Origin of the sequence: Paraburkholderia bannensis (assembly GCF_014200455.1) — a bacterium.
GTDB classification, from domain to species: domain Bacteria; phylum Pseudomonadota; class Gammaproteobacteria; order Burkholderiales; family Burkholderiaceae; genus Paraburkholderia; species Paraburkholderia bannensis_A.
This window is the reverse complement of sequence record NZ_JACHBW010000017.1, coordinates 1-56863: the sequence shown is the minus strand read 5'-3', so window position 1 is coordinate 56863 and position 56863 is coordinate 1. Positions and strand designations below refer to the sequence as shown.

Genomic DNA, 56863 nt, shown 5'->3' with positions numbered 1-56863 from the left:
CGTGTCGGGCGGTAACTTATTCCGAGTTGGGGCGCGATTTCAGCGTTACGCTCGACATGGTATCCACAGCGGACGACATCGAACTCAAGACACTGATTGCCCAGTCGATGACGTTGTGGATTCAGCAGGCGGACGAATCCTATCTCCCGGTCAACGGCTACATTCATGCGGCCCGAAAGCTCGGCAGTGACGGCAGCATTTCCAGTTACCAGTTGACCTATGCCTCGTGGATGCATTTCCTCCGATTCCGCAGCGACATGCGGTACTGGCAGGACAAGAGCGCCGACGCCATCATCACGGACGTATTCAACATGCATCCGCAGGCGAGAGGCCAGTTCCAGTTTGCACTGCGCAAGTCACTGCCCCAACGCTCGTATTGCCGCCAGAGTGAAACCGACTGGAACTTCGTCCATCGTCTGATGGAGGAAGAGGGTCTGTTTGGCTTCTGGCGGCAGGATAAGGGGGGGCAAGTCGCATACGCTGATCGTGACCGATGACCTCTACGTACTCGACGAGGTGTCGCCCAAGACGGTGCAGTTCACGCGGTCGGGCACCGGCGGCGAAACGGATGGCTTTACACAGTGGTCGGGTGCGCGGACTCTGCAGAGTAGCGTGCATACGACACGCACGTTCGACTACAAGGCACCGTCATCCGCGACCAATCCTAAAGGCACCTCCCTGCCGACGATGCACGGTCAAGGAAATTTACCGGAGCAGGCCGAGGTCTACGAGTACACGGGTGCCTACACCTATCCAGACCAGGCCCGCGGTGAGCTGTTGTCGAGAATCCATCTCGAAGAGTGGGAGTCGCAAGCCAAACGGTTCTTCGCGGAGGGCAGTGTTCGTGGTATCGAGGCGGGCTTGCGCTTTGAATTGGCCGGACATCCGGAGCACGATCGAGATTCGACCAGCCAGCGAGAGTTCGTGGCGATCAGGGTGCGCCGCCACATCGAGAACAACCTGCCGCTGTCAGCGCAGGAAGCGAACTTCCCGCACAGCCTTCTGAGCGAACTTGCTCAGGCCAGGGCCGGGCACACGGGACAAATCGTTACCCAGGCGGACGGTTCTGCAGGTTTTTACCTGACCGAAATAGAGGCGCAGCGCGTGACGGTTCCGTATCGGAGCCCCTTCGAGCACAGCAAACCGCAGATGCAGTTGGAGACGGCCATCGTCGTGGGACCGCAGGGCGAAGAGGTGTATACGGACGAACTGAACCGGGTGAAGGTGATGTTCATCTGGGACCGGCAGAACCCGGGGGATGCGGGCGCGTCGTGCTGGGTGAGAGTCGCGCAGTCGGATACGGGAGGCGGCTACGGAAGCGTTCATGTTCCTCGGGTCGGGGAAGAAGTCCTCATCGGCTATATTGGGGGGGATTGTGACAGACCAGTCGTCCTTTTCCGCATGTATAACGGCGCAACGAAGCCGATGTGGCACTCGAACGGCTTGCTGTCGGGTTACCGCTCGAAGGAGTTCGGCGGAAACGGCTTCAACCAGCTGGTCATGGATGACTCCACAGGCCAAAACCGTGTTCAGCTTTATTCGAGCAGCTACGCTTCGCACTTACATCTCGGCTATCTGATCCAGCATGCGGACAACACGCGCGGCGGGTTCATCGGCAACGGTTTTGATCTGAAATCGGAAGCCCATGGTGCGATTCGGGCGGGGCAGGGGCTTTACGTTACGACGCATCCAGCCACCGCAGCGCAGCCGCTGAGCATGCAACCGGCGAGCGAGCAGTTGGGCAACGCGGAGAGCGTCATCGAGGCGGTTTCAGAAGCGAGCGTGGCGGGACAAGCCGAGAGCCTGCGAGAAGGACAGGATGCGCTACGCAAGTTCTCCGACGCGAGCCAGCGTAACGTGACTGGGGGCGAGGCAGGTGGAGGGCGGACCGCAGGTGGTGGCACGGGCAACGCAAACGGGTTCTCGAATCCCATTTTGCTGATGGCAAGCCCCGCTGGCATCGCCATATCGACGCAGCAATCGACCCACATCGGCGCCGATCAGCATATCAACGTGATTAGCGGAAGCGACACCTATGTCGCCACGGGACGCTCGCTGGTGCTCAGCGTCGTGGAGAAGATCAGCCTCTTTGTGCAGAAGGCTGGTGTAAAGCTGTTTGCTGCGAGCGGCAAGGTCGATATTCGCGCGCAGAGTGATGAAATGTCGCTCAGTTCACTCAAGAACCTCACATTGCGCAGCACGGATGCGCAGCTCGCGATATCCGGCGCTCAGGATGTCAAGATGAGTAGCACTGGCAGTCAGGTGACGATCGCCGGGAAGCAAGGCATTACGCTGACGAGCGGCGGCGCCTACGTGAAGATTGCCAATGGGAATATCGAACTTGGTTGCCCGGGAGGTATCACGCTCAAATCTGCCAACTTCCATTGGGAAGGCCCAGCGCAGATATCGGATTCGGAAGCCCTGTGGCCAGGGCAGATACCTGCAAATTTCAGCACCAAGGTCTTCGTGGACAAGCAGATCCAGGAGCGCATCGGTGCAGCAGGCGCGATTCCGTACCAGTTCATCGATGATAGCGGTGCGGTGATCGCGAAGGGTATGACGGACGAGATGGGGGCGACGCAGCGCGTGTTCCATACGAACACGGAAGCGCTGCATGTGGTGCTCGGCGAAAAGGGCGATTGGCTCAAGACCGAACATTTCGACGGGCTAGCATGCGATTGTGCTCTCGATCATTCGCCCCAGCCGCATGTGGATTTCAAGGGCCTTGCGAATTCGCAGCGCAATGATAACGATGAGGAAAATGCGAACGAAGAGGGCAAGTCGTTGCAGTCCGCACTGGCGCTGGACTCGCCGTCCACTATTGATGCAGAGAACGAGCAATTTCAACGGCTGCTGGTCCAACAACTGGTGTTCAACGACCCGGCTATCAAGCAAGCCATCCTGGATGGCGAGGACTGACCCATGAAGTACATTGCGATTGTGTGCCTGGCATTTTGCCTCTGCGCGGCGCGTGTTGCCGACGCTCAAGATGTGAATGTGAGCGCCGAAGTGAAGCTGGTCGATGGCCCCAATGACATTGCGCTCGACGGAGTGACTGTGAGAGTCATCAAGGGCTACGTTGGTACGCTGACTGCTCACAGCTACGAGACGTACACGAGCTATGTGATGCCGGAGAAACAGGGAGGCACATGGCTGCAGATTCCGCTGGAAGACAGCAACGGTACCACGACAGAGCTGCGCACGGTGGAGTCCGCGGATTCCACCGTGCAGGCGGTTTCCATGTACCGGTCCAACGGCAAGCTTTACGCGGTTGTCGCAGCCAAGACGGGCGACAAGTTTCCCGATCTCTACCTCAAGCCCGCGCCGGTCATGTTCAAGGTTTACCGCTTCAATGGCAGTCTCGACGTAGCCCGTTTCAAGCTGGAGCGAACCATCAGCAGCAAGTCCGAGTGGATGGATGCCGGTGACGCCTTGAATAAAGCGTACTTTTCGAAGTGAAGGTGAGCCATGTTTGTTCGAGCAACCTATGATCGTGAAAAGCGGACCGTTCACTATTTCGATGAGGAAGGCAACGAAACACTTTACATTGGCGGGTCGTTTGCCTGGCGCACCACCAATCCTGGAAATCTGACCAAGCCGGGAGGTTACGTCATGAAATCGGCGATCGGCTATGCGCAGCGAACCAGCAATTCGAAGGCGCAGTTCATCATTTTTCCCGATCGAGCTGCGGGGCAGGAAGCACACCAGAAGCTGCTCAAGAGCGTCTACGGTGATAGCACAATTCGCGGCATGATCACAGCGTATGCGCCGCCCTCCGAGAATGATACGGAAGGCTATATCAACTTCGTTACGAAGAAGGCGGGCGTTTCTTCCACAGATCTCGTCGGCGCGCTGCCTGACGACAAGTTCAGGGCCGTGTCGGCGGCAATGGAGCAGAAGGAGGGCTGGGTACCGGGCGTCATAAGGTATCTCGGCAAGCCTGTGCAGGTTCAGGTTCTCGACAAGCTCAGCCAGCCTTTTGTGGGGCAAACCCTTCAGATCAAGGGCAGCAACGCGAGCCTCGATGTCAAGACCGACGAGAACGGCGGCCTGCCGTGGCTGTATAGCGGTCTCTTGGGGCAAGATATCAATCTCGCGTATAAACGCGAAGATTCGGACGAAAGCGTGGGACAGATCTCCATGACATCGGGGGCCAATGCGTTCACCTTCAACGCGCCTTATTTTCTCGTGTCAACACGGCCTCGCCTGCACGCGAAGGATGCGTCCTCACGACCGCGTGTGCATATCGTGCAATCTGGAGAGACATTGAGCGCGATCGCGGGCCGCTATGGCACGACGGTTGATGCGATCGTCGCGCTGAATGGACTGAAAGACGCCAATCACATTTACGCACGCCAGCATCTCAAAATCCCAGCGCATGACGACACCGCGCAAATGGTACGCATGTCGGCTGCCAAACCGGGGGGCGGCGCGCAGGTGCAATCCGCCGCAGGCGCCAGCAACATTGTGGCGACGCCGCATGCGGCTTCTGTTTCAGCAGGAACCTCAAGTGCAGTTGCAAGTGCGTCTGCGGTGTCTCAAGCATATCCGGTTTCGGCGCCACAACCTGCCGCGTCGCACCCCGAAGCGGGCGGGTCCAGTGCATCACCGGGCGGCGCATCATCGCATCCAGCCTCGATGGCGGCAACAACTGGTGTCACGCCAGCCGCCGGTGTGGTGCATCAACATGCGCCCAATGGTCATCCGCAGACTGTGGTCAGTTCGCCTAACCTCGAACCCAGTGGCGCGGTATGGTGTAGCCGCTTCCCCGGCAGCGGGGAGCTTGGTTCGCTCAACGACTCGTTCAAGGCGAAGGCCAGTGCGTTCATTAATGCCATGCGCGATGCACACATTTCGGTCAGGATCAACGCCGCACTTCGACCGATTCAACGTTCGTATCTGATGTATCACGCGTTTGAAATAGCCAAGGGCCGCGAGCGGCCGGACCGGGTACCGTCATGGGCGGGTGTTAATATTGATTGGGTCCATCGCAATGCCGACGGCAGTATGAATCTCCAGCAATCCATCGACGCTGCCAAGGCAATGTGTCGTGGTTACGGTATCAATATTCATTCGGCGACGCAGGCTGTGGGGCGCCCGGGGCGATCGCGGCACAACTATGGCGCAGCAGTTGATCTTAACATCGCCGGTTATGTGGGCAAACGCATCAGGGACGCTTCAGGCACGCAAGTGCAGCTGGATTCGTTCGCCGATCTCAAGCAGGTGGGGCACGATTATGGTGTGATTTATTATCCCCATGAAAACATGCACTGGTCGGACACGGGGCATTGAATCAGGAACATTATGAAAAAAGTCGCAGCATCGATCTTTGTGGGACTCGCTTGCAGCATCGCGCAGGCGCAGCAGGCGCCAGTCGTCGGCGTATGGGAACAACTTCCCGTGGGAGACGGACAAGACGGCCAGAATGCCGTACGTCACGACGTGGTGCTGGTCGATCGTAAGCTTGCCGACGACACGGTGTTCAGCGCATTGACAGATGCGGGTAAACAGAACAGCGTGCTTTGCTGCATCAAGGTCAGCAAGAATGCGTCGATCACGCTTGCCGATCTGCTCAAGAAATATCCGTGGGACGACGATATTGCGGCTCACCTCAAATCCATCATGGGCTGGAAGTATATTTACGAGGCGAAGCTTGTGGATGCGTCTGCGCAAAATGCCGGCATGCGCGAGCTGGTCAAGAATCTGAGTCTGCCGCCTGCACTGTCGCCCTATTCGGCGGCTATCATCTCCGGCAAGATCGGCAGCGATCAGGTTCCAGCAACGTTCTCGACCGGTGGCGCGAGCGTGTCGTTTTCGACGCGACCAATGCATGGGAACAACGCCATTCAGTACAAGTTCTCCGTCAACGGCACAGCTATGGAGTTCACTGAAGCGGTGTTTGCCGACTGAAGAGGACAATCTTCGGCGGCGTTGCCTCGTGAGCGTTGTCGGGCGTCGCCCATTTTCACGTTAAATCATGCCGGGAATCATACGCATCGGAGATCGCACCAGCTCGAACGGCGAGGTGCTTGGCGGGTCAATGACCTGTTTTTTTATGGGGAAGGCGGCTGCGCGCATCGGGGATCCGGTATCTTGCCCCAAGCATGGCGATAATCACATTGCTCAGGCAACATCACAAGCACGTGATAATGGGCGGGAGATAGCACAACATGGTGACGCGTGCGAATGCGGCTGCACACTCATCTCGTCTCTACCTTCAGGCGGCCTCAAAACATAGCCTTTGGCAGCTTTGCTGCCCTCGATTGGTGTAGCATCGGTCTCAGCTGTGGCGCGTCGGCACGGCGTCAACGCCAACCAGGTGTTCGGCTGGCGCAAGCAATACCAGCAAGGCAGTCTGGCGGCGGTGAAGGCAGGCGAAACCGTTGTGCCGGCATCAGAGCTGGCCGCCGCCATCAAGGAAATCAAGGAACTGCAACGGCTACTCGGGAAGAAGACGCTGGAGGTCGAAATTCTGAAAGAAGCCGTGGAATGGGGCCGTTCAAAAAGCCTGATTGCGCGCTCGCCCTTGCTGCCGGGGGACGACCGATGAAGACGGTCTGCGAAGTTCTCGGCAAGGCTGCGGCGTCGACCACCAAGTTCTTTTGGCGGCGGAGCGCTTGCCTGACGGCGTAGAGGTGGGTGATTTTCACACCGTGAGGCTTAGAGAAAAGAGAGCCAGCCTATCCAAAGCACTGTTCACAGAAGCCGTCGCGCGTCTCCAGGGACCGCTCGTCGCGCTGCGTGAGAGTCTGAAGCCTGTGGTTGAGTCTGTCTGACGGAGCCCGCGTGTCATCTTTTGGCTTGTGCCTCGACAGCTGTAGAGTCCTACGTCGTCCGAGTCAGTGCGAGGAAAGCCAATTGACGTGTTGGTATTTTTGTTGGCATCACGGCTCGGCGGTTTTTATTTTATTTTTTAAATTCATTGGCTTATGTCTGATATTTGAGTCCTGCAGCCGGCACCAAAATAGTCGAGAAAGGGTTACAGCCTTAAAGCTGTAACCCTTTTTTCTTTTTGCGTTCGCGCCCAGCTTCGATCAGCGCGATATCGCTTTCCTTCAGGCCGTACGCTTCGTAAAGCACGCGGTCGATCTCGCGGGCCAACGCTTCGCCCTGCGCTTGCGCGCCAATCTGCATCACGCTCAGTAGCTCGTCGACCTTGCGGGCAATGCCTGCGCGGATGCTCGCGTCTCGCGGCACCGGCAGCACATCGATCATCGCCTTCGTGAAGGCCACGCCGCCGTTGTAGCTCGACGCGCCAAAGCGCGCACGCGTGACGAAGCCAGCAAGCGGGCAGTTGAGCACCGCGGCGGCGAACTTCAGCAGGTCGTCGTCGTCACTGCGCAGGATCAGCGTCGTCTTGCCGGGCAGCGTGTCGCCCGCAAGGTCGAGTGTCGCGTGCAGATGCGTGAGGCCTTTGACGATCACCTTTTTCGCGGCGGTTTTCGCGCGATAACCATTCGTGAAGGCGGCCTCGAAGCGCTCACGCTCGACGATGGGCCGCGTGTAGTGACGCCCTAGATACGTCATTGGCTTGCTGGCCCAGCGGGAGACGTAACGGCCGAGCGTGCCGGTGTTCACGACGCGGTAGTGCCTGGCGGCATCGAAGCACTCGCGCGCCTCGTCGATCAACGGGGCGAGGCGATACGCATCCGCGGTCGCGCAGGCGTTTTCACAGCGCAGCAGCGAGCCGAGCGTCGGGTGCGCGCGCGCGAGCCGCTCCACGAAGGCATGGTGTGGAGAGAGCAGGGCGTCGAGCGTAAAGGGCGCTTCGAGTTTGCGTTTGTCGACGATTGCCAGCGGCGTGAGCGAGGTTTCGTCCAGCCGCACGGTTTCGATCGTCGGTGTACCCGCCTGCCGATAAACCGTGACGATCGAGTCGACCAGCGCGCGCTCGAACACGTCGCGGCCCAGTGTGACGATGCGTTCGATTCTGCTCAGATGGCGTGCGCGAAACGCGGCGCCGAAGGGCCGTGCAAGCCATTTGTCCGGCGTGAGACAGGCCATCGCGCCATGCGGCGCGAGCAGGGCGAGGCCCAGTTCCATGAACGGAATATAGAGATCCCAGTTACCGCGCGCGCTCGGCCAACGTTGCGCGAGCGCTTCACGCAGCGGCTTCTGGCCTTCGTTGATCATGCGTTCGGAGTCGATATACGGCGGGTTCGCAACGATGGCGTCGAAGCCCGCGAAGCGTCTTTGCGCATCGCACACCGATGGGAATTCGTCGTGCCACACGAAGTCGTCGCGCGTCTGGGGTTCCGCGTGGATGCAGGCCAACACCGCATTGCCTTGCTTGAGATTGGCGGCAAGATCCGGCAACGCGTCGAATCGGCCTTCGTCGTCGTATCCGGCGTGAGCGAGCAGTTCGAACGCGAGACGCAGGCGCGCGAGACCGAGCGCATTTGCGTCGATATCCACGCCGAAGAGATTCTGTTCGATGATGGCGCGCTTTTCACGATAGAGCGCGGCGTCATTATCTTGATCGACTTGCGCAAGCAGGCCGAGTTTCGCCTTGATTGCGATCAGCGAGTCCAGCGCGCACACCAGCAGGTGTCCCGTGCCCACGGCCGGATCGCAGATGCGCAAGCCAGCGAGTATCGTGCGCGCTTCGGCCAGGTCGTCGATTCGTTCGGATAGCTGATCGAGCGTCGTGCATTGCCAGTGTTTCAGCGTGTTGAAGCGTCCGAGCACGGCGCGCGTAATCGCCTCGTCCGCGAGCAGACGTGCCACGCTCTGCGGCGTGTACCACGCGCCATCGCGATAGCCGTTGAGTCGCTCGAAAATCAGGCCAAGGGCAGCGGTTTCGCCGGTGAACTCGAAGGCGTCGAAAAACCCGGCAAGCTCGCCGATCGGATCTTGTGCAAGGGCGGCGTCAAACGAGGCGAGAGCGGGAAATGGAAACAGCGCCGATGCCTGTGCGCTGAATTTGCCGTACGTGGCGGCCTGATGGTTCGCGCCGCGCTCATCCAGCTCTCGCAAGCGCGCCTGCTGCAGTTTGAGCAGCACCCTGCGCCCGATCCACGCAATGCAAAGCTGCAATGCCGCATGAAATACCGCTTCTGGCGCTTGAGCGCTGTGAGCTTCGACATGCGCAATCGCACGTTCGATCAGGGCGTCGCGCCGTCTCTCGCATGGCGCGCACCGCACGACCACAACCTTGCCGCGCTCGACCTGTTCCTGTACGCCGACGATGCGCAGCAGTCCCGCGTAGAAGTCCGCGTCGAGCCCCGCTTGGGCCGTGCCGATGCGGCGTACGCTTTGCTTGCGCGCGGGTAACTGGCGAGTCGTCGGATTCGTCTCTGACATATTCTGTTTTGTAGCGCCGATGCGCGGATTGGCGGTCATTTTACTGGGATGGCATAGGCCAATCGGCTTAGGCCGTCCGGCCGAGTCGACGCCCGGGCGCCGCCGCGCGATCATGTCGGGACGCTGGCGAGACAGACCTCTCGCCGGCTGTGCCGCCGAACACAGGACCCGTCTCTGCTATAAGATGGCGCCGCATCAGAGGCGCGCCGCCATGGCGAGCCGTCAAGCATCAAGCAGCATTCAGCAGTATCAAGCAGCATCAAGCATCCAGGACTTATGACCGACTTTCCCACCTTGAGCTGGCCTGACACCGACGGCCCCCGCACCGTGCGCTGGCGTTCGGAGGCGGGCACACCCGCACCGAAGCGCGTCGTCATTGCCGACGACCGCACCACGGCCGACGACGCCTACCGTCTCGCGTGCGAAGGCACCGCGCTGCTGTGGCGCGGCGACTTTCAGAATGCGCGCCAGTTGCTGCTGGCCATGTCGCGCCGCGCCGAACGCAAGCCGCGCAAGGGCGCGCCGAAAGGACCGAACGCGGCGCCGGCCACGCCGCTCGAAGCCTTCCATCTGCATCGCCAGGCGCAGTCGCAACGCGCGCGCACGCTCGGGATGGTGCTGCTGCCGCTCGAAGGCGACTATTCTATCGCGCTGCGCCGCGCCCCCGACGTCAAGCTCGCGTGCGAAGAGGCGTGGGGCCCGCCGGACGGCGAACCGTCTGTCGTGTCACTGCGCGAGGTGCTGGGGCTGATCGGTGCGCACGAATGGCGCAAGAAGGGCGTGGCGATTCCGGCGCTCGGCGGCGCGCACGTGCATCCGTACTACGGCGTGTTCTCGCCGGTGCGCGGGGAGTATCTCGATCTGATCGCCCGCGCGCCTTTGCCTTCGGTGGAGAAGGCGTTCGACATCGGTACCGGGACGGGCGTGATCGCTGCCGTGCTGGCCGGGCGTGGCGTCAAGCAGATCGTCGCCACCGATCAGGACGCGCGTGCGCTGGCTTGCGCGCGCGAGAACCTCGATCAGCTTGGCTTTGGCAAGCAGGTTACGGTGATGGAGGCCGATCTGTTCCCGCCCGGACGCGCGCCACTGGTCGTCTGTAACCCGCCGTGGGTGCCCGCGCGGCCCGCGTCGCCAATCGAATACGCGGTGTTCGACCCGGACAGCCGCATGCTGCGCGGCTTCCTCGCCGGGCTCAAGGACCATCTGGAGCCAGGCGGCGAAGGCTGGCTGATCCTGTCCGATTTCGCCGAACATCTGGGTCTGCGCACGCGCGAAGCCTTGGTGGAGATGATCGAGCAGGCAGGACTGGAAGTCGCCGGGCGAGAGGATATTCGTCCGCGCCATCCAAAGGCGAGCGATCCTTCCGATCCGCTGCACCAGGCGCGCGCGGCCGAAGTCACCTCCTTGTGGCGCCTCAAGGTCCGTGGGGAGTAATTGGGGGCACAGTTCAGGGAATTGAAGTGTCGTCAATCCCGTTGCAGAAAAGCGAAACGCCGCCGGTTCTAAACGGCGGCGTAGACAGGAATGTCGATCAGCGCGCGGGCCGGCCTCGGATCGGCTGCGCGCAATAGACGACTTCAGCCGACTTCGGCCGACTTCGGCCGGCTTCAGCCGTTTCTAGCCGGGATAGGCCTCGTCGACGCGCAGCCCTGCGAGCTTGAAGATTACCCGCAGCGTTTGCGGCTTGATGTCCCGGCGCGCGGCCAGAGCGGACATCACGAAATCAAGCACCTTGGCGTATTTCAGCAGGATCAGGCAGGCCTCCAGATCTGAAGCGCCATCGCGCATATCTTCGGCCAGCCGCAGCATCTCGACCGAGATGTCGCGTGCCATCTCCAGCTCCAGTTGCTGTTTTTCGGTCCACTCGGGCACCTCTACGAGTCGGGCCAGCATTTCCTGGAATTTTTGCTCAGCGTTACCGTCGGGTTTCGTATTCATTGCATGCCCCATGCACGGTCGCGCAGCGCCGTGCGTCTCGCGCAACGGTTTCTGCGTCGTACCTGATTTATCGCTGTCGGCAAATCCGTCAGCGATCTCCCATGCGCGCATTGCCGGTGCTTTGCCGGCGTGTCGCGCCCCAAAAACGGTCCTTTCTGGACATCGGCATGACGCAAATCGCGCCGTGCAGTGTCTTTTTTAATCAACCCCTCCCTGCCATCCGGACGTGGGTCAGCGTGCCGGATGCTCCAACCGTATGAATGAGCCGCTCGGGCTGGCGGCCTCTTCCTGCTTTTTTCGTAAAATGACAGATATATTCGCGTCGTTCCGTCGCCTACCGCACGTAGCGCCACAAGAGATGCCTCTTTTTTAAAGCCGCCCCGATGTCCAGCAAGACTTACGAAATCCGTCCGAACCAGTCGATCGAGCTTCTGAAGGAGCTCCATATCCTCACCCGTGACGGGAAGATGAACCAGGATAGCCGACGCAAGCTGAAACAGGTCTATCACCTGTTCCAGTTCATCGAGCCGCTGCTCAAAGATCTCAAGGAGGATGGCCGCGACGTGACGCTCGTCGATCATGGTGCGGGCAAGTCCTACCTTGGTTTTATTCTCTACGATCTCTTTTTCAAGGAACTGCGCGACAAGTCGCATATCTTCGGCATTGAGACGCGCGACGAGCTGGTTGTGCGCTCTCGCGAACTCGCACAGCGGTTGGGTTTTGGCGGGATGTCGTTCCTGAATCTGTCGGTGGCCGATTCGACCACCTCGACAGAACTGCCGCCGACGGTCGATATCGTCACGGCCTTGCACGCATGCGATACGGCCACCGACGATGCGCTGCACTTCGCGCTCAAAAAGCAGGCGCGCTACATCGTGGTGGTGCCGTGCTGTCAGGCGGAAGTGGCGGGGGTGTTGCGGCGCAACAAGGGCAAGTCGCTGGGGCAGGCGCTCACGGAAATCTGGCGCCATCCGCTGCATACGCGCGAATTCGGCAGCCAGATCACCAATGTGCTGCGCTGCCTGCAACTGGAGGCGCACGGCTACCAGGTGAGCGTGACCGAGCTGGTGGGCTGGGAGCACTCGATGAAAAACGAGCTGATCATCGCCCAGTACAAGGCTTTGCCGCGCCGCCGTCCGACCGAACGGCTCAACGAAATTCTCGATACCTTCGGGCTTGCCGAACTGCGCGAGCGCTTCTTCGCCGATGCAGGCGAGGCGGCCGCCGAGGCCAGCGAGAGTTAAAGCGCCCTGGCTCTGACCCGGCGCGAAGTGGCGCGAAGTGCGCGCTTAATCTTCGCCGCGCCTGGCCATCCATTCGCGCCAGCCGTCCAGGCCCAGGCGTCGCAGCGTTTCCATATTGCGTTCGTAGATGTCGGCGGCGTCCGGGAAGGCGTCCACGGCGCGCTCGATGCTGTCTTCGCGCAGCAGATGCAGGATCGGGTAGGGCGCGCGATTCGTGTAGTTCTCGATATCGTTGGGCGCGGTGTCTTCGAACTGATAGTGCGGGTGAAAGCTCGCGATCTGCAGCGTGCCGTCCAGGCGCAACTGGCCGAGCAGCAGATCCGCGAAATGCAGCGCGTCGTTGTAGTCGAGAAAGTCGGCGAGCGCGTGCGGCAGGATCAGCAGCGTGGTGTCGACTTCGGCGGGGTCGGTCTGCGCGAGCGTGCGCAGTTCGGTTTCGAGATCGCTCAGGACGCCTTCCAGATCGGTCGCTTCGCTGATTGCATAGCGGATCTGTCCCTTCACGTGAACGCTCTTTGCGAATGGGCAAAGATTCAGGCCGATCACGGCGCGCGTGAGCCAGTGGCGCGTGGCGTCGATGATGTCGGCGTGGTCTGGCGTAGCGCCAGAAGCAGAGGAAGCGGTGTCGTTCATGGCCGCGATTTTACTCGCGGCCTGGCGCGTCGATATCGACCCGCTTGCCGCATGCCGTCTCGATCAAAAGCCTCGCCATGCGCGGTGCGGCGAGAATCGGCCCGCAGCCCGGGCCATAAGTCTGGCTGGCGGCGTATACGCCTTCGATCAGCAAGGCCAGTTCATCCGCAAGCGCCGCGGGGTCGCGCGCGTTGGCCAGGTGCGCGAGTTCGGTCAGCCGTGCCATCAGCCGCGTCTTGTTCTCGCTCACGCTTTGGCGCGCGGGATGGGTTGCGTCGGAAAACTCGGCTGCGACGTTCACGAACGGGCAGCCGCGATAGTCCGGCGCGGACGCCCGCCGCGCCAGATCCTCGAAACATTGCAGCAGTTGCCGCGCGGCATCGCCCGGGTGCTTGACGACGCTCGCCTCGAAACGCTCGAAGAAGCGCACGTCGCAACGCTTCAAATACGCCACCACCAGATCGTCCTTGGACGAGAATTGCCGGTACAGGCTCATCTTGTTCACCCCCGCGCGCTCGACTACGGCATCCACGCCCACCGCGCGCACGCCCTCCTGATAGAACAGCTCGTCGGCGGCGCGCAGCAGCTGCTCCTGCGCGCGCGGGCCGGCCGTCTGGGTGCGCGGGGCGGCGCAGGCGGAAGTTTCGGGGCGCTTGGACATGGCGGGCATCTCGTCATCGGGGTTACGCTTGACATGTTACCGAGCGGTCACTACTATCGCAACACACTTGTGACCGATCGGTAACAATCCGCGGTTGGCGCAGACGCAGGGAAAAGACAAGCAGAGACAAGCAGACCGGCGGGCAGAAGCAGCGGATCGAGCGCCCGGTACAACATCAGCAAGGAGCGTGGATGAACTGGGCAGCGAGGTGGGTTGGCGGGCGTTTCCACTATGGATGGCTCGTCGTGGCGGTGGTGTTTCTGGTGTTGCTGGCGGCGGCGGGCACGCGCGCGACGCCGAGCGTGATGATGGTGCCGCTCGAACATCAGTTCGGCTGGAGCCGCGCGACGATCTCGCTGGCGATCTCGGTCAACATTGCGCTCTACGGGTTGATGGGACCGTTCGCGGCGGCCGCGATGCAGCGTTTCGGCGTGCGGCCTACGCTGCTCACGGCGCTTGGCACGATGGCGGCGGGCGTGGCGCTCTCCGCGCTGATGACGCATCCGTGGCAGATGATCCTGATCTGGGGCGTGATGGTGGGCGGTGCCACGGGCGTCGCGGCGTTGTCGCTTTCGGCCACCATTGTTACGCGCTGGTTCACCACGCATCGCGGCCTCGCGATGGGCATTCTCACCGCAAGCTCGGCCACCGGCCAGCTCGTGTTCCTGCCGTTCCTCGCGGCTATCGCTGAAAAGCACGGCTGGCAACTGGTCGTGCTGGTGGTGGCGATTGCCGCTGCGGTGGTGCTGCCGCTGGTCGCCTTGCTGTTGCCGGAGCGCCCTGCCAACGTCGCGCTGCGCCCGTTCGGCGAGGCGCACGACGCGCCCATCGTGCCGCCCGCGCCGCAGCAGAATCCGCTCACGCTGGCTTTTGGCGCGCTCGCGCAGGCCAGCCGCACGCGCGACTTCTGGCTATTGTTCTTCAGCTTTTTCATCTGCGGCGCGAGCACCAACGGCTATGTGGGCACGCACCTGATCGCCATGTGCGGCGACTACGGCATGACGGAAGTGCAGGGCGCGTCGCTGCTGGCGACCATGGGCGTCTTCGACCTGTTCGGCACGACACTATCGGGCTGGCTCTCCGATCGCTTCAACAGCCGCGTGCTGCTGTTCTGGTATTACGGGCTGCGCGGGCTCTCGCTGATCTATTTGCCGCACGCCTTCGGCATCGACTTCTTCGGCTTGCCGATTTTCGCGGTGTTCTACGGGCTCGACTGGATCGCGACCGTGCCGCCGACGGTGCGTCTGGCTACCGACGTATTCGGCAAGGAGCGCGCACCGATCATCTTCGGCTGGGTGGTGGCGGGTCATCAGCTCGGCGCGGCGTTCGCGGCGTTCGGCGCGGGGCTGCTGCGTTCGAGTCTGGGCACCTACACGGTGGCATCGATGATCTCGGGCGGTCTGTGTCTGGTAGCTTCGTTCCTGGTGCTGCGCATCAATCGCCGCTCGCGTGAGGTCGGCGTGCAGGCGGCCTGATGGATGCGGCGCGCGGAGCAGGGCGGCTGCAGCATGCGATTCGATGTCTGAGCGCGTTTTGTGCAGCGCGGGTATGCTGATGGCCCCGGGCGAGCGCCCGCTATCCTCAAGGACAGACAAGGCATGACGAAGCACAAACCCGCACCGACAGCCGTGCCCATCCACGAACTGATCGCTGGCCGCTGGAGCCCGCGCGCCTACTCGAACGAGCCGGTGTCGCACGAAGACCTGCATGCGGTGATCGAGGCCGCGCGCTGGGCGCCGTCGGGATACAACCTGCAGCCGTGGCGCTTTATCGTGTTCGACCGCAGCGCCGACGAAGCCGCGTTCAAACGCGCCTTCGGGACGCTCGTGCCGTTTAACCAGCAGTGGAACGCGCCTGCGCCGATCCTGATCGCGGTGACGGCGCAGACGCTCAACGCAAAGGGCGAAGTCAACCGCACGGCGCAGTACGACGCGGGCGCGGCGGCCATGTCGCTGGTGCTGCAGGCGCATGCGCTGGGTCTGGCCGCGCACCAGATGAGCGGCTTCGACGTGAACGCATTCCGCAAGGAGTTCGCCTTGCCGAACGACGTGGAACCGCTCGCGATCATTTCGATCGGCCATTACGGCGAAACGGAAAAGCTCGAACCGGTGCTGCGCGACCGGGAAAAGGCGGAGCGTACGCGCTCGGCCGTGGGCGACATCGCCTTCGCGAACGCCTGGAAGCAGCCGTTCAAGGGCTAAGCGGTTCTCCAGCACAGCATCAAGTCTCTAAAACATGCGCGCGCGGCTCCGGTCGCGCGTTTCACTTTCCAGGGGCGAATCAAGGGCTTGCGGTTGCCCAGCGCCGCGCTTTCGTGATACAAAGCCCGTCCTCCCAGCCTTTCCTCATCGCGCGCGCCTCGTGCCGTGCGTCATTGCCATGACCCCGTTTTGCGCGATCGACTTCGGTACTTCCAATTCGGCCGTGGCGCTGGCAGGCGCCGCAGCCGGCGATGCCATGCGCCTCGCGCCGGTGGAAGGCGCCCACACCACGCTGCCCACTTCGGTGTTCTTCAATACCGATGAACACACGCGCGAGTTCGGCCGCGCGGCGCTCGCCGCTTATATCGACGGCTTCGATGGGCGTTTGATGCGCTCGATGAAGAGCATCCTCGGTTCGCCGCTGGCGGAAAGCACCACGGATCTCGGCGACGGTAGCGCGATGCGTTATACGGAAATCATCGCGATTTTCCTTGAACACCTGAAGCGCAGCGCCGAGCGTTGCTCGGGCGCGTCTATCGAGCGTGCCGTGCTGGGCCGCCCGGTGTTCTTCGTCGACGAAGATCCGCGCGCCGACCAGCTCGCGCAAGATCAGCTCGAAGCGGCGGCGCGCTCGGTGGGCTTCAAGGAGATTCACTTCCAGTACGAGCCGATCGCGGCGGCTTTCGACTACGAGTCGCGTCTGACGGAAGAAGGCCTCGTGCTGGTGGCCGACATCGGCGGCGGTACGTCGGACTTTTCGCTTGTGCGTGTCGGGCCGCAGCGCATGGCGCGTCTGGAGCGCAAGGACGACGTGCTCGCACACCACGGCGTGCACGTGGCCGGCACGGACTTCGACCGCCGGGTGGAGCTGGCAACGATCCTGCGCGAACTGGGCTATCAGGCGCTCGATCCGGAAGGCCGCGAAATTCCCAACCGCGTCTATTTCGATCTGGCCACCTGGCATCTGATCAACACGATCTACACGCCCAAACGCGCGGCCGAACTCAAGCTCATGCGCCATCTCTACACGAACACGGCGCAGCACGACCGCCTGATGCGTGTGGTCGAATGGCGGCTGGGTCACGCGCTGGCGGCGCGCGCGGAAGAGGCGAAGATCGGCGTATCGGCAGGCGGCGAAACGATGATCGATCTGGAACAGGTGGAAACGGATCTGCGCCTGGCTTTCGACGATGCGCAACTGGTGGACGCCGGCCGCGAGGAAACGCGCCGCATCGTGCAGGCTGCGCGCGACACCGTGCAGGCAGCGGGCGTGGCCCCGGGTGCGGTGAACGCGCTGTATTTCACGGGTGGCTCAACCGGGCTGCTGTTCCTCACGCAGGCGCTCGCTGAGGCGTTTCCGCAAGCGCAGGCCGTGTTCGGCGATCGCCTCGCCAGCGTGGCGACCGGACTGGGCATTCATGCACAGCGGCTGTTCGGCTGAATATCAGACAAAAGCAGGGTAAGTGGGGCAGCGCAAAATACGCAGGCGACAAAAAACCCCACTTTCAAATAGAACAGTGGGGTTTTTCTGTAAGCTTGCCAGCCAGGATCAGAGGTAAATCCTGACAGTCAAAGACGGTAACTTAGACCGGCTTGATGTTGGCAGCTTGCTTGCCCTTCGGGCCCGTGCGCACTTCAAATTGAACCTTTTGGTTCTCTTGCAGCGTCTTGAAGCCGTCGATCTTGATTTCCGAGAAGTGCGCGAACAGATCTTCGCCGCCGCCGTCCGGCGTGATGAAGCCAAAGCCCTTAGCGTCATTGAACCACTTGACGGTACCGGTTTCCATATTACTTTCCTAAAAATGAATGAACAAAGAGGTGCCGAAAATCAAGGAAGGGGTATGGGACCAACCGGAGTACCGTTGATGGGCGAACTACGAAAGACCTATTCACACTCGCCGCTTGAAATCCTGCCCGAACTTTATACGGCTTATTGTCTGGAAGGTCAACTAGGACCCAGGGAAACTCCATAGTTTTTTACTTCAGGGTCGCAACAAAGTCTTACAAAGCTTGCTAAGTTGCTGTTTTTTTTGTAGTGGCAGAAGATTTCTGCCGCCTTTTGACGGTGCAACCGTTAAACTACGCGCCGCGCATGAGTTGCGCCTACGGGCGCAATCGCTATCGCGCGCAGGTGCGACTACCGCTGGAACCCCGCCCGCACAACAGACGGGGCATGCGGTGTTGAACTGCTCTTGATACAGGAGAAGACGTGAAAAGTTCTATTCAACGGAACATCGGCCCGTTCGCGCTGATGTTTACCGGCCTCGGGTCGATCATCGGCTCCGGCTGGCTGTTCGGCGCATGGAAAGCCGCCAAGATCGCAGGTCCCGCTGCGATTATCGCGTGGGTGATCGGTGCAGTGGTCATTCTGGCCATCGCGCTCACCTATGCCGAACTGGGCGCGATGTTCCCGGAATCGGGCGGCATGGTCCGCTACGCCCGTTACTCGCATGGCGCGCTGGTGGGTTTTATCAGCGCATGGGCGAACTGGATCGCCATCGTTTCGGTCATTCCCATCGAAGCCGAAGCCTCCATCCAGTACATGAGCACCTGGCCCTATCCATGGGCACACGCCTTGTTCGTCGATGGCTCATTGACACATTCCGGGCTGTTCCTGTCGGCGCTGCTCGTGATCGTGTATTTCATGCTGAATTACTGGGGCGTGAAGCTGTTCGCGCGCGCCAATAGCGCCATCACGATCTTCAAGTTCATCATTCCGGGTCTGACGATCATCGGCCTGATGGCAACGGGCTTCCACCACGAAAACTTCGGTGAAGCGAGCACCTTCGCGCCTTACGGCTGGTCGGCGGTGTTCACGGCAGTTGCAACCAGCGGCATCGTGTTCGCGTTCAACGGCTTCCAGAGCCCGATCAACCTCGCGGGCGAAGCGCGCAATCCGTCGAAGAGCATCCCGTTCGCGGTGATCGGCTCGATCGTCTGCGCACTGGTGATCTACGTGCTGCTGCAGGTGGCGTACATCGGCGCGGTCGATCCGGCTGACGTGGCCAAGGGCTGGAATACGTTCAACTTCAAGTCGCCGTTCGCGGAACTCGCGATCGCACTGAACCTGAACTGGCTGGCGATCCTGCTGTATGTCGACGCATTCGTGAGCCCGAGCGGCACCGGCACGACCTATATGGCAACGACCTCGCGCATGATCTACGCGATGGAGCGCAACAACACGATGCCGGCGATGTTCGGCAACGTGCACCCGTTCTACGGCGTGCCGCGTCAGGCGATGTGGTTCAACCTCGCCATCTCGTTCATCTTCATGTTCTTCTTCCGCGGCTGGAGCTCGCTGGCAGCGGTGATTTCGGTGGCAACCGTGATCTCGTACCTCACGGGCCCGATCAGCCTGATGGCCCTTAAGCGCGCTGCAACCGACGTCGAACGTCCGCTGTCGGTGCCGTTCATGAAGGTCATCGCGCCGTTCGCCTTCGTCTGCGCATCTATGATCCTGTACTGGGCCAAGTGGCCGCTGACGGGCGAAATCATTCTGCTGATGGTTGTCGCGCTGCCGGTCTACTTCTACTTCCAGGCCAAGCAAGGCTTCGGCGGTTGGGGCCAGGATCTGAAGGCCGCATGGTGGCTGTGCGCCTACCTTCCGACGATGGCGGTGCTCTCGCTGATCGGCAGCAAGCAGTTCGGCGGTCACGACCTGATTCCCTACGGCTGGGACATGCTGGTCGTCGCGATCATCTCGCTGGGCTTCTACTTCTGGGGCGTGAATTCGGGTTACCGCACGCCGTATCTGGAAGAGCGCAAGGAACACGACGAAGTGCTCGAAGGCATCGGCGCGCACTAAGCCTTAACGCGCATCGATCCAAAAAAAGCCCGCCTGAAGCGATTCAGGCGGGCTTTTGCGTCTGCGCTTTACTTAAGCGCGGCGGCCTTACTGCACGCTAGCCGATCCAAACACGTAGTTCGTCATCGCCAGCGCGCGCTGAAAAGTGCCCAGCGACTGCACGCCGAGCGTGTAGTCGTCGTCGGCAGCGCCGAGTGCCGCGAACACTGGCAGCAGATGCTCGTCGGTCGGGTGCATCAGGACCGCGTGCGGCGCCTGGCGGCGATAGTCAAGCAGGGCGTCGATATCGCGCGCGGCCAGGCGCGACTCGAACCAGTCGGTGAACTCGGCCACGCGCGGATCGGCATCCTCGGGGCGCGCGGAAAAATCGGCCTGACGCAGGTTGTGCGTGATCTGGCCCGAACCGACCACCATCACGCCTTCGTCGCGCAGCTCACGCAGCGCGCGGCCAACGGCGAAGTGATACGCGGCGTCGTTGCGCGGCTGGATCGAAAGCTGGGCGACGGGCACATCGGCATCCGGAAACATCAGCAGCATCGGCACCCAGGCGCCGTGGTCGAGCCCGTGGGCTTCCTCGTCGACTTCCACGCCCTGGGCGCGCAGCAGCGCCGCCGCGCGCTGCGCGGTTTCCGGTGCGCCGGGCGCGGGGTACTGGATCTCGTAGAGTGCGCGCGGAAAGCCGTAGAAGTCGTGGATGGTCTCGGGCTGCGTCGCCGTGCTGACCGCCGGGCGCTGCGTGTACCAGTGCGCCGAGAGCATCAGGATCGACTTTGGCTTGGGCAGATGCTGGGCGAGCGCGGTGAAGCCTTCGCGTGGCATCGACGGGTCGATCGGCAGCGTTGGTGCGCCGTGCGACAGGAAAAGCGTGGGGGTACGGGTGGTCATGATCGTAAGCCACACGGAGTGGCCGGAAAGTTTCGCATTACGATCAATATAAGACTCAACTCTCGCGAATTAAACGTGCATCGCGAGAATTGATTGTGTCGCCAATGTTGGTAATTGGCGGGGCGTAATAAGCCTTCGGAGAATCAGTCGAGAATTACTCGCCAGCGCTACGCAGTCCCGGCCACGCGGGCGCGAGCGCCGGGCCAAGCGCGAACAGATCGAGCACGCGCGCCACCGTGTGATCGACCATTTCGTCGATCGAGCCAGGCTGGCTGTAGAACGCGGGCAAAGGCGGGAAGATTACGCCGCCCATTTCAGTCACGGCGGTCATGTTGCGTAGATGCGCGAGGTTGAACGGCGTTTCGCGCACCATCAGCACCAAACGGCGACGTTCCTTCAGCGTGACGTCGGCAGCGCGGGCGATGAGGTTGTCGGAAAGACCGTGGGCGACGCTCGCGAGCGTCTTCATCGAGCAGGGCGCGACGATCATGCCGTCGGTGGCGAACGAGCCCGAGGCGATGGTCGCGCCCACGTCGCGCACCGAATGGACGACATCGGCGCGCGCGTGGAGGTCGTCCTTGCTGAGCTGCAGTTCGTGCTGGATGTTGAGCCAGCCGGCGGCGGAAACCAGCAGATGGGTCTCGACGCCGCCCAGGCGGCGCAACGTTTCCAGCATGCGCACGCCGTAGATCGCGCCCGTGGCCCCCGTGATCGCGACGATCAGACGGCGTTGCTGGGCGCCGGGCGGCGCATAAGACGACACAGAGAGCCTTGAACCGGCGTGCTTACGCAGCTGCGAACAGCTGTTGCAGTTCGCCGTTCTGGTACATCTCCATCATGATGTCCGAACCGCCGATGAATTCACCCTTCACGTACAGCTGGGGAATGGTCGGCCAGTTCGAGAATTCCTTGATGCCCTGGCGGATCTCGTCGTCTTCCAGGACGTTGACGGTCTTGATCTGATCGACGCCGCAGGCTTTCAGGATCTGGATGGCGCGGCCGGAGAAACCGCACATCGGAAACTGCGCGGTGCCCTTCATGAAGAGGACGACGGCATTTTCGTCGACGATCTGCTTGATGCGCTGTTGGGTGTCCATGTCTGACCTTGGCTTGCTTGAATGAGGTTGATGCGGAATACGTGGAATTGCGTTGGATGCAGAACGAAATGATAGCGGATTTCGCTCGCGCGGGCCGGGCGTGCCCTGGCCGCACGAGCGGCCTGCCAGCCGCTAAATACCATGCAAGCGCCCGCCGCTGATGCGTTCGATGCCGGCCAGATCCCGCTTCGAGGCGACTTCGGCGAATCCCCGTGCGTCGAGCAGTGCGCGCACGGCCGCTGCTTGATCGTAACCGTGCTCCATCCAGAGCACGCCGCCCGCCACCAGGTGCGCGGGCGCGCCTTCGACGATCGCGCGCAGGCAGGTGAGGCCGTCGGCTTCGTCGGTGAGTGCGCCGCGCGGCTCGAAGCGCAGGTCGCCCTGATCCAGATGCGGGTCGCCGTTCGCGATATAGGGCGGGTTGCTGACGATCACATCGAAGTGCAGTGCGGCGTCGAGTGTGCTGTACCAGCTGCCTTCGACGAAGCTGAGCGCGCCGCCCGGCCGTTCGGCGTCGAGCAGCGTCGCGGCGTTGCGCGCGGCGACGGCCAGCGCGCCCGGCGAGCGGTCGACCGCCCAGACCCGTGCATCGGGCCGCACCGAGGCGATCGCCACCGCGATCGCGCCGCTGCCGGTTCCCAGATCGAGCACGCGCGGCTGCGCGATGCCTGCCATGGCCGCGAGCGCGGTTTCCACCAGCAGTTCGGTTTCCGGGCGCGGAATCAGCACGTCGGGCGTGACTTCGAAATCGAGGCCGAAGAACTCGCGCGCGCCCACCAGTTGTGCGATCGGCTCGCCCGCCGCGCGGCGCGCTTCGAGTGCGCGATAGGCGGTGACCCGCGCCGCGTCGAGTGCCTGATCGCCGCGCGTGATGAGTTCGGTGCGGCGCCAGCCGAGCACGTGCATCAACAGGATGCGCGTTTCCAGCGCGGGCAGCGGCGAGGCGCGCAGCAGGGCGTCGGCAGTCACTTCTTGGGGTGTGTTCACGATCTCAGCGGTGCTCGCGGATCAATCCGCATCGCCAAGCGACGCCAGTTGCTCAGCCTGATGCTCGGACAGCAGCGCGCCGATCAGTTCGCCCAGATCGCCGTCCATGATCGCTTCGAGGCGATAGAGCGTCAGGTTGATGCGGTGATCGGTCAGACGCCCTTGCGGGAAGTTATAGGTGCGAATGCGCTCCGAGCGGTCGCCCGAGCCCACGAGGCTCTTGCGCGTGGCCGCTTCCTTGGCGTGCTGTTCCTGATACTGCTTGTCCTTGATGCGCGCAGCGAGCACCTTGAGCGCGCGATCCTTGTTCTTGTGCTGCGAGCGGTCGTCCTGGCATTCCACGACGATGCCGGTCGGCATGTGCGTGACACGCACGGCCGAATCGGTCTTGTTGATGTGCTGGCCGCCCGCGCCCGAGGCGCGGAAGGTGTCGATGCGCAGATCGGCGGGATTGATCTCGACTTCGCCGATTTCATCGGCTTCCGGCATCACCGCGACCGTACACGCCGACGTGTGGATGCGCCCCTGCGTTTCGGTGGCGGGCACGCGCTGCACCCGGTGGCCGCCCGATTCGAACTTGAGCTTCGAGTACGCCGCTTCGCCCGCGATGCGCACGATCACTTCCTTGTAGCCGCCCAGGTCCGACTCGCTCGCCGACATCATTTCGATCTGCCAGCGATTGCGCTCCGCGTAGCGCAGATACATGCGCAGCAGGTCGCCCGCGAACAGCGCCGATTCGTCGCCGCCCGCGCCCGCGCGGATTTCGAGGAACACGTTGCGGTCGTCGTTGGGGTCCTTCGGCAGCAGCATCATCTGCAACTCGTGCTGCAGTTGCGCCATGCGCTCGCGCGCGGCCTTGACCTCGTCTTCGGCGAAATCGCGCATCGAGGCGTCGCTGAGCAGCTCCTTGGCGGCGGCTTCGTCGTCTTTCGCCTGACGCCATTTTGCGTAGTGCTCGACCACCGGCCCGATTTCCGCATGCTCGCGTGTGAGCTTGCGGTACTGGTCGCGGTTGGACGTCACATCGGGACGGCTCAACAGGTCGTTCAGCTCGGCCAGGCGTGTCGTCAGCTGGTCGAGCTTCGATTGCATGCTCGTTTTCATCGGGCGGTACGGAGCGAAACTCCGGTCAGGACTGCGGGAAGGAAAGGCGGGCGGTAACCCTGGCGTGTCCGCGCCAAAGCGAAGCGCGGACGTGAGGCGCGGCGAGTGCCGCTAACGGTCCGAAGAGCCGGACGCGTTGGATGATTCGTTGCCGTGCGACGCAGCGCCTTCGGCGCTTTCGCCGGATTTGCCGCTTTTCGCGGCTTGCCCCGACTGGGCGGGCTGGCCGTGGCGATAAAAACCGCTCATCAGCTCGATCAGCGAATCGCGGCTTTCGCCGCTTGAGGTGTTGAGCGCGTGCGTCGGACCGTGGATCAGCTTGTTGGTGAGCGCCTGCGAGAGCGCTTCGAGCACGGCGGACGGGTCGTCGCCGCGCGCCAGCATCTTGCGCGCGCGATCGAGTTCGGCGCGGCGTAGCGCGTCGGCCTGCGTGTGCATATGGCGGATCACCGGCACGATGCTGCGCGAGTCGAGCCACTGCATGAAGTTCGCCACGCGCGATTCGATGATGGTTTCGGCCTGCGCCACGGCGGCCTGGCGCGAAGCATTGCCTTCGCGCACGATGGTGCCAAGATCGTCGACGGTGTAAAGGAACACGTCCTCGAGCTGGCCGACTTCGGCTTCGATATCGCGTGGCACCGCGAGGTCGACCATGAAGATCGGACGGTGACGACGGGCCTTCACGGCGCGTTCGACCGCGCCCAGACCGATGATCGGCAGCGTAGAGGCCGTGCACGAGACGATGATGTCGAACTCGTGCATGCGCGCGGGCAATTCGGAAAGCGGAATCGACTTGCCGCCGAAACGTTCTGCCACGTAGCGGCCGCGCTCGGCGGTGCGGTTGGCGACCACCAGTTCGCGCGGCTGCTGCGCGGCGAAGTGCGCGGCGCACAGCTCGATCATTTCGCCCGCGCCAATGAACAGCACGCGCTGGTTGGCGATCTTGTCGAAAATGCGCTGAGCCAGACGCACGGCGGCGGCGGCCATCGACACCGATTGCGCCCCGATTTCCGTGGTGCTGCGCACTTCCTTCGCCACGGCGAAGGTGCGCTGGAACAACTGGTTCAGATAGGTGCCGAGCGCGCCGGCTTCGGTCGCCGTCTTCACGGCGGTCTTCATCTGGCCGACGATCTGCGTTTCACCCAGCACCATCGAGTCCAGACCCGAGGCCACGCGGAACGCGTGACGCACCGCTTCGGACTGCGGCAGCGTGTAGACGTGGGGCGCGAGTTCTTCGGCGCGGATGCCATGGTAGTGCGAAAGCCATTCCACCGCGGAGTCGCGCGAACCTTGCGCGTCGGTCGCGCAGTAAAGCTCGGTTCGGTTGCAGGTGGAGAGGATGGCGGCTTCCGGCGCAATGAGGGTGCGCTTGCCGCCGGTCCAGGCTTCCTTGAACAGGGCCAGAGCAGGTTTGATCTGTTCGAGCGGAAACGCCACGCGTTCGCGCAAGGCGACGGGCGCGGTGTGGTGATTGATTCCGATCGTTAGAAGCTGCATACCATGGGGCGAAGATTTAGGCGGATATTATAACTTTTCCGCGCTTCTGACATTGGCGTCGGCAATGTCAGCGTCCTCCCCAGTATTAATCGGTAGCCGTTCGAGTTGATATCCGAAGCCGTATAGCGTGGTTAAGCGCCAGCCGTGCTCGGGTCCAAGCTGCAATTTGCTGCGTAGCCGCGAGGCGTGCGTATCAAGCGTGCGCGACCGAACGTCGCGGTTCAGATTCCATACGGTTTCCAGAATGCGCGCGCGTGAAACGGGGCGCGATGCATTGGTGAAAAGCAGCAGGGCGAAACGGAATTCCTTGGGTGTCAGCGTGACGCTGTGGCCCCTGAAAGTGACCGCGTAACGCGCCGAATCGAATTGATAATCGCCGAAGCCGTAGTGCGCGCGGTTGCGCGGGCGACGTACACCGGCGCGGCGCAGCAAGGCGTCGATGCGGGCGAGCATTTCGGGGCCGCGCACGGGTTTGGCGATGCAGTCGTCCGCGCCGGCCTGCAGGCTGGCGACGATTTCGCTTTCGTGCGGCGAGGCCATCAGCACGATGGCCGGCAGGCCCGGCAGCAGGCGGCGCACGCGCGGGATGAGTTCGTCGCCGCCGAGGTCGCCGCACCAGTACGCGGCCATCAGCAGATCGAAGGCGTCATCTTCCAGGGCTTCGACGAGCGGGGCGCCATGAGGGAAATGGCGGCAGGCGTGGCCGCCTGCAATGAGCAGGCGTTCGATGATTTCAGCCTGGCGCGCGTCAGGTTCGACAAGAGCGATTCGCATAGGGGAGTGCAGCCGGGGCGGGCCGGGTACGCTTGCCTTGCGTCATCCCGCCCCCTACACTCAACCGCTACGCGGGAAGCGTCGAGCCGACCGATTTTCAGTAAAAATACCGTTGTGAATGAGACATAAGAATGCTATTCGCCGTCCCCCCGCAGTCCTATAGGACTCGTCTGAAATTCCTTAGGACACGGCGCTGATGGGCTGGCCAGGCATCGTCGTGCTCGGGTTCGCCATCGGCTTTGCGGGATGGCTGTTGCATCCCATGCGCCGCGCCGCAGGCCCGGCTGGTCGCGCGCTTATGCTCTCCATTGTCGCGGCGCTTGCCGGCGCGGCGCTCGCGAAAGCGGCGGGCCGCGCCACCGGTCTTTTCTACGACGGCGAACTCCTCGAATGGCCGGTCTGCACGGCTGTGGCGTTTGTCTTCGTCGCCGTCTTGCTGGCGCTGCGCGCGCGCCGCTGACCGACCTTCGCGCTGTTTTAAGCGCGCTTTGCGCGCCCCACCTACACATAACCCGCGCTCCACTACTCTCGCAGGTGAAAACATGAACGCCCGACTCCCCGAAACGTCCACCACTCCCGAGCGCATTGCCGCGCTGCGCGCCGCGATGACCGCCGCGGGCGTGGACGCCGCCCTCGTGCCGTCCGCCGACCCGCATCTCTCCGAATACCTGCCGCGCCGCTGGCAGGGGCGCGAGTGGCTGTCCGGCTTTACCGGCTCGGTCGGCACGCTGGTGGTGACGAAGGATTTCGCGGGCGTGTGGGTCGACAGCCGCTATTGGGTGCAGGCCGAAAACCAGCTCGCGGGCACCGGCATCGAACTGATGAAGATGACAGCCGGCCAGCAGAGCGCGCCGCACATCAGCTGGCTTGCGCAGAACGTGCCGGCGGGCGGCACGGTCGCGGTGGACGGCGCGGTGCTGGGCGTGGCCTCGGCGCGCGCACTGGCCGATGCGCTCGACGCGCGCGACGTGACGCTGCGCACCGATCTCGATCTGCTCGATGCGGTCTGGAGCGGCCGCCCCTCGCTGCCGGTCGAGCCGGTCTACGAACACGTCGCGCCGCACGCCGACGCGCAACGTCCCGGCAAGCTCGCGCAGGTGCGCGCCGCGATGGCCGAGTTGGGCGCGCAGTATCACTTCATCTCGACGCTCGACGATCTCGCGTGGCTCTTCAACCTGCGCGGCGCCGACGTGAACTACAACCCGGTGTTCGTCGCGCACGCGCTGGTGGGACCGGACGAAGCCACACTGTTCGTCGCCGATGGCAAGGTGAGCACCGAACTCGCGCAATCGCTCGCGCGCGACAACGTGCGCGTCGTGCCGTATGCGCAGGCCGCCGGCGCGCTGGGCGCGCTGCCCGCGGGCTCTGCGCTGCTGGTCGATCCGCGCCGCGTGACCTTCGGCATGCTGCAGGCGGTGCCTGCAGCGGTGAAGCTGGTCGAATCGCTCAACCCGAGCACCACGCTCAAGTCGCGCAAGACCGCCGTGGAAGCGCAGCACGTGCGCGCGACCATGGAGCAGGACGGCGCGGCGCTTGCCGAATTCTTCGCCTGGTTCGAAGCCGCGCTGGGCCGCGAAACCATCACCGAACTCACCATCGACGAAAAACTCACGGCGGCGCGCGCGCGTCGTCCGGGCTACGTGTCGTTGTCGTTCGGCACGATCGCGGGCTTCAATGCCAACGGCGCGATGCCGCATTACCGCGCGACCCCCGAGTCGCATAGCGTGATCGAAGGCGATGGCCTGCTGCTGATCGATTCGGGCGGTCAGTATCTCGACGGCACCACCGACATCACGCGCGTCGTCCCCGTCGGCACGCCGAGCGCCGAGCAGAAGCGCGATTTCACACTGGTGCTCAAGGGCATGATGGCGCTGTCGCGCGCCCAGTTCCCGCGCGGCATCCGTTCGCCGATGCTCGACGCCATCGCACGCGCGCCGATCTGGGAAGCGGGCGCCGATTACGGCCACGGCACCGGCCACGGCGTGGGCTACTTCCTCAACGTGCACGAAGGCCCGCAGGTCATCTCGCACTACGCGCCCGCCGAGCCGTGGACCGCGATGGAGGAGGGCATGATCACCTCGAACGAGCCGGGCATCTATCGTCCGGGCAAGTGGGGCGTGCGTATCGAAAACCTCCTGCTGAACCAGAGCGCGGGCCAGACCGAATTCGGTGAATTCCTGAAATTCGAAACGCTGACGCTGTGCCCGATCGATACGCGTTGTATTGATCTGGCGCTGTTGCGTGAGGACGAGCGCGCGTGGCTCAATGCGTACCATCAGACGGTTCGCGAACGTGTCTCGCCGCACGTGAGCGGCGAGGCGCTGGCGTGGCTCGACAAGCGCACGCAGCCTATCTAAACCCTTGCAACGGAGCGCAGGCGCATGGCGATCAAGGCAGTGGTGTTCGATTTCGGCGGGGTGCTGGTGGACTGGAGTCCCGAGTATCTCTATCGCAAGCTGATTCCCGACGACGACGAACGCCGCTGGTTTCTCACGAACGTCTGCGGGATGGATTGGGTGATCCGCCAGGACGGCGGCGAGCCGATTGCCGTCGGCACCGAAGAACGGGTCGCGCGCTTTCCGGAACACGAAGCGCTGATCCGCGCGTTCTACGAGCGCTGGCACGAGATGATCGGCGGGCTGCTCGAAGGCGGCGTGGCCACGTTCGAGCGGCTGGAGGCGGCCAACGTGCCAATCTTCGGTCTGACGAACTGGTCGGCGGAGACGATGCCGTGGGCGTGGGAGCGCTTCGGCATCCTGCGCCGTTGCCGCGATGTGGTCGTGTCGGGGCGCGTGAAGCTGGTCAAGCCCGACGCGGCGATCTACCACGAGATGTTCCGCCGCATCGAGGCGCAGCTTCCGGGCGTGCAGCCCGGCGAACTCGTCTTTATCGACGACAACCCGCGCAACGCCGAAGCCGCCACGGCGCTCGGCTGGCACGGCGTGCATCACACCAGCAACGCCACGACCGACGCGAAGCTGCGCGAATTGGGCCTGCCGGTTTAACGCTTCGTTGATTGCTTCGCGGGCGCGCCTGGCGGTGGCGACGCCCCGAACAGGTTGCGCAGCGCGTCGGCGATCCCCTTTGCGGTTTGCCCGGCGCCCTGCGCCACGCCTTGCGCGCTCACCCCGAGCGCCTGCGCGAAACCCGCGCGCAATTCGGTCATCAGGTTCTCGTTGAGCTTGAACTTCGGATCGTGCAAATCCCCGTCGAGCGTGAAATGCAACGTGATGTCGCCCTTGCGCGACTTGAGTGCGGCGATGGCCGCGCGCGTCGGGATCGACAGGAACGAGTCGAGCGGATCGCTGCTTTCGGCCAGTTGCAGCTGATGGAGCGTGACCGTGCCCGGCGCGTGCAGACGGTAGCCGCGCACCGTCGCGGCGAGGTCGAGATCGAGCGTGCCGCCCGTGACCTTGGCCTGCGCGCCGGCCTTTTTCAGCAGATACGGATCGAGCATGGTGAGGTCCACGCCGCGCAGCGTCGTGTGCGTCTGCGAATCCCTGCTCGCGATGCGGATGATGCCGTCAAAACTCACGTGGCCGGTGTGCGCCGGGCCTTTGAGCGCGCCCGTCACGGCAACGTGCGTGGGTTCGTCGAGTGCGGGCAGATGGATGTTATCGACCTGCGCGTTGGCGTCGCTGACCGTGACGCGCCAGGGAGGGTTGCTCACGGAACGGTCATAGAACTCGAAGCTGCCGTTGTCGAAGACGATGTGGTCGATCAGCTTGTCGGTCGGCAGATCGGTGTGGGCGGAGGGCGCTGAAGCGGCGGAAGCGGTACTCCCAGCGTCGGCCGCTTCCATCTCGCGGCGCAGGTTCGGCAGGATCTCGACGGAACCGTTCTGCCGACGCAGCACCGTCATCGTGAAGTCGCTGACGTGGATGGCGCGCACGTGCACATGATGCGAAAGCAGCGCGCGCAGATCGGGCGTGATGGTGATGCGCCGGGCGCGCAGCATGTCGGCGGTGGGCCAGTTGGGCGGCGGTTTCAGGCGCACATCCGTGAGTTCGACCGAGGTGAGCCAGAAGGCCACGTCGATGCGCGACGCCGTGCCGATGGGCGCGAGCGCCGCTTCCACATGCGCCCTCGCCTCGCGCTGAAGTGCATACAGCCCGCCGAACGCGAGCGCAATCAGCGCCGCGATCACGCTTGCAACGATCAGAACGATGCGGGGAACCGTGCGTTGGCGATGCGGCGTCGACATGCGGAGTACCTCGACCTGGAGGAAGCGCGCCGGCCCGTTTCAGCGGGAAGTCGCAGAACGCGACGCAATCGCGACAAGCGTAGCCGCTTTTTAGCAACCGCCGTGCCGCGCGCGTCAGGGCGCACTGTGCGCGGCAACGCGAAAAAAAACGGCAGCCCGCAGGCTGCCGTTTCACACGCTCAGAACGATCGGCGCAATAAGGCTCAACGGCTAATCGGCTTGTAGCGCAGACGCTTCGGACGCGCGGCTTCTTCGCCCAGACGCTTGATCTTGTCGGCCTCGTATTCCTGATAGTTGCCGTCGAAGAACGTCACTTGCGAGTCGCCTTCGAACGCCAGGATGTGCGTGGCGATACGGTCGAGGAACCAGCGATCGTGCGAGATCACCATCACCGAACCCGCGAATTCGAGCAGCGCGTCTTCGAGCGCACGCAGCGTTTCGACGTCGAGGTCGTTCGACGGTTCGTCCAGCAGCAGGACGTTGCCGCCCGAAATCAGCGTCTTGGCCAGATGCAGACGGCCGCGCTCGCCACCCGACAGATTGCCGACGATCTTCTGCTGGTCGCCGCCCTTGAAGTTGAAGCGGCCGATGTAGGCGCGCGACGGCGTTTCGTACTTGCCCACCGTGAGCACGTCCGCACCGCCCGAGATTTCCTCGAACACGGTCTTGTTGGCGGCCAGCGCGTCGCGGCTTTGATCGACATACGCGAGCTTGACCGTCGGGCCTTGCACGATTTCGCCCGAATCCGGCTGTTCCTTGCCCGTGAGCATGCGGAACAGCGTCGACTTGCCCGCGCCGTTCGGTCCGATGATGCCGACGATCGCGCCCGCCGGAATCTTGAAGCTCAGATTGTCGATCAGGAGGCGATCGCCGTACGACTTGCTGACGTTCTTGAACTCGATGACTTCGTTGCCCAGACGCTCGCCCGCGGGAATGAAGATTTCCTGCGTTTCGTTGCGCTTCTGGTAATCGGAGCTGGACAGTTCCTCGAAGCGCGCGATACGCGCCTTCGACTTTGCCTGACGGCCCTTCGGGTTCTGGCGGACCCACTCCAGTTCCTTCTTGATCGCCTTCTGGCGTGCCGATTCCGTTGCTTCTTCCTGCTTCAGGCGCTCTTCCTTCTGGTCGAGCCAGCTGGAGTAATTGCCCTTCCAGGGAATGCCGTGGCCGCGGTCGAGTTCGAGAATCCACTCGGCGGCGTTGTCCAGGAAGTAGCGATCGTGGGTCACGGCGACCACGGTGCCCGGGAAGCGCGTGAGGAACTGTTCGAGCCACTCGACCGATTCGGCGTCAAGGTGGTTGGTCGGCTCGTCGAGCAGCAGCATGTCGGGCTTTTCGAGCAGCAGCTTGCACAGCGCGACGCGGCGCTTTTCACCGCCCGACAGATTGCCGATCTTCGCGTCCCATGCCGGCAGGCGCAAAGCGTCGGCGGCGATTTCGATCTGCTGTTCGGCGCTGCCGTCGGTGGTGGCGAGAATCGCCTCGTACTTGGCCTGTTCAGCGGCGAGCGCGTCGAAGTCGGCGTCCGGTTCGGCGTAGGCGGCGTAGATCTCGTCAAGCTTCTTCTGCGCGTTGAACACGTCGCCCAGACCTTCTTCGACCGCTTCGCGCACGGTCTTTTCGGGGTCGAGCTGCGGTTCCTGCGGCAGATAGCCGATGTTCAGGTTGGGCATCGGCGTGGCTTCGCCTTCGATGTCCTTGTCGACGCCAGCCATGATCTTGATGAGCGTGGACTTGCCCGAACCGTTCAGGCCGAGCAGACCGATCTTCGCGCCCGGGAAGAACGACAGCGAAATGTCCTTCAGGATCTGGCGCTTGGGCGGCACGATCTTGCCGACCCGGTTCATGGTGAAGACGTATTGGGCCATGAGAGTGTCTTTGGAGTCTGAAAAACGGGAAAAAGGGGGCGGAAACCGAAGCCCGGCATGCGCCCGGGGATGTACCCGAGCCGCGCTCAGGCCAGTTTCAGTCCGCGCGATGACGCGCGAGCGCGCGGGATCCGCAAACCGCTATTGTACGGGGCGCGGGCGGCGGGGGGACGGCGCCGGGGCATTCGGTCAAAGCGACGGTCAAAGCTGCGGTCGAGCTGCGGTCGCGGCGCTTGCGATTCAGGTCACAGCCACTGCGCGACGCCGCCGTGCCGCGAGCAGGTGCCGCTGTGATGCCGGCTGAAGCTGTAGGTGCCGTCGCGGCATTGCGCGCTCGCGCCTTCGGGCACGCGGCCCGAGCGCGAATGCGCGGGCGAATGGACGCCCTGGCCGTCGCGGTTCACGTAGCCGTGGTGATTGTCGAGATCGGATTCGTCGGGTGCGGCGTAGGTGCCAGAAGGCGGCTGGTACGCGAACGCGGGCGCAGCCAGGCACAGCGCAAGCGCGGCGGTCGCGGCACGCGCGGCCAGCCGCAACGTCATCATCGTCATGATGGTTGTCTCTCAGCTTGTTGGTTTCAGGTGCGCCAGGCGAAAAAAAGCCCGCTCGAAAGCGGGCTTTCATCCTGCGTCCGAGACGGCGTGGCGTCTTAAACGTTGAACAGGAAGTTCATCACGTCGCCGTCGTGCACGACATATTCCTTGCCTTCGGCGCGCATCTTGCCCGCTTCCTTCGCGCCGGTTTCGCCCTTGTACTGGATGTAGTCGTCGAACGCGATGGTCTGCGCGCGGATGAAGCCGCGCTCGAAGTCCGTGTGGATCGCGCCGGCGGCTTGCGGAGCCGTATCGCCCACGTGGATCGTCCACGCGCGCACTTCCTTCACGCCAGCCGTGAAGTACGTTTGCAGACCGAGCAGGCGGAAGCCCGCGCGGATCACGCGGTCGAGGCCAGGTTCTTCCATGCCCATGTCGGCGAGGAACGCGGCCTTGTCTTCGTCGTCGAGGTCGGCGATTTCCGCTTCGATGGCGGCGCACACGGCAACGACCGGCGCACCTTCGGCTTCGGCGTGCTTGCGCACGGCGTCCAGGTACGGGTTGTTCTCGAAGCCGTCGTCCTTCACGTTGGCGACGTACATGGTCTTCTTCGCCGTGATCAGGCAGAACGGCTTGAGCAGGGCCTGTTCGTCTTCGTTCAGGTCGAGCGCGCGCACCGGCTTGGCCTGGTCGAGCTGCGCGCGCACTTTTTCCAGCACGGCGACGAGCTTCGCGGCTTCCTTGTCGTTACCCGACTTCGCGGCCTTCGAATAGCGCGTGAGCGACTTCTCGACCGTGCTGAGGTCGGCCAGCGCCAGTTCGGTGTTGATGACTTCGATGTCGGCGAGCGGATCGACCTTGCCGGCGACGTGAATCACGTTATCGTCTTCGAAGCAGCGCACGACGTGAGTGATCGCATCGGTTTCGCGGATGTTGGCGAGGAACTGGTTGCCCAGACCTTCGCCCTTGCTCGCGCCCGCGACCAGACCGGCGATATCGACGAATTCGACCACGGCCGGCACGACGCGCTCGGGCTTGACGATTTCGGAGAGCGCCTTCAGACGCGGATCCGGCACTTCCACGACGCCGACGTTCGGCTCAATCGTGCAGAACGGATAGTTCTCAGCCGCGATGCCGGCCTTGGTCAGTGCGTTGAAGAGGGTGGACTTGCCGACGTTGGGCAAGCCGACGATGCCGCATTTGAGGCTCATGAAATTCTCTGCATGTCAGGGTGGCGACGTGCGGCTCGCCGGGTTCAGGCGTGAGCTGCGGGGCCGGACCGGCTGGCGCGATGCGCCGGGCGGGCGGCCGGAGGGCACGAAATTGCACGTCAGGGGCGTGACGCGAAGTCACGAAAACCGTAATTGTAACCTCGTCCGCAGGCGGCTTTGGCGATGGCCGTGGCGCGAGGCGCAAGGACGGAAAAGGGCGCGATCTTTCTTCGCCGCCGAATCCGCTGCGGCAAGCCACCGCGCCCGCTTGCAGTAACGCAAGCGCAGGCCATGCGGCCTGCCCATCCGGCCCTGTCAGACAAGGCCCCACGGCTATAATGCGCGGATGACTGCAAGCAACCAGACCTTTGATGTCGCCGTGATCGGCGGCGGCCTCGTCGGCAAGTCGGCGGCGCTGGCGCTGACCCAGAACGGCCTGCGCGTGGCGCTGCTCGCGCAACCTTGCGCGCCGCTGCCGCACGGCGCCGTGTTCGACGCGCGCGTCTACGCTTTTTCGCGCAGCTCCCAGGCGCTGTTCGAGCGTCTTCGGGTCTGGCAGGCCGTCGACGCCGCGCGCCTCACGCCCGTCTACGACATGCGCGTATTCGGCGATGCCGCGGCGGAACTGCACTTTTCGGCGTATCAGGCTTCGGTTTCTCATCTCGCGTGGATCGCGGAATCGTCGCTGGTCGAGCGCGCGCTCGATGCGGCGCTGCATTTCCAGCCCAATCTCAGCTGGATCGATTCGCGCGCGCAGACGCTCGACATCAAGCCGGACGCCGCCGTGATCGGCCTTGCCAATGGCCGCACGATCGAGGCCGATCTGGCCGTGGGCGCGGACGGCGCGCATTCGTGGGTGCGTGCGCAGATCGGCTCGAAGGTCGATCGCCGCGATTATCGCCAGACCGGCGTGGTGGCCAATTTCCGCGCGGCCCGGCCGCACGGCGAATGCGCTTACCAGTGGTTCAGGGACGGCGAGATCATCGCGCTGCTGCCGTTGCCCGATCAGCATGTTTCGCTCGTCTGGTCCGCGCAGACCGAACACGCCGAAGCGCTCCTCAAGCTCGAACCCGAACAGCTCGCCGCCGAAGTCGAACGCGCCACGCAGAACCTGCACGGCGCGCTCGAATGCGTGACGCCCGCGCGTGGTTTCCCGCTCTCGCTGCAAACCGTCGACAAGCTGATCGCGCCGCGCGTTGCGCTGGTGGGCGACGCCGCGCACCTGATTCACCCGCTGGCCGGGCAGGGCGTCAATCTGGGCCTGCGCGATGTGGCCGCGCTCGTCGACGTGATCGTGAACAAGGAAGCGTTCCGCGATCTCGGCGATACGGTTCTGCTGCGCCGCTACGAACGTGGCCGTCGCGAGGACATTCAAAAGCTCGTGCTCGCCACCGACGGTCTGCAACGGCTGTTCTCCGTGCCGGGCACGATCGCACGCGCGGTGCGCAACACGGGCATGGCCCTCGTCGGTGCGCAGCCGCTCGTCAAGCGCTTGCTGGTCGCGGCTGCGCTCGGCTGAGCCACGCGCCGGATCAGCCCTGCCCGCGAGCCGGGCATTTGCGTTGCGGCAAGCCCCAAGCGGCTTAGAATGGCGAATCAGGTTGTGTGGGCATCGTGTTCAGTGGCGGCATGAGTCAGCTCTTCAGTTGCCTCTTCAGTTGCCTCTTAAGTCGCCTTGATCCGCGCCCCAATTTCACCTGGATCGCGTCGCCCCTTGTGCGCCGCGCTCCCGAATCAGGAAAGCATTCCATGCAAAAGCGTATCCGCATTGCCGCGCTGGTCGTCGCGGCGGCCGCCTCGGTGCTCGGCTGTTCGGCGCAGGCCGACCAGACCACCGACAAGATCAAGGCTGCGCTGCAGCAGCGTCTGGGCGTCGATGCCGGCGATATCAAGGGCATCCAGAAGGCACCCGTCGCCGGGCTTTACGAGGTGAACCTCGGCACGCAGATCATTTATAGCGATGTGAACGGCGATTACGTGCTCACGGGCGACCTCGTCGATACGAAAGCGCACCGCAATCTGACCGAAGCGCGTCTGGCCGAACTCAACAAGATCGACTTCGCCAAGCTGCCGTTCGAAAACGCGGTGAAGGTGGTCAAGGGCAACGGCAAGCGCACCATCGCAGTGTTCTCCGATCCGAACTGCCCGTACTGCCATCAGCTCGAATCCACGCTCAAGTCGATCGACAACGTGACCGTCTACACCTTCCTGTATCCGGTGCTCTCCGACGACTCGACCGCCAAGGCCAAGTCGATCTGGTGCTCGACGGACCGCGCGCAGGCGTGGGAGTCGTGGATGGTGGATCGCAAGAAGCCTACCGCTGCAGGCACCTGCAACACCGCCGCGATCGACAGCAATCTGAAGCTGGGCGCAAAGATGAACGTGACCGGCACGCCCACCGTGATTCTGGCCGATGGCCGCCGACTGCCGGGTGCGGTCAGCGCCGACCGGCTCGAAAGCGAGTTGAGCACCGCGCACTGACGCCTCGCCCGAATCCGCCGGCCGCTTTCGCGGCCGGTGCCTTTTTATCCGCAGCATTTTTTTGTCCCGACTTTTTGTCGCCCTACGCTTGCCCAGCGCGCGCCACGCGTGCCACGCCCCGCGAGCGACGGACATACCGCTTACCGAAGCCTACCGAACCGCCACCGAATTCCGCCGATGAAGCCGATCCGATACACCATCGTCCCGAAGAACCCCGCCGCGCATCTGTTCGAGGTGACGCTCACGCTCGACGATCCCGCGCCGGACGGCCAGCGCTTCATGCTGCCGGTGTGGATTCCAGGCAGCTATATGGTGCGCGAATTCGCGCGCAACATCGTCACGCTGCGCGCCACCAACGAAGCGGGCCGCAAGGTGCGCGTGACCAAGACCGACAAGCATTCGTGGCAGGCCGCGCCGGTGAAGGGCGCGCTCACGCTGCGCTACGAGGTCTACGCGTGGGATATGTCGGTGCGCGCCGCGCATCTGGACGACACGGGCGGCTTCTTCAACGGCACCAGCGTGTTCCTCGCGGCGCTCGGCCATGAGGACGCGCAGCACATCGTCGATATCCAGCGCCCGGACGGCCACGCATTCCGCCACTGGCGCGTGGCCACCGCGCTGCCGGAGGCGCGCGGCACCAAACGCTATGGTTTTGGCGACTACGCGGCGGCCGATTACGACGAACTCATCGATCATCCGGTGACGCTCGGCGACTTCACGCTCGCGAGCTTCAAGGCGCACGGCGTGCCGCACGACGTCGTGATCGCGGGCCGCGTGGTGGCGCTCGATACCGAACGTCTCGCGAAGGATCTGCAGAAGATCTGCGAGGCGCAGATCGCGCTGTTCGAGCCGCGCACGAAGCGCGCACCGATGGAGCGTTATGTGTTCATGACGCAGGCCGTGAGCGACGGTTACGGCGGCCTGGAACACCGCGCCTCCACCGCGCTGATCTGCAACCGCACCGATCTGCCCGTGAAGGGCAAGCCCGAGACGACGGACGGCTACCGCACTTACCTGGGTCTGTGCAGCCACGAGTATTTCCACACCTGGAACGTCAAGCGCATCAAGCCTGCGGCGTTCGTGCCGTACGACCTGACGACCGAGGACTACACCTCGCTGCTGTGGCTGTTCGAAGGCTTCACGTCCTATTACGACGATCTGATGCTGGTGCGCAGCGGCCTGATTTCCGTCGATGACTACTTCGGTCTTGTCGGCAAGACGATTGGCGGCGTGCTGCGCGGCGCGGGGCGTCTGAAGCAGAGCGTCGCGGAAAGCTCATTCGACGCGTGGGTGAAGTACTACCGTCAGGACGAGAACGCGGCCAACGCCATCGTCAGCTATTACACCAAGGGCTCGCTGGTGGCGCTCGCCTTCGATCTGGCGATCCGTACGGAAACGAACGGCCGCAAGTCGCTCGACGATGTGATGCGTCTGTTGTGGCAGCGCTTTGGCCGCGACTTCTATCGCGGCAAGCCGGTGGGTGTGCGCGAAGACGACGTCGAAGCATTGATCGCCGAGGCGACCGGCGTGGAACTGGGCGCACTGTTCGCCGATGCCGTGCGCGGCACGCGCGATCTGCCGCTCGCGACCTTGTTCGAGCCGTTCGGCGTCAAGCTGGAAGGGGAGCCGGAGCGCGGCGCGAAACCGTCGCTGGGCGCACGCCTGCGCGGCGGCGCGGAAGCGGCGCTGGCAGTGGTGTACGAAGGTGGCCCGGCGCAGAAGGCGGGTTTGTCGGCGGGCGACGTGCTGATCGCGCTAGACGGCCTGCGCGTGACGGGCGGCAATCTTGATACGCTGCTCTCGCGCTATCAGCCGGGCGCGAAAGTGGAGATCCACGCGTTCCGCCGCGACGAACTGCGCGTCGTGCGCCTGACGCTCGATACGCCCGATATCGCCCGCTACAAGCTCAGCGTCATCGACAAGCGCCCGGCATCGCGGGCCCTGCGCGAGCGCTGGCTGGCGGCCTGATCGTTCAGTCGGGTAACGGGAAGAAGCGGCGAGGTCAATCTGGCCCCGCCGCTTTTTTCATGAGCGATTGTTCTATCGTTGCAACAATCCGTCATTGGCGGGCTACTTTTTCGGCGCGCGGCAAAAAAACACAATGGCTCCACTCGCGCAACACCGCGCACACCGACCCGAAGGAGTGACCATGACCACGATCCTGCAAATCAATTCCGCCGCCCGCTCGCAAGGCGCCCAGTCGACGCTGCTCGTCAATGAATTGACGGCCAGGCTGCAACAATCGAATCCGGGCGCGCAAGTCGTCTCGCGCAACCTGCAAGCCGATCCGCTGCCGCACCTGGACGACAGCGTCCTCGGCGCGTTCTTCACGCCCGCTGAGCAGCGCACGCCGGAACAGCAGGCCATCGCCGCTCGCAGCGAAGCCCTGATCGCCGAACTGCAAGCCGCCGACATCGTCGTGATCGGCGCTCCGCTGTACAACTTCGGCATCTCGTCGCAACTGAAGACGTACTTCGACTGGATCGCCCGCGCCGGCATCACGTTCCAGTACACGGCAAACGGCCCCGAAGGCCTCGTCAAGGGCAAGAAGGTATTCGTGGTTTCGGCACGCGGCGGCAAGTACCAGGGCACCGCGCACGACAGCCAGACGCCGTACCTGAAGTCGTTCCTTGGCTTCCTCGGCATGACGGACGTGAACTTCATCTACGCCGAAGGCCTGAACATGGGCCCGGACGCAGCCAGCGCAGCGCTCGCCAGCGCGCGTGAAGCGATCGCCGCTGCCTGAGCCATCAGGTAAGCTGCGCATCGCGCGCGGTATTGCGCACTGCAAAGCAAAAACGCCACGAAAGCGATTTCGTGGCGTTTTTCTATCGTGCGTTCGAAGTGCAGCGCTGCAGCTTGACTCCGGGCTTGACGGTCTTATGCCAGCACTTCGCCGACTTCGGGCAAACGCCAGTCGATCGGCTGGCGGCCATGCGCCTGAAGATATTCGTTCGCCTGCACGAAATGGCCGCAGCCCAGAAAGCCGCGATGCGCCGAAAGCGGCGACGGATGCGGGGCTTCCAGCACGGCGTGCTCGCCGTTGCCCAGCAGCGCGCGCTTGTTCTGCGCGTGCGCGCCCCACAGCATGAAAACGAGATGCTGATGACGCGTGGCGATTTCGTGGATCAGCGTATCCGTGCAGCGTTCCCAGCCGCGCTTCGCGTGGCTCGCGGCGTTCGCGCGCTCCACCGTCAGCACGGTGTTGAGCAGCAGCACGCCCTGACGCGCCCAGGCATCGAGACAGCCGTGCGCGGGCGCTTCGATGCCGAGGCTCGCGGCGATTTCCTTGAACATATTGCGCAACGACGGCGGCGTACGCACACCCGGGGGCACCGAGAACGCCAGACCATGCGCCTGCGGCGTGCCGCGATCGTCGCCGTGATACGGATCCTGGCCGAGGATCACCACCTTGACCTCGTCGGGCGAGGTGAGGCGCAGCGCGCGGAACACATCGGCGGGATAGACGGTTTTGCCCGCGGTGCGTTCGGCATCGACGAACTGGCAGAGCGGCGCGAAGGCATCGCTCGCGATGAACGGATCGAGCAGATCGCGCCACGCGGCGGGCAGGGCGGCGAACTGGTCCTCGAGGCGCGCGGGCGCGGCGGCGGTCTGGGTCATGGTTTGCGCGGGAACGTCGTCGGTCGTTGCGGTTGCTGAGGTTGCTGCGGTTGCTTCCTGGTGCGCGGCGGCATGGGCTGCGCAGTTGGCAGCGGCTGGCAGCGGAAACTCGTCTTCCTCGAAAAGCGAAAAAATCGTGATCTGGCGCGGATCGACTTCAGGTGCAAGCGGCTCGTCGAGCGTGGCCAGCGCGGTGTCGGCCTGGGCGTCGTCGAACAGCGGGATTTGCACCGGCGTCGCGGCGCGCGTGCGTTTCGTGGAGGTCATGGGCCGCAAGTGTCGCAGCAAACGCGCCACGGTTCAATGCGGCGCGCGCGAGGTGGGGCGCGGGGCGGCCGGATTTTCAAGACGGGTGTTGCGTTGCACGCCCTATAGTCCAGTCCTTGCGTATCGATCAGACATCGACAGAGGACGCCGTGAGCCATACCAAAACACTCGATCTGGGTTGTGGTCCGAATCCAAAAAATCCGTTCAACGCCAACGAGTTATACGGCATCGACGTGCGCAGGCTGGGGCCGAATATCGTCAGCGCCGACCTCGTGATCGAGCCGATCCCGTTCGAATCGGCCATGTTCGATTTCGTGACGGCGTTCGATTTTCTGGAGCACGTTCCGCGGCTGCTCTACGTGCCGCAGCGGCGCAACTGCTTTGTCGAACTGATGAACGAAATCTGGCGCGTCCTGAAAGTGGGCGGCCAGTTTCTCTCGCTGACACCGGCTTATCCGCATGCGCCCGCTTTTCGCGATCCCACGCATGTGAACTTCATCACGGAAGAAACCTTCCCGCTGTATTTCGACGACAAAAGCCGCTGGGCGGGCATGTATGGCTTCACCGGCGCCTTCGAGATCGTCGAGCAGCAGTGGCGCGGCCCGCATCTCCAGTCGCTGATGCGCAAGGTGGACGTGCCGCAGCCTGCTGCCTAGCCTTCGCGCAGTCTGTAACCGCGCTGCGCCTTGCTGATGTCGTCGGGCTTCAGGCCCGGCAGCGCCTTCGCGAGTTCGGCGGCGAGTGCGTGCAGCGCCGCTTCATCGCCGTCCTTCAGTTCCAGCTCGATTTCGCAGATCGGCGCGCGGCGCGTCACGCCGTTCACATCGGCCGTGACTTCGCCCTGATCGACTGCGGCTTCGACCTGCGTGCCCGCATGCGTCAAGGTCCAGAGCGTGCGCGTGAAGTCGGTGCGAAAGAGCGGAATCAGATTCGCGGCGGCAGCCGACAGCGCCGTCGACACGCCTGCTTCGTCGCACTCGTGCAGCAGCTGGTCCACTTCCAGCGCCTCGCCCGAAACCGGCATTTCCCACTCGTGCCGCGCATGCAAACCGTTCTGCGCCTGGCCGACCGTCTTGAACGTCTGCAGCCAGCCATCCGGCGTGCGGCGCAGACGCAGCGCGCTTTTCGCGCGCGCGAGCGTCAACTCCGGCGTGTCGAAGTAGATGTTTTCGAGCCGGATCGGCTGACCGGCGACGCCTGCGCGCGTTTCGAAGAAGCGCTTCGCGGCGTCCACCTGTTCCTGCGGCAGCGCGAGCTTGATTTCGCGTTCGATACCCATGACGGCGTGTTCCCGTGAGACCTAGAAGAACATGCGCGCGAGTTCCGCGCCTGGCTGCTCGGCGCGCATGAACGCCTCGCCAACGAGGAACGTATGCACGGACAGTTCGCGCATCTTTTCCACGTCCGCGCGCGACAGAATGCCCGATTCCGTCACGACGATGCGGTCTTCCGGCACCTCGTCCAGCATGCCGATGGTGGTTTGCAGCGTCGTTTCGAAGGTGCGCAGGTTGCGGTTGTTGATGCCGATCAGCGGTGTCTTCAGCGTGAGTGCGTGCGCGAGTTCTTCGTGGTCATGCACTTCGACCAGTACCGCCAGACCGAGCGAATGCGCGAGCGCTTCGAGGTCGCGCATCTGCGACGGTTCGAGCGCGGCGGCGATCAGCAGGATCGCGTCGGCGCCCATCGCGCGCGCCTCGACGATCTGGTACGGATCGACGATGAAATCCTTGCGCAGCACCGGCAGCTCGCAGGCGGCGCGCGCGGCTTCCAGATACGCGACGCTGCCCTGGAAGAACTGCACGTCGGTGAGCACGGACAGGCAGGCCGCGCCGCCCGCGGCGTAGGAGCGCGCGATTGCGGCGGGGTCGAAGTTTTCGCGCAGCACGCCTTTTGACGGGCTGGCCTTCTTCACTTCGGAAATCACAGCCGCCTGGCCGCTCGCGTGCTTCGCGCGGATCGCGCCGACGAAGTCCCGCAGGTCGCGCGTGCTTGCTTGCAGGCGCAATTCTTCGAGCGGGGCGCTCTGCTCGGCGGCGCGCACTTCTTCGCGTTTCACCGCAATGATCTTTTCGAGGATGTCGCTCATGATGGTCTACAAAAACGGTGCTGGATCAGCGGGGTTTCAGCGAATGTCTAGCAGGCTTTTCAGCGTTTGAACTGTTGCGTGAAGCGTACCAGTTCGTCGACTTTGGCGCGTGCGCGGCCGCTGGCGATGGTCTCGCGCGCAAGTGCGATGCCGTCGGCGATCGAACCGACCACGTTGGCCGAATACAGGGCGGCGCCCGAATTGAGCGCGACGATTTCGCGCGCCGTGCCCGCTTCGTTCGAGAGCGCGCCCAGTAGCATCGTCTTCGATTCGTCGGCGTTTTCGACCTTCAGCGAGCGGTTCGACACCATCTGCAGGCCGAAATCTTCCGGATGGATCTCGTACTCGCGAATCTCGCCGTCCTTGAGTTCGCCTACCAGCGTGGCGGCGCCCAGCGACACCTCGTCCATGCCGTCCTTGCCGTACACCACGAGTACATGTTTCGCGCCGAGGCGCTGCATCACACGCACCTGAATGCCGACGAGGTCGGGGTGGAACACGCCCATCAGCTGATTGGGCGCGCCGGCCGGATTGGTGAGCGGGCCGAGAATGTTGAAGATGGTGCGCACGCCCAGCTCGCGGCGCACCGCGGCGATGTTCTTCATCGCAGGATGATGGTTGGGCGCGAACATGAAGCCCATGCCGGTTTCGGCGATCGACGCGGCCACCTGGTCCGGTTGCAGATCGATGTTCACGCCGAGCGCGTCGAGTACATCGGCGCTGCCCGACTTGCTGGAGACGCCGCGATTACCGTGCTTGGCGACTTTCGCGCCCGCTGCTGCCACCACGAACATCGACGCGGTGGAAATATTGAAGGTGTGCGAACCATCGCCGCCGGTGCCGACGATATCGATGAAATTCGAGTTGTCCGTCACTTCGACGTGATTGGCGAATTCGCGCATCACGGTGGCGGCCGCCGCGATTTCGCCGATGGTTTCCTTCTTCACGCGCAGGCCGGTGAGGATGGCCGCCGATTGCACCGGCGACAGCTCGCCGCGCATGATCATGCGCATGAGGTGGAGCATCTCGTCGTGGAAGATTTCGCGGTGCTCGATCGTGCGCTGCAGCGCTTCTTGCGGGGTAATCATAGGTCTGCCTCCGCGGTTAAGCGCGCTTGGTCTGCTTCAGGAAATTTTCGAAGAGCGCATGGCCATGTTCCGAAAGAATCGATTCCGGATGGAACTGCACGCCTTCGACCGCGAGCGTCTTGTGGCGCACGCCCATGATTTCGCCGTCCTCGGTCCACGCGGACACTTCGAGGCAATCGGGCAGCGATTCGCGCTCGATCGCCAGCGAGTGATAGCGCGTGATGTTGAAGTGTTTCGGCAGATCGGCGAACACGCCTTTGCAGTCGGTTTCGATCTGGCTGACCTTGCCGTGCATGATGGTTTTGGCGCGCACGACGCGCCCGCCAAAGGCTTCGCCGATGGCCTGATGGCCGAGGCACACGCCCAGAATCGGCGTCTTGCCCGCGAATTCGCGTAGCACGTCGAGCGTGATGCCCGCGTTCTGCGGGTTGCTCGGGCCCGGCGAGAGGCAGATGCGCTCGGGGTTGAGCGCCTTGATCTCGTCGAGGGTGATTTCGTCGTTACGGTGCGTGCGGACGTCTTCGCCGAGTTCGCCGAAGTACTGGACGATGTTGTAGGTAAACGAATCGTAGTTGTCGATCATGAGCAACATGGTCTATCTCCGCTCAAATCAGAAGTCGCTGTCGAGGCCGTCCTGCACCTGCTCGGCGGCGCGCAGCACGGCGCGCGCCTTGTTTTCGGTTTCCTGCCATTCGGATTCGGGCACCGAATCGGCCACCACGCCCGCGGCCGCCTGCACGTACAGATTGCCGTTGTGGATCACGCCCGTGCGGATCGTGATCGCCAGATCCATCTCGCCGTTGAACGAGAGATAGCCGACCGCGCCGCCGTACAGGCCGCGCTTCACGGGTTCGAGTTCGTCGATCAGTTCCATCGCGCGCACCTTGGGCGCACCCGAGAGCGTGCCGGCCGGGAAGGTCGCGCGCAGCACGTCGTAATTCGTCATGCCCTTCTTGAGCTTGCCTTCGACCGAACTGACGATGTGCTGAACGTGCGAGTACTTTTCGATGACCATCTTGTCGGTCACCGTCACCGAACCGATCTCCGCGATGCGGCCCACGTCGTTGCGCGCGAGGTCGATCAGCATGACGTGTTCGGCGATCTCCTTCGGATCGTTGAGCAGTTCGGTGGCGAGTTCGGCGTCGCGCTCGGGCGTGTTGCCGCGCGCACGCGTGCCCGCGAGCGGACGGATCGTCACGATGCGGTCCTCGCCGCGCTGCTCCTGGCGCACCAGAATCTCCGGCGAGGCGCCCACCACGTGGAATTCGCCGAAGTTGTAGTAGTACATATACGGCGACGGATTCAGCGAGCGCAGCGCGCGGTACAGCGAGAGCGGATTGTCGCGATACGGCTTGGTCAGACGCTGGCCCACCTGCACCTGCATCAGTTCGCCCGCGGCGATGTATTCCTTGGCCTTGCGCACGGCCGCGAGGTAATCGTCCTTCTTGAATTCGCGATAGATTTCCGTGCGCACGCTCGCCGACGTGACCGGCGGCTGCACCGTCGTGCGCAGGCGCTGCTTGAGTTCGCGCAGGCGCAGCTTCGCTTTCGTGTAGGCCTCGGGCGTTTGCGGATCGGCGTAGACGATCAGGTAGAGCTTGCCTGCGAGATTGTCGATCACCGCGACTTCTTCGCTGAGCAGCAACTGGATGTCGGGCAGGCCGAGATCGTCGGGCGGGCAGGTGCTCGCGAGTTTTTTCTCGATATAACGCACCGCGTCGTAGCCGAAGTAACCGGCCAGGCCGCCGCAGAAGCGCGGCAGGCCAGGACGCTGCGCCACCTTGAAGCGCGCCTGGTATTGCGCAATGAATTCGAGCGGGTCGCCGTCATGCGTCTCGGTCACCTGGCCGTCGCGCACCACTTCCGAGACGCCGTTCTTCACGCGGATCAGCGAGCGCGCGGGCAGGCCGATGAACGAGTAGCGCCCGAAGCGCTCGCCGCCCACGACGGATTCCAGCAGGAAGGAGTTGGCGCCGCCGCGCTCGGGTTGTGCGAGCTTCAGATACAGCGAAAGCGGCGTTTCGAGATCGGCGAGGGCTTCGGCGATCAGCGGAATGCGGTTGTAGCCCTCGTTGGCGAGGGACTGAAATTCGAGTTCGGTCATGTTCCGATCCTGTGCGTGCTGCCGTTCGCGACGTCGGGTGCGGGCCCAGTGCGGCTCAAAGAGGGGCGCGGCGGGTGCGCGATGGCGTCTGTTTTGAGTGCTTGAGTTCGCTGGCGCTCGCTCGTGCGGTCCGTTGTCGTGCAGGTGCGCGAGCACTTGCCGGGCCGGCGTGCGGAGAATCGGCGGCGGATGCGTGACGTAGGCGCTGGCGGCCCGGCATGCGCGAGACCGGCATGCAAGGACGGCGAAAGCCCACGGCAAAACCCACCGACGGGAAACCGCAACAGTTCAGAGACGAGAGAGACGAAACACGCGCGAGCGCGCAGCGAAGTAAAAAACGGAACTGAAGAAGAGCTTGCGCGCGACTTCAGCGAACCTCGGGAGAGGTTAGCGCGACCAGCGACGCCAGGGCCAGGCTCCCCGGTCGATGCTGCTCAGACTCCGTTTTTTATTCAGAAACATGAGGGTAGATGACGGTAAGTACAGAACTTAGGTCAGAAGATTCGGTGTTGCGTTTTGTGCTGCGCTTTATGCGGCGTTGTGTGCCGCGACCGCCTTGGCGGCTTCGAGCAGCGAGGCAACTATACCATCCGACTCAATTTTTTGTACAGGTTGGCCGTGATTGTAGCCATAGGGCACTGTGAGCGTGGCCGTGCCGGCCGCGCGGCCCGCTATGGCGTCGTTCTCCGAATCACCAATCGCCACCGCCGCCTGCGGCTTCACGCCCAGGCGCTCGCACGCGGTGAGCATGGGCAGCGGATCGGGCTTTTTCTTCGGCAGGCTGTCGCCGCCCAGCACGACCTCGAAGTAGCGCGCGAGACCGTATTGCTGCAGCAATTCCACGGCGAAGCGGTGCGGCTTGTTGGTCACGCAGGCAAGGCGAATGCCCTGCTCGCGCAGCGCGGCAAGCCCCGCTTCCACATCGGGATACAGATGCGTGTGGCGGCCGTTGATCTTCGCGTATTCGTCCTGGTAAAGCGCGAGCGCTTCGTCGAAGCGGGACTGCGCGTCTTCCTCGGCAAAACGCGGGGCGAGCACGCTCTTGATCAAATGTTCCGAACCTTTGCCGACGTAGCCCATCACTTCTTCGCGCGTGGTTTCCTCGGCGTCGAACTGGGCGAGCATGCCGTTCAGGCCCGCCGCGAAGTCGTCGGCGGTATCGACCATGGTGCCGTCGAGGTCGATCAGCGCCGCTTCGATGCGCGGCGCCGTGAACTTGACGGGGGCGTTCCGGGCGCTCGGGTTGGTCATTGCGCGCCTGCGCCCTTGACCGTGGCGAGCTGCGAGCGCATCTGGTCAATCACCGCCTTGTAGTCGGGCTTGCCGAACACAGCCGAGCCAGCGACGAACGTATCTGCGCCCGCAGCCGCGATTTCGGCGATGTTGTCGATCTTTACGCCGCCGTCCACTTCAAGGTGAATCTCGCGGCCCGTGCGCGCGGTGTACGCGTCGATCTTCGCGCGGGCTTCACGCAGCTTGTTGAGTGCTTCGGGAATAAAGGACTGGCCGCCGAAACCCGGGTTCACCGACATGATGAGCACGAGGTCGACCTTGTCCATCACGTGGTCGAGGTAATTCAGCGAGGTGGCCGGATTGAACACCAGGCCGGCCTTGCAGCCGTGATCGCGGATCAGCGACAGCGTGCGGTCGATGTGATCGGAGCCTTCCGGGTGGAAGCTGATGAGGTTCGCGCCGGCTTTGGCGAAATCGGGCACGATGCGGTCGACCGGGCGCACCATCAGATGCACGTCGATGGGCACGTCCACGTGCGGGCGGATCGCCTCGCACACCAGCGGGCCGATGGTGAGGTTCGGCACGTAATGGTTGTCCATCACGTCGAAATGGATCCAGTCGGCGCCGGCGGCGACGACGTTGCGGACTTCCTCGCCAAGCCGTGCGAAGTCGGCCGAGAGGATGCTGGGAGCGATGCGGAATTGCGTCATGGCGGCAATCGGAAAGACAGACGGGAAAACCGCATTTTACCGCCAGGGAGCGGGCGGTTTGGGCGTGCGTGGGCGGTTTTGCGACGACGTTGGCCATTCGGCCAGGGATCAGCCGGGCCGTTGCACCGCACTGGTGCGAACACGCGCTGCGCATGAGGCGATGCGATGACGCGATGGTACGGCTCGGCGAGCCGCGCCGGGGGCGGCTGTGCGGGCGATGCCGGGTTGCGGGGGGCGGGCGCATCAAGCAGAATGCCATTGCATGTCCCCCGCATGACGGGGGGGGGCTGCCTAATATCATTTGCAACTAATGGCAACTATCGGCACCGTTTAACTGGCCACGAGGCCGGCACCTGGAACAAGGATGAGTCAGTACGAATTGAGCGTGACCTCGCAGGTCCGCTACCTGCCCGAAGAATCGGACCCGGAGCGCCGCCAGTATGCGTTCGCCTACACGCTGACGATTCGCAACACGGGGCAGGTGAGTGCGCAGTTGATCGCGCGCCACTGGGTCATCACCGACAGCGAAAACCACGTGCAGGAAGTGAAGGGGCTCGGCGTGGTGGGTCATCAGCCGTTGCTCAAACCCGGCGAGCAATTCGAGTACACCAGCTGGGCGGTGATCGCCACGCCCGTGGGCACCATGCGCGGCGAGTACTTCTGCGTCGCCGAGGACGCCGAGCGGTTCGATGCGCCCGTTCCCGAGTTCGTCCTGCGCATGCCGCGCACGCTGCATTAAAAGCGTTGCCGCGCGCCTTTGCGTTCACCGTTTTGAACCGACGCCCGAATTTGGGGTCTGCTAGTCACGCCGGTCGTGCGGGGCTCGCTTCTTCCTGCCCGACGCGGTCCACACAACGATGAAAATCAGCAGGAACAGCGCGATCAGCGCTTCCAGCCCAAACATGAGCATCGGGTATTCGTCGAGCAGATCAGACATGGTGGCTTCCATCGAAAACAACGCAGATTGTGCGCCAGAATTGGCGCGCGCTTCCGGCCTGATGCCGGAATTAACGGCGGCGCGCGCAAACGTGCGCCGCTTCATCCCGAAACGCTTGAGCGTGCGGCTGGGTCGGCAGGTGGCTGGCTGGGCCGGGGCGGCGACGCTGGCGGCGCTGCTGGCGGCGTGCGGCGGCTCGAATTACGTTCACAACGCGCCGCCCAGGAGCGCACCCACGCTGCCCGCACAGATCGCCTCCGCGCGCCTTACGCCGGTTGCGTGGCAGCAGGTGCCGGGCTGGCAGGACGATTCGCTGATCGGCGCGACGGCGGCGCTGCGTGCGAACTGCACGCGGCTCGCGCGCGAACCGCGCTGGTCGCGCGTCTGCGTCGCGGCCCAGCAGCTCGACGATCTGGACGCTTCCGGCGCGCGCACGTTCTTCGAGACGTACTTCACGCCGTATCAGTTCGCCAATAACGACGGCACGCTCGACGGTCTCGTGACGGGTTATTACGAACCGCTGCTGCACGGCTCGCGCACGCGCCATGGCATCTATCAGACCGCGCTGTATCGCTGGCCGTCCGGCTATCGCGCCGGCTCGGCACTGCCGGCACGTGCGCAACTCGAACGCGCCGGCATCCTGAATGGCAATGAGCTTGTCTGGGTCGACGATCCGATCGAGGCGTTTTTCCTTCAGGTGCAGGGTTCGGGCCGTGTCGTCATGGAAGACGGCAGCGTGATGCGCGTGGGCTTTGGCGGCACCAACAACCAGCCGTACAAGTCGATTGGCCGCTGGTTGCTCGACCGTGGCGAACTGACGCCCGCGCAGGCCACCATGCAGGGCATCAAGGCCTGGGCGCGAGCGAATCCGACGCGCGTCGATGCGCTGCTCGACACCAATCCGCGCTTCGTGTTCTTCCGCGAAATGTCGTCCGCCGAAGGTTCGGCGCAAGGCGGCGCGGACGGCCCGATCGGCGCGCTGGGCGTGCCGCTCACGCCGGAGCGCTCGATTGCGGTCGATCCGTCGTCGATTCCGCTTGGCACGCCGGTGTTCCTGCAAACCACGCGACCGCTTACGAACCAGCCCCTCAACCGGCTGGTGTTCGCGCAGGACACAGGCACGGCGATCAAGGGCGGTGTGCGTGCCGACTACTTCTGGGGACTCGGCGACGATGCCGGCGATCTCGCCGGGAAGATGAAGCAGGGCGGCCGCATGTGGCTGCTGTTCCCGAATTCGTGAGCGTCGGTTGATTCGCTTATGACGTAAAAAAGCAGCCGGCGCAAGCCGGCTTTTTCATTTGACGAGGCGCAGCCCAGACTCACTTGGGTCGCTTGTCGACCACGCGACGAGCTTTACCGACCGAGCGCTCGATGCCGTTCACGTCCAGCACGTTGATCTTCGCGGTCACGCCGATCAGCGCCTTGATGTCGTAGGCGAGCGCCTTGGCGGCGGCGTCGAGCGCGCCATAGTCGGGCGCCGTTACCGGACACGGTTCGCAGTTCAGCGTCATCACGTCCATCGGACCTTCCTTGGTGAGGACGATCTGATAGTGCGGCGCGAGCGCGGGCTGCTTGAGCAGCAGTTCCTCGATTTGCGTGGGGAACACGTTCACGCCGCGGATGATGAGCATGTCGTCCGAGCGGCCCGTGATCTTTTCCATGCGACGCATCGTGCGCGCGGTGCCCGGCAGCAGGCGCGTAAGGTCGCGCGTGCGATAGCGGACGATCGGCAGCGCTTCCTTCGTGAGCGAGGTGAAAACGAGTTCGCCGAATTCGCCGTCGGGCAGCACTTCGCCGGTTTCCGGATCGATGACCTCAGGATAGAAGTGGTCTTCCCAGATGGTCGGGCCGTCCTGGGTTTCCGCGCACTCTGAGGCGACGCCCGGCCCCATCACTTCGGAAAGACCATAGATATCGACGGCCTTGATGCCCATACGCTTTTCGATGGCGGTGCGCATGTCGTTGGTCCACGGCTCAGCGCCGAAGATGCCGATGCGCAGCGACGTGGACGCGGGATCGATGCCCTGGCGTTCCATTTCGTCGGCGATGGCGAGCATGTAGCTCGGCGTGACCATGATGATGTCGGGGCGAAAATCCTGGATCAGTTGCACCTGCTTCTCGGTCTGACCGCCGCCGAACGGGATCACCGTGAGGCCCGCGCGCTCCGCGCCGTAATGTGCGCCAAGACCGCCCGTGAAAAGACCGTAGCCGTAGCTGATATGCACCTTGTCGCCACGCTGCGCGCCTGATGCGCGCACCGATCGCGCCACCAGAGTCGCCCACGTGTCGATGTCCTTCGCCGTGTAGCCCACGACCGTCGGCTTGCCCGTCGTGCCCGACGACGCATGGATACGCGAGATCTGCTCCTGCGGCACCGCGAACATCCCGAAGGGATAGCTGTCGCGGAGATCCTTCTTGGTCGTGAACGGAAAGCGCGCGAGATCGGCGAGCGTTTTCAGCCCGGACGGATGCACGCCCGCTTCGTCGAACTTGCGCCGATACACCGGCGAATTCTCATACGCGTGATTGAGCGACCATTTAAGCCGTTCGAGCTGAAGCGCCGCGAGTTCATCGCGACTGGCCGTTTCGATGGGATCGAGCGGCAGCGTGGTTGTCATGACTGTCTCCGGATGCTTTAAGAATGGTATGCGGGGCGGGCGGCATGAGCCCCTGACACTTCGATTACGCTTCGACGGGAATCACGGTGCCGCGTATCTGTGCGGATTTGCCTCTGAACATCGCCACGGTCTCGCCGGCGCGATTCGTCACGCGGATGTCGTAGATGCCGCTGCGTCCCGAAAGCACCTGTTCGACGGCTTCGGCGGTGAGCACGTCGTCGGGCTGGACCGGGCGCAGGAACTCGATCGAGCAGCCCGCCGCGACGGTGTTGACGTTGTACGAATTGCAGGCGAATGCGAAGGTCGAATCGGCGAGCGTGAAAATCATGCCGCCGTGGCAGATCTGATGACCGTTGAGGAACTCGGGCCGCACCGCCATGGACAGGCGCGCGTAGCCGGCGCGCACTTCGAGCAGTTCCATGCCGAGTGCACGGCTGCAACCGTCTGCCTCGAACATCGACTGAGCGGTGGCGCGGGCGAGTTCGTCAGGCGACATACCGGCGTGCGCGAAAATCGAGGTTGGCGTAGATGTGGACATATCAACGGCCCTCGAAGCGCGGTGCGCGTTTTTCGATGAAGGCCTGCACGCCTTCCGCGTAGTCGTGCGAGTTGCCCAGTTCGCGCTGCAGATCGCGTTCGAGATCGAGCTGCTGGGCGAGCGTATTCGTAGCCGATGCGCGCAGCGCTTCACGGGTGGCGACGATGGCGCGAGTGGGCTGCTTCGCGAGTTGTGCGGCGAGCGCGGTGGATATAGCGGCAAGTTCGGCATCGTCTGTTACTTGCCAGACGAGCCCCCAGCTTTCGGCCTTTTCGGCGCTGAGTTTCTCGCCGGTCATCGCGAGGCCCAGCGCGCGCGCCATGCCCACGCGTTTGGGCAGGAACCAGGTGCCACCCGAATCGGGCACGAGGCCGATCTTCACGAACGCCTGGATGAAGCTTGCGGAGCGCGCGGCCAGCACGATGTCACAGGCCAGCGCGAGATTCGCGCCCGCGCCCGCCGCGGTGCCGTTGACGGCGGCGATCACGGGCATCGGCAGCGCCTGCAGGCGTTTGATGAGCGGGTTGAAATGCGCTTCGATCAGATCGCCGAGATCGGTCATCGCACCCGGCGTGAAGTCGAGATCGGCGAGATCCTGGCCTGCGCAAAAGCCGCGGCCTGCGCCGGTCAGCACGAGTGCGCGCGAACCGGCTTTTTCCACTTCGTCGAGTGCCGCCACGAGTTCGCCATGCATGGCACGCGTGAAGCTGTTGAGCTTGTCCGGCCGGCTTAGCGTGATCGTGGCCACGTGTGTGGAAGTGTCGATATCGACGCGAATCGATTCAAATGGCATTGCCTGTCTCCTGTCCCATCCGATGCAACGCTGTCTGCGCAGCGCGGGTTTTCGATCAGATACGTTCAGACGCGTTCGATAGCCAGCGCGATGCCCTGCCCGACGCCGATACACATGGTGCAGAGCGCGTAACGGCCTCGCGTGCGTTCCAGTTGATGCAGCGCCGTGGTCACGAGCCGCGCGCCCGAGGCGCCGAGCGGATGCCCCAGCGCAATTGCGCCGCCGTTGGGGTTCACACGCGCATCGTCATCTGCGACGCCGAGAGCGCGCAGCACCGCAAGTCCTTGCGACGCGAACGCCTCGTTGAGTTCGATCACGTCGAACTGGTCGAGCGTCATGCCGAGTTGCTTGAGCAGCTTTTGCGTAGCGGGCGCTGGGCCGAAGCCCATGATGCGAGGCTCAACGCCGGCCGTGGCCATGCCGAGCACGCGCGCGCGCCGGCGCAGACCGTATTGGCTGGCGGCCGCGTCGCTGGCGAGCAGCAGTGCGCATGCACCGTCGTTTACGCCCGAAGCGTTGCCCGCGGTCACCGTGCCATCGGGCTTCACTACGCCCTTGAGTTTGCCAAGCGCTTCAAGCGACGTTTCGCGAGGGTGTTCGTCGAGCGTCACGCGCACCGGATCGCCCTTTTTCTGCGCAATCTCGACCGGCACGATTTCTTGTGCGAGCGTGCCGTCCTTTTGCGCGCGTGCGGCCTTTTGCTGGCTACGCAGCGCGAACGCGTCCTGATCGGCCCGGCTGACATTGAAATCGACCGCGACGTTTTCGGCGGTTTCCGGCATCGAATCGACGCCGTATTGCTGCTTCATCAACTTGTTGACGAAGCGCCAGCCGATAGTCGTGTCGTAAATAGCGGCATCGCGCGCGAACGCTGATGCGGCCTTGCCCATCACGAACGGCGCGCGTGTCATGCTTTCCACACCGCCCGCGATCATCAGATGCGCCTCGCCCGCCTTGATCGCGCGCGCGGCGCTGCCCACGGCATCCAGACCCGAGCCGCACAGACGATTGAGCGTCGCGCCGGGCACGTCCGTCGGCAGACCCGCGAGCAGCGCGGACATGCGCGCGACGTTGCGGTTGTCCTCGCCGGCCTGGTTCGCGCAGCCATAGAGAAGATCGTCGAGCGCGCGCCAGTCCACGCCCGGATTGCGCTCGACGAGCGCGCGGATGGGCACCGCGCCGAGGTCGTCGGCGCGCACGTCCTTGAGGGCGCCGCCGTAGCGGCCGAACGGGGTGCGAATCGCATCGCAGATATAGGCTTCGGTCATCTCGGATTCCTGAGGCACGAGCGCGGAAATGCACTCGTGCCGATCATGCTAGAGGGAAGGGGATTCGTGCGCCATTCGGCCAAACGGCATAGGCCGTTCAGCCGACTGCCACGGGAGCCGCTTTCGGTTCAACATGAACGCGGCTTTGAACCACGCGGAAGCGGTTCGCTACGAATGCGGCGTCGGCCAGCGCGGCATTGGCGGCGGGGTTCGCGCCGGTGCCGTGGAAATCCGAGAAAGCCGCCGACTGATTGACGAACACGCCGCCGGTCAGATTGATCGAGAGCGCCACACCGCCGGTGATCGCGGCGTCGTGGGCCGCTTCGATCACTTCTTCGCTCGTGCTGTAGACGGAAAGCGTCAGTGCACCGTGGTCGCGTGCGGTCGTACCGGCCAGGTCGAGCGATTGCGTGGTCGAATCGGTGGCGATCACGAACGAGATGGGGCCGAACCATTCGCGCTTGAACGAGGCCGCGTCCCGTGCCGCGTCGAGCGAGAGCACGAGCGGCGTGCGCACGCGCGCGCCGGGGAACTGCGGGTGTTCGAGCGTTTGGCTATCGGCGAGCACGGCGCCCAGTTTGCGGGCTTCGTCGATGCGGGCAGTGACGCTCTCGTTCTGGATCGCGCCGAGCACTTCAACGGCGCGGGCCGGATCGGCCACGAACCTGGTGACTGCGCCGGCGATCGCCTGCGCGACCGCTTCGAAGCTCACGTGACCATCGGCGGTCTGGATCCCGTCACGCGGCACGTAGATATTCTGCGGCGCGGTGCACATCTGGCCGGAGTACAGCGAGAGCGAGAAGGCGATGTTGCGCGCGGCTGACTTCAGATCGTCAACGGAGTCGATCACGATCTGGTTCACACCGGCTTTTTCGGTGTAGACCTGCGCCTGGTGCGCGTTGCGTTCGAGCCAGTCGCCGTTCTGCGTGCTGCCGGTGAAGTCGATCAACTTGATTTCGGGGTGCAGCGCGAGTTGCTGGACAAGCGCGCCGTCGTTCGGATCGGTGGCCAGCAGCGTGACGACGTTCGGATCGAAACCGGCTTCACGCAGCACGTCACGCGCGATGCGCACCGTGATCGCGAGCGGCAGGATCGCGCCCGGGTGCGGCTTGACGATCACAGTGTTGCCGGTCGCGAGGTCGGCGAACAGGCCCGGATAGCCGTTCCAGGTCGGGAACGTGCAGCAGCCGAGCACGAGACCGGTGCCGCGCGGCACGACGGTGAAGCGCTTTTGCATAGCGAGCGGCGGGTTTTTGCCTTGTGGCTTTTCCCAGTGCGCGTTGGCGGGAATGCGGCGCAGTTGGTCCCACGCATAGGTGACGGCTTCCAGCGCGCGGTCCTGGGCGTGCGGGCCGCCTGCCTGGAAGGCCATCATGAAAGCCTGCCCCGTCGTATGCATCACGCTGAACGCAATTTCGAAGCTCGCTCGGTTCAGGCGCTCAAGAATCTCGAGGCTCAAGCCCACCCACGCTTGCGGGCCGGCGGCGCGCCAATCGCGTTGCGCCTTCTGGGCAGCGTCAACCAGTTGATCGGGTGTCGATTTCGGATAGCGCGCGCCGAGCTTGAAACCGAACGGCGAGGCCTCGCTGCCAACCGTTTCGCCGGTCGACGGCTGATCGAGATCGAAGGTGCGGTCCAGGTGGGCTTTGAACGCGGCTTCGCCGTCTGCGCTGGCGGTTTCCCCGTACACTTTGGGGCTGGGCATTTCGGCGAACGGGCTCCAGTAACCGCGCGTCTCGATGGCGGCCAACGCTTTCTGCAGCTGGCCTTCGTGCTTGGCGAACAACGGATTTGTCATGGCTCGACTTGAATTGAGGGGTGGGGAGAGGCCCGTGTCAATTAATTGACCGACCGGTTGGTTGGCAAATGTTAGCATTAGTCAAAGTTCGGCGCGAAAAATTTTTTGGGGACTTTCTTTAGATAGAAGGAGGACACATGGAGTACGAAAACATCCTGGTTGAGACGCGCGGCAAAGTCGGTCTGATCACCTTGAATCGCCCGAAAGCGCTTAACGCACTCAACGATGCGCTGATGGATGAGCTGGGCACGGCGCTGAAGTCATTTGACGTGGACGAAGGCATTGGCGCGATCGTCATTACGGGTAGTGAGAAGGCGTTCGCGGCAGGCGCCGACATCGGCATGATGGCGACCTACAGCTTCATGGATGTCTATAAGGGCGACTACATCACGCGTAACTGGGAGACGATCCGTTCGATCCGCAAGCCGATCATCGCTGCGGTTGCGGGCTTCGCGCTGGGCGGCGGCTGCGAACTGGCGATGATGTGCGACATGATCTTCGCGGCTGATACGGCGAAGTTCGGCCAGCCAGAGATCAAGCTTGGCGTTATTCCGGGGGCGGGCGGTACCCAGCGTCTGCCGCGCGCGGTCTCAAAAGCGAAGGCCATGGATCTCTGCCTGACTGCTCGCATGATGGATGCTGTGGAAGCGGAGCGCGCCGGGTTGGTGTCGCGTGTGATTCCAGCGGCAGATCTGCTGGCTGAAGCGATCGCCGCTGCGACGACGATCAGCGAGTACTCGCTGCCGGCGGTCATGATGGCCAAGGAGGCAGTGAACCGCGCCTACGAGACGACGCTTGCCGAGGGCGTGCACTTCGAGCGCCGCCTGTTCCATTCGCTGTTCGCGACGGAAGATCAGAAAGAAGGGATGGCTGCGTTCGTGGAGAAGCGCAAGCCGGCGTTCAAGAATAAGTAAGTGCCGGGCTGCGAGGGGGGCGGATTTATTTCCCGTTCCCCCTTGCGGCCCGCAGCGGGTAGCGCTAAGATTCGCCCCTTCGCTGTTCAGCCTTACCGGCAGCGAAGCCTGCCGCGAGAAACGGCGGGTCGCTCCGGCGGCATCTTTTCCCTGCTTTTAAGCGGCGATGTAAAAAAAGATGTTGACGGAACGAGAAAGAGTCTGCATAATCTCGTTTCTCTGCTGCAGACGCAGCAACGCAGAACCCGCCGGTAGCTGGACCGCTGGCGCGAAGTTCGCGAATCGATCTTTAAAAATTTACAGCCGATAAGTGTGGGCGCTTGATGGTGATGCGGCCTGATGAGTTCTTCGGAGCTTTTCAGGAGTGGCAAAAGTATCAAGAGTCTCACATTAAAAAGTAAGTCAGGTTTTTGAAGCAATTCAGATACCTGTCAGCTTTGAGTGAGCGACTGGTTTCTAACG

Annotated in this window: 49 protein-coding genes and 3 pseudogenes (1 of these 52 cut by a window edge); 23 read left to right on the top strand and 29 right to left on the bottom strand. The window is 63.5% G+C overall.

The annotated features are described in order from the left end of the window. The 6 genes and pseudogenes from F4827_RS25805 to F4827_RS25780 form a co-directional block, all read left to right on the top strand. Positions 1 to 2919: pseudogene (locus F4827_RS25805) on the top strand (type VI secretion system Vgr family protein) (it extends 103 nt beyond the left edge of the window). 3 nt (positions 2920 to 2922) lie between these two features. Next, positions 2923 to 3459 (top strand): hypothetical protein, encoded by a 537-nt coding sequence (locus tag F4827_RS25800; protein WP_183728730.1) that lies wholly within the window; start codon positions 2923 to 2925, stop codon positions 3457 to 3459. A gap of 9 nt (positions 3460 to 3468) precedes the next feature. After that, positions 3469 to 5292, top strand: coding sequence for a LysM peptidoglycan-binding domain-containing protein (locus F4827_RS25795; protein ID WP_183728727.1), 1824 nt, complete (start codon positions 3469 to 3471; stop codon positions 5290 to 5292). Positions 5293 to 5304: 12 nt separating this feature from the next. Continuing rightward, on the top strand, positions 5305 to 5910 hold the full coding sequence (locus F4827_RS25790) for a hypothetical protein (RefSeq protein WP_183728725.1): 606 nt from the start codon (positions 5305 to 5307) through the stop codon (positions 5908 to 5910). A 67-nt stretch (positions 5911 to 5977) separates the two neighbouring features. Next, the gene (locus F4827_RS25785) at positions 5978 to 6238 is read left to right on the top strand and encodes a PAAR domain-containing protein (RefSeq protein WP_183728722.1); all 261 of its coding nucleotides are present in this window, start codon (positions 5978 to 5980) and stop codon (positions 6236 to 6238) included. A gap of 36 nt (positions 6239 to 6274) precedes the next feature. Next, positions 6275 to 6588, top strand: a pseudogene (locus tag F4827_RS25780) (transposase); the annotation flags it as partial. A gap of 399 nt (positions 6589 to 6987) precedes the next feature. Here F4827_RS25780 and F4827_RS25775 read toward each other — a convergent pair. Then, positions 6988 to 9303 (bottom strand): Eco57I restriction-modification methylase domain-containing protein, encoded by a 2316-nt coding sequence (locus tag F4827_RS25775; RefSeq protein WP_183728719.1) that lies wholly within the window; start codon positions 9301 to 9303, stop codon positions 6988 to 6990. 276 nt (positions 9304 to 9579) lie between these two features. Between F4827_RS25775 and F4827_RS25770 the strand changes: the two genes are divergently transcribed. Next, a complete protein-coding gene (locus tag F4827_RS25770; RefSeq protein WP_183728716.1) occupies positions 9580 to 10737 on the top strand; it encodes a class I SAM-dependent methyltransferase in 1158 nt (385 codons plus the stop codon). A gap of 183 nt (positions 10738 to 10920) precedes the next feature. On the opposite strand, the gene F4827_RS25765 is transcribed toward F4827_RS25770, so the two are convergent. Further along, positions 10921 to 11241 (bottom strand): DNA-binding protein, encoded by a 321-nt coding sequence (locus tag F4827_RS25765; protein ID WP_167065911.1) that lies wholly within the window; start codon positions 11239 to 11241, stop codon positions 10921 to 10923. A gap of 383 nt (positions 11242 to 11624) precedes the next feature. Here F4827_RS25765 and F4827_RS25760 point away from each other — a divergent pair, with 383 nt between their 5' ends. After that, positions 11625 to 12485, top strand: coding sequence for an SAM-dependent methyltransferase (locus tag F4827_RS25760; RefSeq protein ID WP_183728713.1), 861 nt, complete (start codon positions 11625 to 11627; stop codon positions 12483 to 12485). A 45-nt stretch (positions 12486 to 12530) separates the two neighbouring features. Here the strand turns inward: F4827_RS25760 and F4827_RS25755 are convergent, their stop codons facing one another. After that, entirely contained in the window at positions 12531 to 13118 is a 588-nt protein-coding gene (locus F4827_RS25755) for a DUF1415 domain-containing protein (RefSeq protein ID WP_183728710.1), read from the bottom strand. A 10-nt stretch (positions 13119 to 13128) separates the two neighbouring features. Next, complete coding sequence (locus F4827_RS25750) at positions 13129 to 13779, bottom strand: TetR/AcrR family transcriptional regulator (protein WP_183728706.1); 651 nt, start codon at positions 13777 to 13779, stop codon at positions 13129 to 13131. A 191-nt stretch (positions 13780 to 13970) separates the two neighbouring features. Here F4827_RS25750 and F4827_RS25745 point away from each other — a divergent pair, with 191 nt between their 5' ends. The 3 genes from F4827_RS25745 (at position 13971) to F4827_RS25735 (ending at position 17421) form a co-directional block, all read left to right on the top strand. Then, positions 13971 to 15254 carry an MFS transporter gene (locus tag F4827_RS25745; protein WP_183728703.1) on the top strand — a complete coding sequence of 428 codons (1284 nt, stop codon included), beginning with the start codon at positions 13971 to 13973 and terminating at the stop codon, positions 15252 to 15254. Positions 15255 to 15377: 123 nt separating this feature from the next. Beyond that, positions 15378 to 15980, top strand: a complete 603-nt coding sequence (locus F4827_RS25740; protein WP_183728700.1) for a nitroreductase family protein — start codon at positions 15378 to 15380, stop codon at positions 15978 to 15980. A 178-nt stretch (positions 15981 to 16158) separates the two neighbouring features. Continuing rightward, the gene (locus F4827_RS25735; protein ID WP_183728697.1) at positions 16159 to 17421 is read left to right on the top strand and encodes an Hsp70 family protein; all 1263 of its coding nucleotides are present in this window, start codon (positions 16159 to 16161) and stop codon (positions 17419 to 17421) included. Between the two features lie 142 nt (positions 17422 to 17563). On the opposite strand, the gene F4827_RS25730 is transcribed toward F4827_RS25735, so the two are convergent. After that, positions 17564 to 17767 carry a cold-shock protein gene (locus F4827_RS25730; protein WP_027819263.1) on the bottom strand — a complete coding sequence of 68 codons (204 nt, stop codon included), beginning with the start codon at positions 17765 to 17767 and terminating at the stop codon, positions 17564 to 17566. Between the two features lie 422 nt (positions 17768 to 18189). Here F4827_RS25730 and F4827_RS25725 point away from each other — a divergent pair, with 422 nt between their 5' ends. Next, positions 18190 to 19785 carry an APC family permease gene (locus tag F4827_RS25725; RefSeq protein ID WP_183728695.1) on the top strand — a complete coding sequence of 532 codons (1596 nt, stop codon included), beginning with the start codon at positions 18190 to 18192 and terminating at the stop codon, positions 19783 to 19785. 87 nt (positions 19786 to 19872) lie between these two features. Here F4827_RS25725 and F4827_RS25720 read toward each other — a convergent pair whose 3' ends face one another. The 7 genes and pseudogenes from F4827_RS25720 to F4827_RS25690 all read right to left on the bottom strand — a co-directional run bounded on the left by F4827_RS25720 (position 19873) and on the right by F4827_RS25690 (position 26129). After that, entirely contained in the window at positions 19873 to 20670 is a 798-nt protein-coding gene (locus F4827_RS25720) for a class III extradiol ring-cleavage dioxygenase (protein WP_183728692.1), read from the bottom strand. A 154-nt stretch (positions 20671 to 20824) separates the two neighbouring features. Continuing rightward, on the bottom strand, positions 20825 to 21433 hold the full coding sequence (locus F4827_RS25715) for a UbiX family flavin prenyltransferase (RefSeq protein ID WP_183728689.1): 609 nt from the start codon (positions 21431 to 21433) through the stop codon (positions 20825 to 20827). Positions 21434 to 21455: 22 nt separating this feature from the next. Then, on the bottom strand, positions 21456 to 21767 hold the full coding sequence (gene grxD, locus F4827_RS25710) for a Grx4 family monothiol glutaredoxin (RefSeq protein WP_183728686.1): 312 nt from the start codon (positions 21765 to 21767) through the stop codon (positions 21456 to 21458). A 132-nt stretch (positions 21768 to 21899) separates the two neighbouring features. Then, positions 21900 to 22754 carry a peptide chain release factor N(5)-glutamine methyltransferase gene (gene prmC, locus F4827_RS25705; protein WP_311674421.1) on the bottom strand — a complete coding sequence of 285 codons (855 nt, stop codon included), beginning with the start codon at positions 22752 to 22754 and terminating at the stop codon, positions 21900 to 21902. Positions 22755 to 22775: 21 nt separating this feature from the next. Further along, positions 22776 to 23858, bottom strand: a complete 1083-nt coding sequence (gene prfA, locus F4827_RS25700) for a peptide chain release factor 1 (protein WP_183728683.1) — start codon at positions 23856 to 23858, stop codon at positions 22776 to 22778. A 228-nt stretch (positions 23859 to 24086) separates the two neighbouring features. Beyond that, positions 24087 to 25355: pseudogene (hemA, locus tag F4827_RS25695) on the bottom strand (glutamyl-tRNA reductase); the annotation flags it as partial. A gap of 27 nt (positions 25356 to 25382) precedes the next feature. After that, positions 25383 to 26129: a response regulator transcription factor gene (locus F4827_RS25690; protein WP_183728676.1), complete on the bottom strand. Its 747-nt coding sequence runs from the start codon at positions 26127 to 26129 to the stop codon at positions 25383 to 25385. A 196-nt stretch (positions 26130 to 26325) separates the two neighbouring features. Between F4827_RS25690 and F4827_RS25685 the strand changes: the two genes are divergently transcribed. From F4827_RS25685 to F4827_RS25675, 3 genes are all read left to right on the top strand, one after another. Then, entirely contained in the window at positions 26326 to 26589 is a 264-nt protein-coding gene (locus F4827_RS25685; RefSeq protein WP_183728673.1) for a hypothetical protein, read from the top strand. Between the two features lie 82 nt (positions 26590 to 26671). Continuing rightward, positions 26672 to 28486 (top strand): aminopeptidase P family protein, encoded by a 1815-nt coding sequence (locus tag F4827_RS25680; protein ID WP_183728670.1) that lies wholly within the window; start codon positions 26672 to 26674, stop codon positions 28484 to 28486. A gap of 24 nt (positions 28487 to 28510) precedes the next feature. Continuing rightward, positions 28511 to 29134, top strand: a complete 624-nt coding sequence (locus F4827_RS25675) for an HAD family hydrolase (protein ID WP_183728665.1) — start codon at positions 28511 to 28513, stop codon at positions 29132 to 29134. Here F4827_RS25675 and F4827_RS25670 read toward each other — a convergent pair. The 4 genes from F4827_RS25670 to ychF all read right to left on the bottom strand — a co-directional run bounded on the left by F4827_RS25670 (position 29131) and on the right by ychF (position 33945). After that, a complete protein-coding gene (locus tag F4827_RS25670) occupies positions 29131 to 30333 on the bottom strand; it encodes a DUF748 domain-containing protein (protein WP_183728662.1) in 1203 nt (400 codons plus the stop codon). The genes F4827_RS25675 and F4827_RS25670 overlap by 4 nt on opposite strands. Positions 30334 to 30536: 203 nt before the next feature. Further along, positions 30537 to 32201 carry an energy-dependent translational throttle protein EttA gene (gene ettA / locus F4827_RS25665; protein WP_183728659.1) on the bottom strand — a complete coding sequence of 555 codons (1665 nt, stop codon included), beginning with the start codon at positions 32199 to 32201 and terminating at the stop codon, positions 30537 to 30539. Between the two features lie 245 nt (positions 32202 to 32446). Beyond that, entirely contained in the window at positions 32447 to 32746 is a 300-nt protein-coding gene (locus F4827_RS25660; protein WP_409258858.1) for a DUF3761 domain-containing protein, read from the bottom strand. A gap of 104 nt (positions 32747 to 32850) precedes the next feature. Beyond that, the gene (ychF, locus tag F4827_RS25655) at positions 32851 to 33945 is read right to left on the bottom strand and encodes a redox-regulated ATPase YchF (RefSeq protein ID WP_183728653.1); all 1095 of its coding nucleotides are present in this window, start codon (positions 33943 to 33945) and stop codon (positions 32851 to 32853) included. Between the two features lie 346 nt (positions 33946 to 34291). Between ychF and F4827_RS25650 the strand changes: the two genes are divergently transcribed. The 4 genes from F4827_RS25650 to F4827_RS25635 all read left to right on the top strand — a co-directional run bounded on the left by F4827_RS25650 (position 34292) and on the right by F4827_RS25635 (position 39172). Continuing rightward, on the top strand, positions 34292 to 35464 hold the full coding sequence (locus F4827_RS25650) for a UbiH/UbiF family hydroxylase (RefSeq protein WP_183728650.1): 1173 nt from the start codon (positions 34292 to 34294) through the stop codon (positions 35462 to 35464). Between the two features lie 230 nt (positions 35465 to 35694). Beyond that, a complete protein-coding gene (locus tag F4827_RS25645) occupies positions 35695 to 36426 on the top strand; it encodes a DsbC family protein (RefSeq protein ID WP_183728647.1) in 732 nt (243 codons plus the stop codon). A 177-nt stretch (positions 36427 to 36603) separates the two neighbouring features. Further along, entirely contained in the window at positions 36604 to 38394 is a 1791-nt protein-coding gene (locus F4827_RS25640) for a M61 family metallopeptidase (RefSeq protein WP_183728644.1), read from the top strand. A 181-nt stretch (positions 38395 to 38575) separates the two neighbouring features. Then, complete coding sequence (locus F4827_RS25635; RefSeq protein WP_183728642.1) at positions 38576 to 39172, top strand: FMN-dependent NADH-azoreductase; 597 nt, start codon at positions 38576 to 38578, stop codon at positions 39170 to 39172. Positions 39173 to 39306: 134 nt separating this feature from the next. Here the strand turns inward: F4827_RS25635 and F4827_RS25630 are convergent, their stop codons facing one another. Further along, positions 39307 to 40314, bottom strand: coding sequence for a uracil-DNA glycosylase (locus F4827_RS25630; protein WP_311674417.1), 1008 nt, complete (start codon positions 40312 to 40314; stop codon positions 39307 to 39309). Between the two features lie 149 nt (positions 40315 to 40463). Here F4827_RS25630 and F4827_RS25625 point away from each other — a divergent pair, with 149 nt between their 5' ends. After that, on the top strand, positions 40464 to 40970 hold the full coding sequence (locus F4827_RS25625) for a methyltransferase domain-containing protein (protein ID WP_183728639.1): 507 nt from the start codon (positions 40464 to 40466) through the stop codon (positions 40968 to 40970). On the opposite strand, the gene F4827_RS25620 is transcribed toward F4827_RS25625, so the two are convergent. The 7 genes from F4827_RS25620 to rpe form a co-directional block, all read right to left on the bottom strand. Continuing rightward, positions 40967 to 41593: a CYTH domain-containing protein gene (locus tag F4827_RS25620; RefSeq protein WP_183728636.1), complete on the bottom strand. Its 627-nt coding sequence runs from the start codon at positions 41591 to 41593 to the stop codon at positions 40967 to 40969. The genes F4827_RS25625 and F4827_RS25620 overlap by 4 nt on opposite strands. A 21-nt stretch (positions 41594 to 41614) precedes the next feature. Further along, positions 41615 to 42400, bottom strand: a complete 786-nt coding sequence (trpC, locus tag F4827_RS25615) for an indole-3-glycerol phosphate synthase TrpC (protein WP_183728634.1) — start codon at positions 42398 to 42400, stop codon at positions 41615 to 41617. A gap of 59 nt (positions 42401 to 42459) precedes the next feature. After that, positions 42460 to 43488, bottom strand: coding sequence for an anthranilate phosphoribosyltransferase (gene trpD, locus F4827_RS25610; protein WP_183728631.1), 1029 nt, complete (start codon positions 43486 to 43488; stop codon positions 42460 to 42462). Positions 43489 to 43504: 16 nt separating this feature from the next. Then, complete coding sequence (locus tag F4827_RS25605) at positions 43505 to 44080, bottom strand: aminodeoxychorismate/anthranilate synthase component II (RefSeq protein ID WP_167065985.1); 576 nt, start codon at positions 44078 to 44080, stop codon at positions 43505 to 43507. 18 nt (positions 44081 to 44098) lie between these two features. Next, positions 44099 to 45592 (bottom strand): anthranilate synthase component I, encoded by a 1494-nt coding sequence (trpE, locus tag F4827_RS25600; protein ID WP_183728629.1) that lies wholly within the window; start codon positions 45590 to 45592, stop codon positions 44099 to 44101. A gap of 528 nt (positions 45593 to 46120) precedes the next feature. After that, a complete protein-coding gene (locus F4827_RS25595; protein ID WP_183728625.1) occupies positions 46121 to 46843 on the bottom strand; it encodes a phosphoglycolate phosphatase in 723 nt (240 codons plus the stop codon). Beyond that, positions 46840 to 47535 (bottom strand): ribulose-phosphate 3-epimerase, encoded by a 696-nt coding sequence (gene rpe / locus F4827_RS25590; protein ID WP_183728622.1) that lies wholly within the window; start codon positions 47533 to 47535, stop codon positions 46840 to 46842. Before rpe ends, F4827_RS25595 begins: the two co-directional genes overlap by 4 nt. A 364-nt stretch (positions 47536 to 47899) precedes the next feature. Between rpe and apaG the strand changes: the two genes are divergently transcribed. After that, entirely contained in the window at positions 47900 to 48274 is a 375-nt protein-coding gene (apaG, locus tag F4827_RS25585) for a Co2+/Mg2+ efflux protein ApaG (RefSeq protein WP_183728619.1), read from the top strand. Positions 48275 to 48392: 118 nt separating this feature from the next. Then, on the top strand, positions 48393 to 49712 hold the full coding sequence (locus F4827_RS25575; protein WP_409258856.1) for a murein transglycosylase A: 1320 nt from the start codon (positions 48393 to 48395) through the stop codon (positions 49710 to 49712). A 79-nt stretch (positions 49713 to 49791) separates the two neighbouring features. Here F4827_RS25575 and paaK read toward each other — a convergent pair whose 3' ends face one another. The 5 genes from paaK to paaN all read right to left on the bottom strand — a co-directional run bounded on the left by paaK (position 49792) and on the right by paaN (position 55487). Next, positions 49792 to 51090: a phenylacetate--CoA ligase PaaK gene (paaK, locus tag F4827_RS25570; RefSeq protein ID WP_183728613.1), complete on the bottom strand. Its 1299-nt coding sequence runs from the start codon at positions 51088 to 51090 to the stop codon at positions 49792 to 49794. Between the two features lie 64 nt (positions 51091 to 51154). Further along, positions 51155 to 51628, bottom strand: coding sequence for a hydroxyphenylacetyl-CoA thioesterase PaaI (paaI, locus tag F4827_RS25565; protein ID WP_183728610.1), 474 nt, complete (start codon positions 51626 to 51628; stop codon positions 51155 to 51157). Between the two features lies 1 nt (position 51629). Next, complete coding sequence (gene paaG, locus F4827_RS25560) at positions 51630 to 52421, bottom strand: 2-(1,2-epoxy-1,2-dihydrophenyl)acetyl-CoA isomerase PaaG (RefSeq protein WP_183728607.1); 792 nt, start codon at positions 52419 to 52421, stop codon at positions 51630 to 51632. Between the two features lie 65 nt (positions 52422 to 52486). Continuing rightward, positions 52487 to 53689, bottom strand: coding sequence for a 3-oxoadipyl-CoA thiolase (pcaF, locus tag F4827_RS25555; protein WP_183728602.1), 1203 nt, complete (start codon positions 53687 to 53689; stop codon positions 52487 to 52489). Positions 53690 to 53786: 97 nt separating this feature from the next. Beyond that, positions 53787 to 55487 (bottom strand): phenylacetic acid degradation protein PaaN, encoded by a 1701-nt coding sequence (paaN, locus tag F4827_RS25550; RefSeq protein WP_183728598.1) that lies wholly within the window; start codon positions 55485 to 55487, stop codon positions 53787 to 53789. A 137-nt stretch (positions 55488 to 55624) separates the two neighbouring features. Between paaN and F4827_RS25545 the strand changes: the two genes are divergently transcribed. Next, positions 55625 to 56401: an enoyl-CoA hydratase gene (locus F4827_RS25545; RefSeq protein ID WP_183728594.1), complete on the top strand. Its 777-nt coding sequence runs from the start codon at positions 55625 to 55627 to the stop codon at positions 56399 to 56401. The last annotated feature ends 462 nt before the right edge of the window (positions 56402 to 56863 follow it).

Coding starts and splice junctions, on each gene's coding strand:
- F4827_RS25800 (WP_183728730.1), top strand. CDS start 2,923: ATGAAGTACATTGCGATTGTGTGCCTGGCATTTTGCCTCTGCGCGGCG.
- F4827_RS25795 (WP_183728727.1), top strand. CDS start 3,469: ATGTTTGTTCGAGCAACCTATGATCGTGAAAAGCGGACCGTTCACTAT.
- F4827_RS25790 (WP_183728725.1), top strand. CDS start 5,305: ATGAAAAAAGTCGCAGCATCGATCTTTGTGGGACTCGCTTGCAGCATC.
- F4827_RS25785 (WP_183728722.1), top strand. CDS start 5,978: ATGCCGGGAATCATACGCATCGGAGATCGCACCAGCTCGAACGGCGAG.
- F4827_RS25775 (WP_183728719.1), bottom strand. CDS start 9,303: ATGTCAGAGACGAATCCGACGACTCGCCAGTTACCCGCGCGCAAGCAA.
- F4827_RS25770 (WP_183728716.1), top strand. CDS start 9,580: ATGACCGACTTTCCCACCTTGAGCTGGCCTGACACCGACGGCCCCCGC.
- F4827_RS25765 (WP_167065911.1), bottom strand. CDS start 11,241: ATGAATACGAAACCCGACGGTAACGCTGAGCAAAAATTCCAGGAAATG.
- F4827_RS25760 (WP_183728713.1), top strand. CDS start 11,625: ATGTCCAGCAAGACTTACGAAATCCGTCCGAACCAGTCGATCGAGCTT.
- F4827_RS25755 (WP_183728710.1), bottom strand. CDS start 13,118: ATGAACGACACCGCTTCCTCTGCTTCTGGCGCTACGCCAGACCACGCC.
- F4827_RS25750 (WP_183728706.1), bottom strand. CDS start 13,779: ATGTCCAAGCGCCCCGAAACTTCCGCCTGCGCCGCCCCGCGCACCCAG.
- F4827_RS25745 (WP_183728703.1), top strand. CDS start 13,971: ATGAACTGGGCAGCGAGGTGGGTTGGCGGGCGTTTCCACTATGGATGG.
- F4827_RS25740 (WP_183728700.1), top strand. CDS start 15,378: ATGACGAAGCACAAACCCGCACCGACAGCCGTGCCCATCCACGAACTG.
- F4827_RS25735 (WP_183728697.1), top strand. CDS start 16,159: ATGACCCCGTTTTGCGCGATCGACTTCGGTACTTCCAATTCGGCCGTG.
- F4827_RS25730 (WP_027819263.1), bottom strand. CDS start 17,767: ATGGAAACCGGTACCGTCAAGTGGTTCAATGACGCTAAGGGCTTTGGC.
- F4827_RS25720 (WP_183728692.1), bottom strand. CDS start 20,670: ATGACCACCCGTACCCCCACGCTTTTCCTGTCGCACGGCGCACCAACG.
- grxD (WP_183728686.1), bottom strand. CDS start 21,767: ATGGACACCCAACAGCGCATCAAGCAGATCGTCGACGAAAATGCCGTC.
- prfA (WP_183728683.1), bottom strand. CDS start 23,858: ATGAAAACGAGCATGCAATCGAAGCTCGACCAGCTGACGACACGCCTG.
- F4827_RS25690 (WP_183728676.1), bottom strand. CDS start 26,129: ATGCGAATCGCTCTTGTCGAACCTGACGCGCGCCAGGCTGAAATCATC.
- F4827_RS25685 (WP_183728673.1), top strand. CDS start 26,326: ATGGGCTGGCCAGGCATCGTCGTGCTCGGGTTCGCCATCGGCTTTGCG.
- F4827_RS25680 (WP_183728670.1), top strand. CDS start 26,672: ATGAACGCCCGACTCCCCGAAACGTCCACCACTCCCGAGCGCATTGCC.
- F4827_RS25675 (WP_183728665.1), top strand. CDS start 28,511: ATGGCGATCAAGGCAGTGGTGTTCGATTTCGGCGGGGTGCTGGTGGAC.
- F4827_RS25670 (WP_183728662.1), bottom strand. CDS start 30,333: ATGTCGACGCCGCATCGCCAACGCACGGTTCCCCGCATCGTTCTGATC.
- ettA (WP_183728659.1), bottom strand. CDS start 32,201: ATGGCCCAATACGTCTTCACCATGAACCGGGTCGGCAAGATCGTGCCG.
- F4827_RS25660 (WP_409258858.1), bottom strand. CDS start 32,746: ATGATGACGTTGCGGCTGGCCGCGCGTGCCGCGACCGCCGCGCTTGCG.
- ychF (WP_183728653.1), bottom strand. CDS start 33,945: ATGAGCCTCAAATGCGGCATCGTCGGCTTGCCCAACGTCGGCAAGTCC.
- F4827_RS25650 (WP_183728650.1), top strand. CDS start 34,292: ATGACTGCAAGCAACCAGACCTTTGATGTCGCCGTGATCGGCGGCGGC.
- F4827_RS25645 (WP_183728647.1), top strand. CDS start 35,695: ATGCAAAAGCGTATCCGCATTGCCGCGCTGGTCGTCGCGGCGGCCGCC.
- F4827_RS25640 (WP_183728644.1), top strand. CDS start 36,604: ATGAAGCCGATCCGATACACCATCGTCCCGAAGAACCCCGCCGCGCAT.
- F4827_RS25635 (WP_183728642.1), top strand. CDS start 38,576: ATGACCACGATCCTGCAAATCAATTCCGCCGCCCGCTCGCAAGGCGCC.
- F4827_RS25630 (WP_311674417.1), bottom strand. CDS start 40,314: ATGACCTCCACGAAACGCACGCGCGCCGCGACGCCGGTGCAAATCCCG.
- F4827_RS25620 (WP_183728636.1), bottom strand. CDS start 41,593: ATGGGTATCGAACGCGAAATCAAGCTCGCGCTGCCGCAGGAACAGGTG.
- trpC (WP_183728634.1), bottom strand. CDS start 42,400: ATGAGCGACATCCTCGAAAAGATCATTGCGGTGAAACGCGAAGAAGTG.
- trpD (WP_183728631.1), bottom strand. CDS start 43,488: ATGATTACCCCGCAAGAAGCGCTGCAGCGCACGATCGAGCACCGCGAA.
- F4827_RS25605 (WP_167065985.1), bottom strand. CDS start 44,080: ATGTTGCTCATGATCGACAACTACGATTCGTTTACCTACAACATCGTC.
- trpE (WP_183728629.1), bottom strand. CDS start 45,592: ATGACCGAACTCGAATTTCAGTCCCTCGCCAACGAGGGCTACAACCGC.
- F4827_RS25595 (WP_183728625.1), bottom strand. CDS start 46,843: ATGACCAACCCGAGCGCCCGGAACGCCCCCGTCAAGTTCACGGCGCCG.
- rpe (WP_183728622.1), bottom strand. CDS start 47,535: ATGACGCAATTCCGCATCGCTCCCAGCATCCTCTCGGCCGACTTCGCA.
- apaG (WP_183728619.1), top strand. CDS start 47,900: ATGAGTCAGTACGAATTGAGCGTGACCTCGCAGGTCCGCTACCTGCCC.
- F4827_RS25575 (WP_409258856.1), top strand. CDS start 48,393: ATGAAAATCAGCAGGAACAGCGCGATCAGCGCTTCCAGCCCAAACATG.
- paaK (WP_183728613.1), bottom strand. CDS start 51,090: ATGACAACCACGCTGCCGCTCGATCCCATCGAAACGGCCAGTCGCGAT.
- paaI (WP_183728610.1), bottom strand. CDS start 51,628: ATGTCCACATCTACGCCAACCTCGATTTTCGCGCACGCCGGTATGTCG.
- paaG (WP_183728607.1), bottom strand. CDS start 52,421: ATGCCATTTGAATCGATTCGCGTCGATATCGACACTTCCACACACGTG.
- pcaF (WP_183728602.1), bottom strand. CDS start 53,689: ATGACCGAAGCCTATATCTGCGATGCGATTCGCACCCCGTTCGGCCGC.
- paaN (WP_183728598.1), bottom strand. CDS start 55,487: ATGACAAATCCGTTGTTCGCCAAGCACGAAGGCCAGCTGCAGAAAGCG.
- F4827_RS25545 (WP_183728594.1), top strand. CDS start 55,625: ATGGAGTACGAAAACATCCTGGTTGAGACGCGCGGCAAAGTCGGTCTG.